Raw genomic sequence first — 57671 nt, forward strand, 5'->3', positions numbered from 1 at the left:
ACAAGCCGCTGCTGATCGAGAAGCCGGTCTGCGGCAGCCTCAGCGAGACCGAGGACGTCGTGGCGACCGCCGAGAAGCGGGGCGTGCCCCTGCTGTGCGGGCTGCTCGAGCGGTTCAACCCGGCCGTGCTGACCGCGTTCGCGTTGGTCGACCGTCCCGTCCACCTGACCGTCACCCGGCACTCCCCGTACGCGCCGCGGATCCGCACCGGCGTGGCGTGGGACCTGCTGGTGCACGACGTCGACCTGGCGATCCAGGCGTTCGGCGGGCAGGAGCCGAGCTCGGTGCGGGGCTCCCTCGGCTACTTCCACCCCGACTCGCTGCCCGGCGCGGAGGACGTCGCCGAGGTGGTGCTGACGTTCGACAACCCGGCCCTGGCCAACGTCTCGGCGAGCCGGATCGGCCAGCGCAAGGTCCGCACCCTGGTGATCAGCGAGGTGGACCGGCTGATCGAGGCGGACCTCATCCGCCGGGACGTCACCATCTACCGGCACGTGTCGCTCGACGCGGCGACGCCGGACGGCCGCGGCTACCGGCAGCAGTCCATCATGGAGGTTCCGGAACTGGTCTCCAACCGGGAACCGCTCGCCGCCCAGCTCGACCACTTCCTCGACATCCTCGACGGGGTGCTCGACGCGGATGCGGCACGCCAGGGGATCCTGCCGGCGCACCGGGCGGTCGGCCGGCTCTTCGCCGGCGACTCCCACTGAGCCTCGCCGGCGGGCGGCCCGGGTGGCCGGCCCCGCCGGTGACCACGTCCGGGGTAGGCTGCCGTCCTGCGCCGGGCCGGCCGTGCCCGCCCACGGCGGGGCGGCCCGACCACGAATCCTCCCACTCGACCGAGAGCAAGGACGCCCTGTGTCGACCGTCGCGAACGACGCCGAGCCCGTGGGGGACCAGCGCATGCCGGACGAGCAACGCACCGGGGGCCACGACGCCAGGCGGCGGTTCGGGGCCTTCGTGGCGTCCCTTCCGCGCCGGATGACCGATGCGTCCGTGCTGGCCTTCGCACTGTTCACCGTCCTGTACCACGCGGCCTTCCTGGTCGCCCTGCGGCCGTCGGTGACGTTCGGAGTCTGGCTCGTCTGCTGCGCCGTGCTCGGCGTGCTGGCGCTGGTCCGGGCCCTACGGCGGCGGGCGGTCGAGGCCCCGCCCGCCCCGGTGGAGCCCGCCGCGGACAGGTCGCGCTGGTGGTGGATCGCCGCCGGCGCCGGCGTCCTCGCCGCCGGCACCGCCGCCGTCGGGGGTCGGATGCCCTGGTGGGTGCCCGCCGCGCTCGGGCTGTTCGCCTCCGCGGTCGTGGTGCTGCGCGCGCGCCGGGCGTGGCTGGTCCGCGCCGAGGCGGGGGAGCCGGTCGCCAGGGGCGGGCAGGCGACCTACGCGCTGCTCGTGTCGGTCGGGGTCGCCGTCTCCTCGCTGTTCATGGCCCGCAACACCCAGGACGACGTCTTCTACGTCGGCAAGTCGGTGTGGGTGGCCCAGCGGGACATCGTCCCGCTGCGGGACTTCCTGTTCACCGAGAACGTCGCCGCCCCGCTGAGCACCCAGCCGCCGATCTCCTCGATCGAGGTCTTCGCCGGCGCGCTCGGACGTTTCCTGGGCATTCACGCGGCCACCGCCACGTGGTACGTGCTGCTGCCGGTGCTCGCCGTGCTCGCGGTGCTCGCCCTGTGGCGGCTGGTCCACCGCTGGGCGCCCCGCCGGCCCGTGCTGGCCTTCACGGTGGCCGTCGCCTACCTCTATCTCGTGGCCGGCTCGGACGCCGCGCTCGGCACGTTCCACCTGCCCCGGCTCTACGAGGGCAAGGGCATGTTCGTCTCGGCGGTCATCCCGCTCATGTGGGTCTACCTGACCGACTGGTTCGAGTCACGGTCGAGGTGGAAGCTGTTCCTGGTGGGCGCGCTCTCGGTGGTGGCGACCGGGCTGACGTCGACATCGGCGATCATCCTGCCGCTGCTGGTCGGCGCCGCCGGTCTGGCCATGCTCCTGGTCGGCCGCTGGCGGGACGCGCTGACGGCCGGGGTCGTCGCGCTGGTCTACCCGATCGGCGCGGTGGTCGTGTCGCGGCTGGTGCTCGGGCCGGTCGCCGCCGGCGGCGACGTCCAGTTCTTCGACGCCGAGGGCACCTACCGCCGCACCCTGCTGATCGGCGTGCTGGGGGTCGTCGGCGGGCTCGCCCTCTGGTGTGCGCCCATGCTCGTCCGGCCGCGCACCCCGAGACTGCTCGCGGCGAGCGCGGCGGTGACACTGAGCGTGCTGCTCGTGCCCGGCGTGCTGGAGGCGCTCGGCGCTGTCAGCGGGGTCTCCGCCGTGCTCTGGCGGGTGCCCTGGATCCTCGCGCTGCCCGGTCTGGTCGGGATCCTCTGCACCGTCGATCTGCCGAGGTTGTCCCGCCTGGCCAGCGCGGTCGTCGCCGCGGCGCTGGTCGCGTCCCTCGCGTCCTTCGGCACGCCGATGTGGGCCAAGGAGAGCTTCGTCGAGGTGGCGCCGCACCCGATCTGGAAGCTGCCGCAGCAGCGTAAGCAGATCGTCTTCTGGATCGACGGGCTGGACCGTCCGTCCGGCCTGCTGCTCGCTCCGTCGACCCTGATGCGCACCGCGCCCATGATCGACAGTCGGCTGCGGGTGGTGTTGCCCCGCGACGGCTACCTGCTCGAGTACGACCAGAACTCCGACTTCGTGCGGGACCGCCGACGGTTGGCGAAGCTCGCCGACGGCACGGAGATCGCCCCGCTGCCGGAGCTGGCGGCGTCGATCGAGCGACTGAACGTGACGACCATCTGCGTCTACTCCGTCAACCGGGCCGGCCGCGACGCCGTGGCGCAGCTCGGCTTCGAGGAGTTCGCGAGGCGCCCGGCCCCCGGCGCGGTGCGATGTTTCCGGCAGAACGGATGACCGTACCGAGCGGGACCGGTGCGGGACCGACCGCCCGCAACGGAAAGAAATCCGCAATACCCCCAATAGGGCGCTCTCAACGTCTCGCGTTAAGGTCTGAGGGCGAATGGGGCCGTGCACGACGAACGAGTGGACCCCGCTGCTAGCCGTACTAGACGTCGAGGCCGGTCCCGGTGGGGTCGGCCCCGTCGCCGATTCCGTCTGGGGGAGAGTGACCGTTGTTCGGCAAGTTGATGGGACCGGCGGGAGTGGCCGGTCGCGGGGCCTTGCTGCTGCTGTTCTATTTGATCGCCCTCGTCGCGGGGGCGCTGGGCGCGGTCTGGTTGTTCGCGGTGGCCGGGGCCGTCGCCGTCGTCGGTGAGTTCGCCCTGCCCCGGTGGTCGGCGCCCACCCTGACGCTGCTGGAGAAGGTCGGCCTCGGGCGCGGTTACCGCCAGCTGACCCGTGACCTCTCGGCCGTCCTGCTCGTCGTCGGGACGCTCCGCCCCACTCCGGTGCAGCTGACCGCGATCCTGCTGCTGCCCGCCGGGGTCTGGGTGATCTCGGTCTTCGCCGGGGCGCTGAACAGGATGATCGAGCGCCGCAACCCGCAGTCCGCGCTCGTGCGCAACATCGAACTCGGCCCGCTGCGCTCCGCGCCCCGCCCGCCCGAGTGGGTCTCCGCGGTCGCGGGCGAGCCGCTCGCCATGATCAACGTCCTGCTGGTGCCGGCGGCGGTGCTCGCGGCGGCGCAGGACGACGTCGCCCCGATGCTGGCGGCCGGCGCCGCGGCCGTGCTGTCGGCGGCGGTGGCCGGCGGCATCGTCGCGCTGACCTGGCTGCGCGGCCGGGGAATGGGCAAGAGCACCCTGCTGCCGGCCGTGCAGCGGTGGATGGACACCTACCGGCCGGAGGTCGCCCTCTACTTCGCCGGTCCCGCGAAGGACGTCTACCAGGCCAACATGTGGCTGGCCCCGACCGAGGCCCTCGAGCGGCGGGCCGTGGTGCTGATGCGCAGCCGGGAGGCGTTCCAGGAGTTGGCCGACACGCGGCTGCCGGTGATCTGCGTGCCGGCCGGCCCGGACTTCATGAACCTGGAAATGGGCAGCGTCCGCGCCGCGCTCTACGCGGCGAACGTCGGCGCGAACATCCACATGCTCCGCGAGCCGGGCACGAAGCACATCTTCGTCGGGCACGGCGACAGCGACAAGCAGGCCAGCGTCAACCCGTACAGCAAGGTGTACGACGAGGTCTGGGTGGCCGGGCGCGCCGGGCGCGAGCGCTACGCCCGGGCCGGCGTGGGCGTGCTGGACACCGACATCGTCGAGATCGGACGGCCGCAGCTGGCCGGGGTGCACACGTTCGGCTCCGAGTCGGTCGACCGGCCCTTCACCGTGCTGTACGCCCCGACCTGGGAGGGCTGGCTCGAAGACGACCCGTACCACACCTCGCTGGTGCTGATGGGGGAGCGGATCGTCAAGGGCCTGCTCGCCACCCGGCCGTCGGTGCGGCTGATCTACAAGCCGCACCCGCTGACCGGCACCCGCTCGAAGGCGGCCCTGGCGGTGCACCAGCGGGTGGTGGGGCTGATCCGCGCGGCCGGCGGCGACACCGAGGCCACCTCGCTCGACGGCCCCGGCCACCGGGTGGTCACCGGCCGGGTCCCGGCCCTGTTCGACTGCTTCAACCAGACCGACCTGCTGATCAGCGACATCTCCAGTGTGGTGTCCGACTTCGTGCAGAGCCAGCGGCCGTACGTGGTGGCCAACCCGAGCGGGCTGTCGGAGGACGAGTTCCGGCGCAACTTCCCGACCGCCCGGGCGGCGTACCTGCTCTCGGCCGACTGCGGCGAGCTGGAGAAGATCGTCGCGCTCACCCGGGCCGGTGACGACCCGATGACGGAGGCGCGCCAGGAGCTGAAGGTCTACCTGCTCGGCCCGGACGAGCCGAACCCGATGGAGCGGTTCCGGCAGGAGATCGGCCGCGTCTGCGGCTGAACCGTCCACGTCGCGTGCGGGCCCGGGTGACCACGGTCGCCCGGGCCCGCGCCCGTTTCCGGGGCCGGTCAGGCCAGCAGGCGCGCCACCGCGTCGGCGGCCGGGGTGTCCGCCGGCAGCGCGTGGGCCTCGACCACGGCGGCCACCGGCAGCGCCCCGTACAGGTGGGGGAAGAGTTCCCCGCCCCGCGACGGCTCCCAGCGCAGCCGCCCGCCGAGCGCGGCCGGGTCGACGGCGAGCAGCGCCAGGCCGGTGACGCCGGCGAAGTGCCGGCGGGCTGTCTCCACGACCTGCCCGGCGGCGGAGAGGTGGATGAAGCCGTCCTGGTGGTCCACCGCCGAACCGGCGAAGTGCCCGGCGTCGCGGGCGGCGTCCCACTCGGCGGTGGTCAGCAGTTTGTAGATCACCCCCGCAGCGTACGGCGGGCGGGAGACCCGGCCGCGCGGCCCCGGGGCCGTCCCGGACCGGGCGGCCGCCGTCCCGCCGGCCGGGCGGCCCTCCCGCCCGGCGCCGGCTTCTGCGACGATGCGACGGATCGGTTCGAGGAACGGGGGGTCCGGGTTGCGCATCCTGCTGGTCGAGGACGACCTTCGGGTCGCAGCCGCCCTGTCCTCGGCCCTGATCCGGCGCGGCTACGAGGTGGAGCACGCGGCCACCGTCGCCGCGGCCCTCTCCGCCGCACCCTGCGATCTGGTGCTGCTCGACCTGACCCTGCCCGACGGCGACGGGACGGACCTGTGTCGGGCCCTGCGCCGGCGCAGCGCCCAGCTCGGCATCATCGCGGTCACCGCCCGGGGCGAGGAACGCGACCGGGTCCTCGGCCTGCGGCTGGGCGCCGACGACTACGTGGTGAAGCCGTTCTCGATGGTCGAGCTCCAGGCCCGGATCGAGGCGGTGCTGCGGCGGGCCGCGCACGCCGCGCCGGAGCGGGACGTGATCGAGGCCGGGGCGGTACGGATCGACGTCGCCGCCCGCACGGTCACCGTCGACGGGCGGGAGGTCAGCCTCACCCGCAAGGAGTTCGACATCCTGCTCTCGTTGGGCCGGCAGCTCGGGGTGGCGGTGCCCCGGGACCGCATCCTGCTCGACGTCTGGGGCACCACCTGGGCCGATCGGCACACCGTCGAGGTGCACGTGGGCTCGCTGCGCGGCAAGCTGGGCGACCCGCGGCTGGTGGAGACGGTCCGCGGGGTCGGCTACCGGCTGCGCGCGGAGTGAGGGGGGTGGCGTGCGTCGTCGGCTGGTCATCAGCTACCTGCTGCTGATGGTGCTCGTGCTGCTGGCGCTGGAGACCCCGCTCGCGGCCACCCTGGCCAGCCGGGAGACCGAGCGGGTGCGGGCCGACCGGCTCGCCGACGCGACCCGGTTCGCCTCGCTGGCCGGGCCGGCGTTGCGCGGCGGTGCCCCGGGGCCGCTCGGCGGCGAGCTGGCGAGCTACGACGAGTTGTACGGCATCGGCGCGGCGGTGGTCGACCGGGACCGGCGCACGGCGGTGTCGTCGCGCGACTGGCGACCCGGGCCGGGGACCGAGGCGGCGCTGGACTACGCGCTGTCCGGGCAGCAGTTCAGCGTCCCCGACTCGGTGTGGCCGTGGGGGGACGACCCGGTCGTGGTGGCGGTGCCGATCAACGACGGCGGCGAGGTCCTCGGGGCGGTCGTCATCGCCACGCCCGCCGACGGCATCCGGCGGAGGGTCACCGCGTGGTGGCTGCTGCTCGCCGCGATCGGGATCGTCGCGGTGCTGGCCTGCGTGTTGACCGCGTTCGGGCTGGCCGGGTGGGTGCTGCGACCGGTCACCGAGCTGGACGCCGTCACCCACGAGATCGCCGAGGGGGACCGGGGCGCCCGGGTGCAGCACCGGCTGGGCCCGCCGGAGCTGCGCCGCCTCGCCGCGAGCTTCAACAACATGGCCGACGTGGTGTCGGACGTGATGGACCGGCAGCGGGCCTTCGTCGCGCACGCCAGCCACCAGCTGCGCAACCCGCTGACCGCGCTGCGCCTGCGGGTGGAGGAGCTGGGGCTGAGCCTCACCGACCCGCAGGGACGGGCGGAGCACCAGCTGGCGCTGGAGGAGACCGACCGGCTGGCGCGGCTGCTGGACGCCCTGCTCACCCTCGCCCGCGCCGAGCGGGAGGAGAACCAGCGGGTGACGGTGGACGCCGCCGAAGTGGCCGCGTCCCGGGTGGCCGCCTGGCAGCCGTTGGCCCGGCACCGGTCGGTCAGCCTCCGGCTGGCCTCGGTCGCCGGCCCGGCGTACGCCCGGACCGTGCCGACCGCGATCGACCAGGCGCTCGACGCGCTGATCGACAACGCGGTGAAGTTCAGCGGGGCCGGCGGCGAGGTGACGGTGACGGTCCGGCCCGCCGACGGCGGGATCGCGCTGGAGGTGCGGGACACCGGGCCCGGCATGACGCTGGACCAGCTCGACCGGGCCACCGAGCGGTTCTGGCGGGCGCCCGAGGTGCAGAACGTCGACGGCGCCGGGCTCGGCCTGACCATCGTCGCGGTGCTGGTCGACGCCTCCGACGGCCGGCTCACCATGCGTCTGGCGGAGCCGCGCGGCCTGGTGGCCGGTCTGTGGTTCCCGGCCCCGGTCCCCGCCGGCCCTGCCGCCCCGGCGGGTACGGCCGTCCGCGGCCCGGCGGTCAGCCCCGACGGACCGGCCGTGTCGGCCCGCTGAGGGCGGTTCCGCGCCGCGCCCGTCCGCGGGGGTCGGCGCGCCGGGGGCCGGTCAGGGCTTGTTGGACCGGTACCAGCCGGCCGCACCCGGGTGCAGGGGCAGGGGGGTGGTGGCGATGGCCGAGCGGGGGCTCATCCGCCCGGCCGCGGGATGGGCCGCCGCCAGCTCTGCCCGGCGTTCCATCAACAGCCGGGTCACCTCGCGGACCAGCGCCTCCGGCAGGTTCGCCCGTACCACCAGGTAGTTCGGGTTGGCCACGGTGGTGACCGGGTCGACCCCGTACACCGAGCGGGGGATGTCCCGGGACACGTAGACCTCGCGGTAGCCGCGCCGTAGCGGCTCGGTCCACTCGCCCAGGTCGACGATCCGGATGGCGCTGGCGGCGCTCAGCTCCTTGACGGCGCGCACCGGCAGCCCGCCGGAGAAGAAGAAGGCGTCGATCCGGCCGGCACGCAGGGCGGCGACGGAGTCGTCGAGCCCCAGCCGTTCCCGCGCGACGGCGGCGCCGCCGAGGTCGGCGACCTCCAGCAGCCGGGTCGTGGTGATCTCGGTGCCGGAGCCGGGCGCGCCGACGGAGACCCGCCGGCCGCGCAGGTCGGCCAGCGTACGGACCGGACCGTTGGCCGTGGTGACCAGGTGCAGCAGGTCGTCGTAGACCCGGGCCACGGCGAGCACGCTCGGCCGCTCCTGCTCGCCGGTGGGCAGCACGTCGGCCTGGGTGAAGCCCAGCTCGGCGCGGCCCGTGCCGAGCAGTCGGACGTTCTCCGCCGACGCGGCGGTCACCACCACGCTCGCCCGTACGCCGGGCAGCTCCCGGTTGAGCAGGGCGGCCAGCGACTGGCCGAAGGCGTGGTAGACGGCGGTGGGACTGCCGGTGGCGATCCGGATCGGGATCGGCTCCTCCGGCGTGTCCCGGCAGCCGGCGAGCCCGGACGCCACCAGCAACATCAGCAGCACCACGCCGGCGGCGCGCGGGGGCACAGACCAGCAACGGCTCACCGGGGCACTCTGCGCCGTGAACCCTGCCCGGCGCAAGCCCGCCGGGTGGCCGGTGGTCAGCTCGCGGTCGCCACCCGCACCCGGGGCGCCACCTCCACGGAGACGCTGTGCATGATGCGCTCCCGGTCCGGGCCCTCGGCGACGCACACCACGAAGCAGCCCGCGCCGGGCTGGAGCAGGGCGGGCACCCCCAACAGCGCGGCGCCCCGGACCAGCACGGCGGCGAGCTCCCGGTCGGTCAGCCGGACGCCGAGGATGTGCCGTCGCACGTGCCGTCCGCCGGCGAGCAGCGCCGCGCGCCACGCCGCGGCGGCCAGCCGGGGACGCCACACCCGGCGGGCGGTCGACGCCCCCGGGACGGCCCCGCCGAGCAGTTCCCGCCGGCCCTGCCGCCAGCCGACCTCGATGCGCGCCGCGTACGTCGCCCGGTACTCCCGGGGCACCTGGAGACGGTGCAGCTCGTAACGGCGCCGCAGGCCGCCGGTGGCCACCTCGTGGGTGACGGGGACCTCCAGCCGGCCCAGCAGCTGGCGCATCCGGTGCGCCGCCTCCTCCCGGTTGAACTCGGCGCCGGCGCCGGCCGGGGCGGGCAGCGGGGAACGGCGCCCGGTCACGGCGGGCGTGGAGGTGCAGCGCAGCAGGCAGGCCAGCTCGAAGGCGTCGGCGAGGGTCGACCAGTCCAGCGGGGGCGGGGCCGCGGGAAGACGAGGCCGGTCGAGCAGCGTGGGTTCGGGGGCCACCACAGTCTCCTTTACGGCGTCGGTTTCCCCCTACCGTCGCCCGCCGGGCCGTCCGGTGGTACCCGTGGCCGCCAGGCTTGAGGAAATCTTGCGGCAACGGCCTCGTCGCGGAGCCTTTCCGTTTCCGGGTTGTTACAGCCGCGTCACCACGACGTCCACCGCCCGGGGCCGGCCGGCGGCCGGTGGCTGCTCCAGCACCGTGTACTTGAGGTCGCGCAGGGCGGCCACCAGCTCGTCCACAGTGCGGGGGCGGACGCCGGCGGTGAGCAGGTCCCGGACCAGCCGTCCCTTCGTCGCCTTGTTGAAGTGGCTGACGACCGACCGGACCGGCCCCTGCGGGGTGTCGCGCTCGTGCAGCACCCGCACCGTCACGGTCCGCTCGGCCAGCTCGCCGCGCGGGGTCCAGGTGGCCGCGTACGCGCCGGAGCGCAGGTCCAGCACCGGCCCGCCGCCGGCCGCCGCCTCCATGGCCGGGGCCAGCGTCCGCCGCCAGTACGCCGACAGCGCCCCCAGGCCGGGCAGCCGCGCCCCGATCGGGCAGCGGTACGGCGGGATCCGGTCGGTGAGCCGCAGCGCCCCCCACAGGCCGGAGCTGACCAGCACCGACCGGCGGGCCGCCCGCTGCGCGCCCGGGGGCAGCGAGGCGAGGTCCAGGGCCTCGTAGAGCACGCCCGTGTAGATCCGGCCGGCCGGGGCGGTGGCCGCCCGCTCCAGCCGGGCGTTGCGGCGCAACTCCCCGGCGAGCCCCGGGGTGAGCGCCAGCGCGTCGAGGGCCGCCGCCTCGTCCCCGCCCGCGCAGAGCCCGACCAGCTCGGCCAGCACGGCCGACCGGGCCGGGTTCAGCTCCGGCAGGGACAGCCGGGTCAGGTCCAGCCGTCGACCGGTGCCGGCCTCGGCCTTCCCCTCCGAGGGCGGCAGCAGGATGAGCATCGGCGGGACCTCCTCGGTGCGGCGGGTGGCGGCCCGGCCAGCGTACGGCCCGCGGTCAGCGCCACGGCCGCACGGCCGTCTCCGGGTGGTACACGCGATAGCCGCCCACCTCGGCGAGCAGGGCCCGGTCGGCCCGGTCCCCGAGCAGCCCCCGCAGCCGCCGGTCCGCCGGGCCGTCCGCCGCGAACACGTAGCCCGGCCGGGCGACGCGGGCCACCTCCCGCCAGTACGGCTGGTAGCGGTTCTGCCCCGGCGTCAGCTGGGTGTCGAGCACCCCGCACACCACGGCCTCGGCCGTGTTGAAGACCAGCCGGTTGCACGTCCAGTACTCCGCGTACACCGCCCGCAGCCCCGCCCGGCGGACCGTGTCGGCCAGCTCCCGGGCGAGCAGTTCCTCGCCCCGCAACGGCCCGATCATGGCGACGAAGTTGCCGGTGGTCACCAGTACGGCGGCGGTCAGCCCCGCCAGCGCCGCGGCGGCCGACGCCCCGGCCAGCCGGCGGAGGACGCTGGCCGTGCCCCGCCAGGCGGCCACCGCCGCCACCCACAGCGGCCAGACCACCATCGGCAGCGAGATCTGGAGCACCGACAGGTAGCGGGCGTTGCCGAGCGGCTCGGTGGCGGCCAGCGGGCTGCGGACGTACACCGCCAGGGTCAGCGCCGCGCCGCCGACGAGGGCGAGCTGCGCGACCGGCCCGACCCGCTCGGCGCGGCTCGCGGCGCGCCGGTACGCGACCAGCGCGAGCGCGGCGGCGGCCGCCAGCAGCAGCGGGTAGAGCAGCCCGAACCACTGTGGCCCCCGGTCGCACCCGGTGACCGGGCAGAGGCCGCTGGACAGCGGCACGCCCTGCAGCAGCCCGCCGCGCAGCCGGTCGGCGAGCGCCGGGGCCGGCCCGGTGCTCGTGTTGATCGCCCGCAGCACCGACAGCGAGTCCTGGCCGGGCGGGGCGGCCAGGTTGGCCTGGATCAGGGGTGCGGCGCCGAGGGCGGCCCCGGCCAGCAGCAGCGCCCCCGAGCGGCCGACGAGTTCCCGGCGCAGCGCCCAGGCCAGCACCAGCCCGGCCACCGCCAGGTACGGCACGATCAGCCAGTCCGACCAGAGGGCCAGCCCGGCCAGCAGGCCGGCGGCGCCGACGGCGAGCCGCCGGGCCGCGACCCGCCCGTCGGCCAGCCCCACGGCGATCAGCAGCACCAGCACCACGGCCGGCTTCGCCTCGGCCCGCCCGCCGACCGTGGTGAGGTGGTCCCGGACGACGCGCTCGGGGCCCAGCGCGAGCAGGCCGACGACGAGCGTGGCGAACCACGGGGTGCAGATCCGGCGGGTCAGCCGGTACATCGCCCAGGCGAAGAGCGCCCAGAGCGGAAGCAGCGGCAGCCGCAGCACGACCCAGCTCGGCCCGGTCACGGCGAACAGCGGCGCCGCCAGGTAGGACTCCAGCATGCCCATGTAGCGCTGGCCGTAGAGGAAGACCGGGTGCTCCCGGCCGGCGGCGATGTGCATCGCGGCCAGCCCGAAGGTGGCCTCGTCGCTGTTGGAGGCGGGCACGGTGAGCAGCGCGAGGGCCAGCCGGTAGCCGAGCCCGGCCAGCCCGAGCACGAGCGCGACGAGCGCCGGCCGGTCGAGCGCCGGGCGCCACCGGCGGCGGTGTTCCACGACTGTCGACAAGACCCAACGCCCCCCGTCGTCGTAACGAACGGAGTGCGCCGGGCGTTCCGGGTCGTTCTTGGCAAACGGGACGGGGGTGCTCTCCGCTCGCGTGGCCGCCTCCGCCGGGGTGTGGCAGGGTTGCAGCGTGCCCACACCCGCTGGCCAGCTGGCCGTACCGAACCTGCACCGGGCCGCGCGGATCGAGGACGCCGTGCACAACCTGGTGGAGCGCAGGCTGCGGCGCACCGGGTGGAAGATCAACATCGTCGCGTACGCCGGGTACGGCGCCCCGGGCTGGGCGCGGGTGCTGTGCCGCGTGCTGCTGTGCCGCCCGGACGTCCGCGCCCGCAAGCGGCCCGAGAAGGTCCGCGGCTGGCGCAGCTTCACCACCCTGCCCGCCAAGTACGCGACGGTCACGATCGAGGCCGGCGGGGTGCGGCACGAGGCGCAGGCCGACCGCAGCGGGTTCGTCGACACCGTGGTCGAGGCCGACCTGACCCCCGGCTGGGCGTCGGTGCGGCTGAGCGTGGCCGACGCGGAGCCGGTCGAGGCGCTGATCCGGGTGCTCGACCCGAGCGTGAAGTTCGGCATCCTCTCCGACATCGACGACACGGTCATGGTGACCGCGCTGCCCCGGCCCCTGCTAGCCGCCTGGAACACGTTCGTCCTCGACGAGCACGCCCGGGCCGCGGTGCCCGGCATGGCGGTGCTCTACGAGCGGCTGGTCACCGCGCACCCCGGCGCGCCGGTGTTCTACCTGTCCACCGGCGCCTGGAACGTCGCGCCGACGCTGACCCGGTTCCTGTCCCGGCACCTCTACCCGGCCGGGCCGCTGCTGCTCACCGACTGGGGGCCGACGAACGACCGGTGGTTCCGCAGCGGCCGGGAGCACAAGCGGGCCACCCTCGCCCGGCTGGCCCGGGAGTTCCCCGACGTCCGCTGGCTGCTGATCGGCGACGACGGCCAGCATGACCAGGAGATCTACCGGGAGTTCGCCGCCGGTCACCCGGACAACGTGGCGGGGGTGGCGATCCGCCGGCTCTCGCCGACCCAGGCGGTGCTGGCCGGCACCCTGCCCGCCCCGGCCGGCCGGTCGTCGTCCGGGCCGGTGGGGCAGAAGTGGCTCTCCGCGCCGGACGGCGCCGGGCTGTGGAAGCTGCTGCGCGAGGCCGGCCTGGTCTGACCGGCCTCGGCGGGCTGCCCACCCTGGCGGTGGTGGCTACCCCGCCGGTCGACGAGGCGACCGCGCACAGCCGTCGCGCGGTCCGGCGTACCGTCGGCGCGCTCCTGTGGAGCTGCCCGCGTGAACGGGGCAGTCCAGCGCCTGGCGGGCGCACAGGCGGGGCAGCTCCACAGCGCCCCAACCCAGCAGCTGCTCCCACCCTGCCCGCCCGCCTCAGTCCCGGCGGAGCCAGAGCACGCCCAGCGGCGGCACCCGCAGCGCCGCCGACGCCGGCATCCCGTGCCACGGCACGCCCTCCGCCTCCACCGCGCCCAGGTTCCCCACCCCCGACCCGCCGTAGTGGTGGGAGTCGGTGTTGAGCACCTCCGCCCACCTCCCGGCCGCCGGCAGGCCGATCCGGTAGCCCTCGAGCGGTACGGCGGAGAAGTTCGCCACGCACACCAGCGTCGCGCCGTCCGGGGCGATCCGGACGAACGAGACCGTGTTGTTGGCGACGTCGTCGGCGGCGATCCAGCGGAACCCGGCCGGGTCGGTGTCCTGCGCCCACAGCGCCGGGGTGTCCCGGTAGACGCGGTTGAGGTCGCCGACGAGGCGCCGCACGCCGGCCCGCCCGGGGTCGTGCAGCAGGTACCAGTCGAGCCCGCGCTCCTCGCTCCACTCCCGGTCGTCGGCCAGCTCGCAGCCCATGAACAGCAGTTGCTTGCCCGGGTGCGCCCACATGTACGCCAGCAGCGCCCGCACGTTGGCCAGCCGTTGCCAGGCGTCCCCGGGCATCTTGGCGGCGAGCGAGCCCTTGCCGTGCACCACCTCGTCGTGGCTGATCGGCAGCACGTAGTTCTCGCTCCACGCGTACGCCAGCGAGAAGGTGAGCTGATGGTGGTGGTGCTGCCGGTAGATCGGGTCCTTCGAGGCGTACAGCAGGGTGTCGTGCATCCAGCCCATGTTCCACTTGAACCCGAAGCCCAGCCCGCCGTCGGAGGTGGGGCGGGTGACGCCGGGCCAGGCGGTGGACTCCTCGGCCACCATCAGCGCCCCGGCGTGGTGCTTGTAGACCGTGGCGTTGACCTCCTGCAGGAGCGCGATGGCCTCCAGGTTCTCCCGGCCGCCGTGCACGTTGGGCGCCCACTGCCCCTCGGCCCGGGAGTAGTCCAGGTAGAGCATCGAGGCGACGGCGTCCACCCGCAGGCCGTCGACGTGGAACTCGTCCAGCCAGTACAGCGCGTTGGCGACCAGGAAGTTGCGCACCTCCCGCCGGCCGAAGTCGAAGACGTACGTGCCCCAGTCGGGGTGCTCGCCGCGGCGCGGGTCGGGGTGCTCGTACAGCGGGGTGCCGTCGAAGCGGGCCAGGGCCCACTCGTCCTTCGGGAAGTGCGCGGGCACCCAGTCGAGGATCACCCCGACGCCCGCGGCGTGCAGCCGGTCCACCAGGTGGCGGAACTCGTCGGGATCGCCGAACCGGGAGGTGGGGGCGTAGTAGCCGGTGACCTGGTAGCCCCAGGAGCCGCCGAACGGGTGCTCCATCACCGGCAGGAACTCCACGTGCGTGAAGCCCAGCTCGGTCACGTACGCGGTCAGCTGCTCGGCCAGCTCCCGGTAGCCGAGGCCGGGCCGCCACGAGCCGAGGTGCACCTCGTACACGCTCATCGGCTCCCGGTGCGGCGCCCGCCCCGCGCGCCGCGCCAGCCAGTCGGCGTCGGACCACTCGTACGTCGAGTGGTGCACCACCGACGCGGTGGCCGGCGGCGTCTCCGCGTACCGGGCCAGGGGGTCGGCCTTGTCCCGCCAGTGCCCGTCGGCGCCGAGGACGCGGTACTTGTACGTCGCGCCGGCGCCGACGCCCGGGACGAACAGCTCCCACACCCCGCTGGCGCCCAGCGAGCGCATCGGCCAGCCGTCGTCCGGGGCCCAGCCGGTGAAGTCCCCGACCACCCGGACGCCGCGCGCGTTCGGCGCCCACACGGCGAACGCCACGCCCCCGTCGAGGACGCGGGCGCCCAGGGCCTCCCAGAGCCGCTCGTGCCGGCCCTCGCCGATCAGGTGCAGGTCCAGCTCGCCGAGCGTGGGCGGGTGCCGGTACGGGTCGTCGTGGACGACGCCGTCCACCTCCACCCGGTAGTCGAGCACCGTGCCCGGCACGGTGGCCTCGAAGACGCCCACGTCGTGCACCCGCGTCGCCGGGTGCCGCTCGCCGTCCACCAGCACCGACACCTCGCCGGTGCCCCGGCGCAGGGTGCGGATCGTGGTGCGCCCCTCGGCCGGGTGCGCGCCGAGCACGGCGTGCGGGTCGTGCGCCCGGCCGGCGATCAGCTCGTCCACAGTTCGTCGTCCTTTCCGGCCGCGAAGGTCGGGGCGGTCGGGGTGCTGGGCGGGGAAGACTGCCGGGGCAGGGTGAACACGTGCGCGGGTTGCAGGTACGGATCGAGCCGGACCGCGTTGCGCTGCCCCCAGTCGTAGCTGGCGCCGGTCAGCTCGTCGTACACGGTGAACCGTTCGTGCCAGTCGAGGCCGAGCGCCGGCATGTCCAGCGTGGTGTTGCCCCATTGCACGGTGCGAGAGTCGAACGAGCAGACCACGAGCACCGTGTTGCCGGTGTCCGGGTCGCGCTTGGACCAGCACAGCAGCGCCGGGTTGTCGATCTCGTGGAAGACCAGGTTGCGCAGCCGGTGCAGGGCCGGGTTCTCGCGCCGCACCCGGTTGAGGGTGGCGACGAACGGGGCCAGCGACCGCCCCTGCTCCTGCGCGCCGGCCCAGTCGCGGGGGCGCAGCTCGTACTTCTCGTTGTCCAGGTACTCCTCCGCGCCGGGGCGGGCCTCGTGCTCGAACAGCTCGAAGCCGGCGTACATGCCCCAGGAGGGGGAGAGCAGCGCGGCCAGCACCGCCCGGATCTTGAACATCGGCGGGCCGCCGTGCTGGAGGGACTCGTGCAGGATGTCCGGCGTGTTCGGCCAGAAGTTCGGGCGCATGTAGTCGGCCGCGGCGACCAGCTCCAGGCAGTACGCCCGCATCTCGGCCGCGCTCGTGCGCCAGGTGAAGTACGTGTACGACTGGGTGAAGCCGATCTTGCCGAGGCCGTGCATGACGGCCGGCCGGGTGAACGCCTCGGCCAGGAACAGCACGTCCGGCTCGACCTTCTTGACCTCCCCGATCAGCCAGTGCCAGAAGTCGAGCGGCTTGGTGTGCGGGTTGTCGACCCGGAAGATCCGGATCCCCTCGCCGACCCAGTGCAGCACCACCCGCAGGATCTCCGCCCGGATGCCCTCCGGGTCGTTGTCGAAGTTCAGCGGGTAGATGTCCTGGTACTTCTTCGGCGGGTTCTCCGCGTACGCGATGCTGCCGTCGGCCCGGGTGGTGAACCACTCGGGGTGCTCGGTCACCCAGGGGTGGTCCGGGGCGCACTGCAACGCCAGGTCCATCGCCACCTCCAGGCCCTGCTCGGCGGCGGCGGCCACGAAGTCCCGGAAGTCCTCCGCCGTGCCCAGGTCGGGGTGGATGGCGTCGTGGCCGCCCTCGGCCGCCCCGATCGCCCAGGGCGAGCCGACGTCGTCCGGCCCGGCGGTGAGCGCGTTGTTGCGGCCCTTGCGGTTGACCCGGCCGATCGGGTGGATCGGGGGCAGGTAGAGCACGTCGAAGCCCATCGCGGCGACCCCCGGCAGCCGCTGGATGGCGGTGGCGAAGGTGCCGGAGCGCGCGGGCGCGTCGACGGTCGCCGGGATCGCCCCCTCCGAGCGGGGGAAGAACTCGTACCAGGCGGAGAAGAGCGCCCGGGGGCGGTCCACCCAGAGCCGGCGCTGCTCGCCGGTGGTGACCAGCGCGCGCACCGGATGCTCCCAGAGCAGGTCGGCGAGGGCGAGCGCCGGGGCGACCCGCTCCTGCGGGGGTCTGCGCTCGTCGGCCAGCGCCGCCACGGCCGCGCGTACCCGGTCGGCGTCGGCGGCCGGGACCAGCTCCAGGGCGGCGGTCAGCACCCGGACGCCCTCGGCCAGGTCGTTGGCCAGCTCCGCCGGCCCCTGCCCGGCGGCGATCTTCTTCGTCACCGCGCTCTGCCAGGTCAGGTACGGGTCGTCGAACGCCTCCACGGCGAAGGTCCACTCGCCGACCGCGTCGGGACGGATCGTGGCGTGCCAGCGGTCCTGGCCGGGCTCGCCGGGGCGCATCCGGGTGAACGGGCGCGCCCGGCCGTCCGGGCCCAGCCAGACGACGTTGCAGCCGAGGGCGTCGTGGCCCTCCCGGTAGGCGCGCGCCGACACCGGCACCAGCTCGCCCACCACCGCCTTCGCGGGGTAGCGACCGCAGGAGACGACGGGGGTCACGTCTTCGATCGGGAACCGTCCGGTCACCGGTTCAACGTACTGCGCGAGATCGCTTCGCGCTCGGCTGCGGGGTCGACGAACCGAAGTCTTGCACCGCTCCCGTGCTGTGCCGAAGACTCCTACCGTGCGCACGCATCGAAATTCGTGACCGCATCACCGCTGCCCAGACCCGGGGCGGAGTGCATCCGTGTGCCCGTCGACACGTATCATCTGTATTACGTATCAGGGAGGCGCGATGAAGCTGAACAGCAAGGGGCAGGTGACCATCCCGGCCGCCCTGCGTGCGCGGTACGGGCTGCACGAAGGCGACGAGGTCGATGTGGTGGAGGAAGGCGGCGCGCTGCGAATCGTGCAAGTGAGCGGGGCCGAAAGCAGGGGGCAGCGCCTGGTGCGTCACATGCGCGGCCGCGGTGGCGCCAAGCAGACCGAAGGTATGTCCACCGACGAGCTGATGGAGCTGCTGCGTGGCGAATGACCGCCTCCGCGCCGTGGCGGAGCGGGATGCCGACACCGCCACGACCCTGGTCGACACCAACGTGCTCCTGGACATCCTCACCGAAGATCCGCGATGGGCCGGCTGGTCGGGCGACGCGCTCGCCGCCGCGCGGGATACGGGCGTCCTGGTGATCAACCCGATCGTCTACGCCGAGGTGTCGGTGCGGTTCGCCGGTATCGAGGAACTCGACGAGGCGCTACCGGCCGGGGACTTTCTCCGCGAGGAGCTTCCCTACCCGGCCGGCTTCCTCGCCGGCAAGGCGTACGCCAGGTATCGCGGGCAGGGCGGCACCAAGCGGTCGCCGATCGCGGACTTCTACATCGGAGCGCACGCCGCCGTCTGCGGGTATCGGCTGCTCACGCGCGACGGCGCGCGGTACCGCACGTACTTCCCCAGGCTCTCACTGATCACGCCTGAGGGCTGACGCGGGACGGCCGGCGCGGCGTCAGCCGGCGGCGCCGACCGACCGGTACACCTCCAGGGTCCGCGTGGCGATGGCGTCCCAGGAGAAGTGCTCGACCGCCCGCTGCCGCCCCGCCCGGCCGAACTCGGCCGACCGCGCCGGGTCGGCCAGCAGCTCGTTGAGCCGGGCCGCCAGGTCGGCCACGAAGCGTTCCGGGTGCAGCGGCCGGCCGCTGCCGTCGGTGGCCTGCTCGATCGGGACCAGCAGGCCCGTCTCGCCGTCGGCGACGACCTCGGGGATGCCGCCGGTGGCGGTGGCCACCACCGCCGTCTCGCAGGCCATCGCCTCCAGGTTGACGATGCCCATCGGCTCGTAGACGGAGGGGCAGACGAAGACCGTGGCGTGGGTGAGCACCTGGATGACCTCGTGCTTGGGCAACATCTCGGCCACCCAGACCACCCCGGAACGGTTGGCCCGCAGCTCGGCCACCAGGCCCTCCACCTCGGCGGCGATCTCCGGGGTGTCCGGCGCGCCGGCCAGCAGCACGAGCTGGGCGTCGGCCGGCAGCTCCCGGGCCGCCCGCAGCAGGTACGGCAGGCCCTTCTGGCGGGTGATCCGGCCGACGTACACGACGCTCGGGCGGGACGGGTCGACGCCGAGCCGGTCCAGCACGTCCGTGGCCGGGTCGGGGGCGTACTGCGCGGTGTCGATGCCGTTGTGCACGACCCGGACCCGGTCGGGGCCGACCGCCGGGTACGCCGTCAGCACGTCGGCGCGCATCCCCGCGCTGACCGCGATCACCGCGTCGGCCGCCTCCACGGCGGTGCGCTCGCACCAGGACGACAGCGCGTACCCGCCGCCGAGCTGCTCGGCCTTCCACGGCCGCAGCGGCTCCAGGCTGTGCACGGTGACCACGTGCGGCACCCCGTGCAGCAGCTTCGCGGTGTGCCCGGCCAGGTTCGCGTACCAGGTGTGGCTGTGCACCACGTCGGTGCCGGCGCAGCCGGCGGCCATCTCCAGGTCGGCGCCCATCGTGCGCAGCGCGGCGTTCGCGCCGGCCAGGCCGGGCGGCTCGGCGTAGGCGGTGACGCCCGGCTCGGCGCGCGGCGCCCCGAAGCAGTGCACCCGTACGTCGGCGAGCCGGCGCAGCTCCCGGGCGAGGTACTCGACGTGCACGCCGGCCCCGCCGTAGACCTCCGGCGGGTACTCGCGGGTCAGCAGGTCGACGCGCAGCGGTGCGGACTCGGTCATGCCCGGCACCCTAGTGCAGAAGCCCGCCGCGCACCCGGCACGCGACTGTGCCCGTCCGAGTGGTGAAGTCGGGCCCGGGTGGATAGCGTCTGAGCATGGCTGACAAGGTGCTCGCGATCGTGCTTGCCGGCGGGGAGGGCAAGCGCCTGATGCCGCTCACGACTGACCGGGCCAAGCCGGCCGTGCCGTTCGGCGGGATGTACCGGATGGTCGACTTCGTGCTGTCCAATCTCGCCAACGCCGGCTTCCTGAAGATCGTCGTGCTGACCCAGTACAAGTCCCACTCGCTGGACCGGCACATCACCAAGACCTGGCGGATGTCGACGCTGCTCGGCAACTACGTCACGCCGGTGCCGGCCCAGCAGCGCCGCGGCCCGTGGTGGTTCGCCGGCTCCGCCGACGCGATCTACCAGAGCTTCAACCTGATCAACGACGAGCAGCCGGACTACGTGATCGTCTTCGGCGCCGACCACATCTACCGGATGGACCCGCGGCAGATGGTGGACGACCACATCGCCTCCGGCGCGGGGGTGACCGTCGCGGGCATCCGGCAGCCGCTGTCGACGGCCGACCAGTTCGGCGTCATCGAGGTCGCCGAGGACGGCCGGCGCATCCGGGCGTTCCGCGAGAAGCCCACCGACGCCGTCGGCCTGCCGGACGCCCCGGACCAGATCTACGCGTCGATGGGCAACTACGTGTTCACCACGAAGGCGCTGTGCGAGGCGGTCGAGCGCGACGCGGAGGACAAGACCAGCAAGCACGACATGGGCGGCAGCATCATTCCGATGCTGGTCGAGCGGGGCGAGGCCAACGTCTACGACTTCCGCGACAACGAGGTGCCGGGCAGCACCGACCGCGACCGCGGCTACTGGCGGGACGTGGGGACGCTCGACTCGTTCTACGACGCGCACATGGACCTGATCAACGTGCACCCGGTGTTCAACCTCTACAACTTCGAGTGGCCGATCTACACCGAGCAGCCGCCGTACCCGCCGGCGAAGTTCGTGCACCAGTGGGGCGAGCGGGTCGGCCGGGCCGTCGGCTCGATGATCTCGCCCGGCGCCGTGATCTCCGGGTCGCTGGTGGAGAACTCGGTCGTCTCGCCGAAGGTCCGGGTCCACTCGTGGGCGCACGTCGACGGCGCGGTGCTCATGGAGGGCGTCGAGATCGGCCGGCACGCCGTGGTCCGCCGGGCGATCCTCGACAAGAACGTCTACGTGCCGGAGGGCGCCGAGATCGGCGTCGACCTCGAGCGGGACCGGCAGCGGTACACGGTCTCCGACAACGGGATCGTGGTGATCGGCAAGGGGCAGCGCGTGGAGCGTTGAGCCACGTGTGACACCGGCGTCGCCGGGAAAGAGTGAGGGTCCGTACCGTCCCTGGAGGTTGTAGCAGTGGCCCACCCCCGTGCCGGCCAGCCCGCCGAGCCCGCCGACCTGGTCGACGTGCCCCGCCTGGTCACCGCCTACTACGCCGAGCACCCCGACCCGGCCGACCCGGCGCAGCAGGTCTCCTTCGGCACGTCCGGCCACCGGGGGTCGAGCCTGCGCAACGCGTTCAACTCCGACCACATCCTCGCCGTCACGCAGGCGCTGTGCGACTACCGGCGGGAGCGGGGGCTGGACGGGCCGCTGTTCCTCGGCCGGGACACCCACGCCCTGTCCGCCCCGGCGGCCGTCGACGCGCTGGAGGTGCTCGCCGCCAACGACGTCACCGTGCTGCTGGACAGCCGGGACGGCTACACCCCCACCCCGGCCGTGTCGCACGCCATCCTGGCGCACAACCGGGGGCGCACCCGGGGGCTGGCCGACGGCATCGTGATCACCCCGTCGCACAACCCGCCGGAGGACGGCGGGTTCAAGTACAACCCGACCCACGGCGGGCCGGCCGACACCGACGTCACGAGGTGGATCCAGGACCGGGCCAACGCGATCCTGGCCGGCGGGCTGACGGAGGTGCGGCGGATCCCGTACGCGCGGGCCCGCGCCGCCGACACCACCGGCGGGTACGACTTCCTCGGCCGGTACGTCGACGACCTGCCCGCCGCCGTCGACCTCGACGCGGTCCGGGCCGCCGGGGTGCGCGTCGGCGCGGACCCGCTCGGCGGGGCCAGCGTGGCGTACTGGGGGGAGATCGCCGACCGGCACCGGCTCGACCTCACGGTGATCAACCCGACGGTCGACCCGACCTGGCGCTTCATGACGCTCGACGGCGACGGCCGGATCCGGATGGACTGCTCCTCGCCGAACGCGATGGCGTCGCTGATCGCGGCCCGCGCCGACTACCAGGTCTCGACCGGCAACGACGCCGACGCCGACCGGCACGGCATCGTCACCCCCGACGGGGGCCTGATGAACCCGAACCACTACCTCGCGGTGGCCATCGCGCACCTGTTCCGCACCCGCGACCGGTGGGGCCCGGCCGCCGCGGTGGGCAAGACCCTGGTCTCCAGTTCGATGATCGACCGGGTGGCCGCCGACCTCGGCCGGCCGCTGCTGGAGGTGCCGGTCGGGTTCAAGTGGTTCGTGCCGGGCCTGCTCGACGGCACGGTGGGCTTCGGCGGCGAGGAGAGCGCCGGGGCGTCCTTCCTGCGTCGCGACGGCGGCGTCTGGACCACCGACAAGGACGGCATCCTGCTCTGCCTGCTCGCCGCGGAGATCGTCGCGACCACCGGGCGGACACCGAGCCAGCACTGGACGGACCTGGCCGAGCGGTTCGGCGCCCCCGCGTACGCCCGGATCGACGCCCCGGCCAGCCGGGCGGAGAAGGCCGTGCTGGGCAGGCTCTCCCCGGAGCAGGTGACCGCGACCGAGCTGGCGGGCGAGCCGATCACCGCGACCCTGACCACGGCGCCGGGCAACGGCGCCCCGATCGGCGGGCTCAAGGTGAGCACCGCCTCCGGCTGGTTCGCCGCGCGCCCCTCCGGCACCGAGGACGTGTACAAGATCTACGCGGAGTCGTTCCAGGGCCCGGAGCACCTGGCCCGCATCCAGGACGAGGCCCGCGAGCTGGTGACGCAGGTGCTCAAGCAGGCCTGACCGGCCGCCGCCCCTGGACCGCCGCCGGTCCGGGCAGCTTCCGGCCGCCCGGGAAGTCGGACATTTGGCATAACTAACGTCGATTGTGCCCGTTAGTCCTGTTGCAGGCGATGCGCCTGGGGACAGAACCGGCAACCCCATGGATGGGAGCGACGTTGGAAACCGTGGCCACCGGCGGTGCCGGCCCGATCGGTGCGACATGCACGTCGTGATCATGGCAGGCGGCCTGGGCACCCGCCTGCGGCCGTACACCACCGCGCTGCCGAAACCGTTGGTGCCGATCGGGGACAGCTACGCGATTCTCGAGATCGTCCTGCACCAGCTCGCCGCGTGCGGGTTCACCCACGCCACGCTGGCGATCAACCACCTGGGATCGCTCATCCGGGCCTTCGTCGGCGACGGCCGACGCTTCGGGCTGCGGGTCGACTACACCGAGGAACGCGTCCCGCTGTCGACCGTCGGGCCGCTGTTCGGGCTCCGCGACAGGCTGCCCGAGCACTTCCTCGTGATGAACGGCGACATTCTCACCAATCTGGACTACGCCGACCTGCTGCGCACCCACGTGGCGTCCGGCGCGCCGGTGACCGTGGCCACCTTCCGGCGCAGCGTACGGATCGACTTCGGCGTGCTCTCCGTGGCCGACGGGCGGGTGGTCGAGTTCACCGAGAAACCGACCCTCGACTACCGGGTCAGCATGGGGGTCTACGGGCTGTCCACCAAGACCATCGCGTCCTATCCGGTCGGCCGGGCCTTCGGCTTCGACGAGCTGATGCTCGACCTCATCGGCCAGGGCCAGTACCCCGCCGACTACCCGTTCGAGGGGCACTGGCTCGACATCGGCCGGCCCGAGGACTACGACGAGGCCAACCGGACCTTCGAGGCGCTGCGGCCGATCCTGCTGCCCGCGTCGGTACGGACCCCGGCATGAGTCGGGTCCTGCTCTTCGGCGGCTCCGGCTTCCTGGGCCGGCACGTCCGGGCGGCCCTCGCCGGTGAGGCGACCCTCGTCTGCCCGCGCCGTGCCGAGTGCGACCTGGTGGACGTCGCGCTGCCCGACCTCGCCGCGCTCGTCCGGCAGGCCCGGCCCACGGCGGTGGTCAACTGCACCGGCCGGTTGGGCGGCAGCGACCACGAACTCGTCCGCGCGCACACCCTGGTGACCGCGAAGCTCGTCGAGGCGGTCGCGCTGGCCGCGCCCAGGGCCCGGCTGGTCCGGCTCGGCTCCGCCGGCGAGTACGGGCGACCGCCGTACGGCCGGCCGGTCCGGGAGAGCGATCCCGCCGAGCCGGTCGGCGGCTACGGCCTGAGCCACCTGAGCGCCACCCGGTTGGTGGAACTGGCGGTCGCCGCCGGCCGGCTGGACGCGGTGGTGCTGAGGGTGTTCAACCCGATCGGTCCGGGTCTGCCGGAGGAGAGCGTGCTGGGCCGGGCCGCCCGGCTGCTGCGCGACGCGCTCGCGCGGGGCGGCCCCGAGATCGCCCTCGGCCCGCTCGACGCGTACCGGGACCTCGTGGACGTCCGGGACGTGGCGCTCGCGGTGCGCGCCGCCGTGCGGCTGCCGTCGGTGCCCGACCCGGTCCTCAACGTCGGCAGCGGATCCGCCGTGCGGATCCGGGAGGCGGTGCGGATGCTCGCCGCCGTCGCCGGGTTCTCCGGGGCCGTCACCGAGGCCGCGCCGGCGCCGGGCGCGGCCCGCACGGCCGACGTGCCGTGGATGTGCGCCGACGTCTCGTCGGCCGCGCGGGCCCTCGGCTGGGCGCCGTCGTACGACCTCGCCGACACCGTCAAAGCCATCTGGAGCGAGGCCACCGGCCCCGCCCACGCACCGCTGCCGAAGGAGTAGACGTTGTACCAGAAGATCGGGGTCGTCGGGCTCGGCTACGTCGGCGTGACCCTCGCCGCGGCGCTGGCCGACCAGGGTTACCAGGTGCACGGCGTCGACACCCAACCGGCCGTCCGCGAGACGCTGCGGGCGGGCCGGCCGCACATCTTCGAGCCCGGCATCGACGAGGTGCTCGCGCGCCAGGTCGGCCGGTCGCTCCTCGTCGCCGACAGCCTGCCGGCCGACCTCGACGCCGTCGTGCTGTGCGTCTCCACCCCCGTCGACCCGGCCAGCCACCGGGCGCGGCTGGAGAACCTGGCCGCCGCCGCCGAGGCGGTGGCCGCCGGGTGCCGGCCCGGGACCCTGGTGGTGGTACGCAGCACCGTGCCCGTCGGCACCAGCCGAGGTGTGGTGCTGCCGCCCCTCGCAGCGGCCTGGGGCGACGACGTCCGGCTGGTCATGGCGCCCGAGCGCACCATCCAGGGGCAGGCGCTGCGTGAGCTGGTCGAGCTGCCGCAGGTCGTCGGCGGGCTGGACGAGGCGAGCCTGCGGGCCGGCCTGGAGTTCTTCGGCGGACTGGCGCGGCAGCTCGTCCCCGTGTCCAGCCTGGAGGCCGCGGAGCTGGTGAAGCTCGCCAACAACTGCCACACCGACCTGATCTACTCGTACGGCAACGAGCTGGCGCTCATCGCCGAGGCGCACCGCCTGGACCCGCTGGAGGTCATCCGGGCCGCCAACCTCGACTACCCCCGGCCCGACCTCAGCCGTCCCGGGTACGTCGGCGGCGGCTGCCTGTCGAAGGACCCGTACCTGATGGTGGAGAGCGCCGGGGAACGCCCGCCGTTCCTGGTCGGGGCCGCGCGGCGGCTCAACGAGCACCTCCCCGCGCACGTCGCCCGCCGGGTGGTCGAGCTGCTGCGGCAGGAGCGTGGCGAGGCGCGCGGCGCGCGGCTGGCGGTGCTCGGCTGGGCGTACAAGGGCTGGCCCCCCACCGACGACATGCGCGGCACCCCCGTCACCACGATGCTGCCGATCCTCGCCGACGCCGGGCTGGTGGTGCTGGGGCACGACCCGATGGTGACGGACGAGGTGATCCAGCGGCACGGTGGCGTCCCCACCAGCCTGGACAAGGCCTTCGCGGAGGCCGACGCCGTGCTGGTCCTCAACGACCACCCGGACTACCGGGCGCTTCCGGTCGGCGCCATGCTGCGCGGCACGGGCGTGCGGCTGGTCTTCGACTCCTGGCGGATCCTGGACGAGGCGGAGATCCGGGCGGCCGGCGTGCGGTACGCCGGCATCGGTTACCTGCCGGCCGACGCCGGGCCACCCGCGCCGCCGGCGCGCCGGGACGCGTCGAGCGCGACGGTGCCGGCCTGATGCGGGCGCTGGTGCTCGGCGGGGCCGGGTTCATCGGACTGCACCTGGTCGAGCGGCTCGTCGCCGACGGTCACCGGGTGACCGTCGTCGACGACTTCTCGCGCGGACGCGACGACGAGCGGCTGGGTGCCCTGCGGCACTCGCCGGCCGTGGACGTGGTGTCGGCCGACCTGACCGCGCCGCGGGCGTGGCCGGCGCTGCCCCGCGACGTCGACCAGGTGTACCTGCTCGCCGCGGTGGTCGGGGTACGCAACGTCGAGGCCGACCCGGCCCGAGTGCTGCGGGTCAACACGCTCACCGCCGCGCACCTGGTGGACTGGCTGCACCCCGGCCCCAAGGTGTTCTTCAGCTCCACCAGCGAGGTGTACGCCGGCGGGGTGGACGCCGGGCTGGTGCCCGTGCCGACCCCCGAGGAGGTGGCCGTCACGATCGCCGACGTGGCCTCGCCCCGGCTGGCGTACGCGATCAGCAAGCTGGCCGGCGAGGCGCTGCTGCTGCACGGGGCCCGCGCCAAGGGCTGCCCCGTGGTGGTCGGCCGCTTCCACAACGTCTACGGCCCCCGGATGGGCACGGACCACGTGATCCCGGAGATGATCCTGCGGGCGCTGGCCGGCGAGAACCCCTTCCGGATCTGGGGGGCGGACCAGTTCCGCGCGTTCTGCCACGTGGCCGACGCGGTCGAGGCGGTGGTCCGGCTGATGGCCACCCCGGCGGCGGACGACCAGATCGTGCACATCGGCGACGACAGCGAACAGACCAACATCGCCGACCTCGCCAAGCTGGTGCTCCGCCTGGCCGGCGTCGCGCCGGACGTGCGGCACCTGCCGGCGCCGGCCCGCTCGGTGCAGCGCCGCTGCCCGGACCTGAGCCGGCTGCGGCGGCTGACCGGCTTCGAGCCGAGCGTGCCGCTGGAGGAGGGGGTCCGGCAGACGCTCGACTGGTACCGGGCCTGGCGGGCCGCCACGCCACACCACGTCGCGCCGGGCGGGCCCGAGGGCGTGCGGAGCCACGGACGGGAGCAGTCGTGAAGATCGTGGTGACCGGCGGGGCCGGCTTCATCGGCGCCAACCTGGTCCGGGTCCTGGCCGAGACCCCCGGGGTACGGGAGATCGTCGTCGTGGACGACCTCTCCACGGGGTCGCTGGACAACCTGCTGGACGTGCCCGCCCAGCTGCTGACCGGCACCGTCCTCGACCCCGACCTGCTCGACGAGGCGGTGCCCGGGGCGGCCAGCGTGGTCCACCTGGGCGCCCTCGGCTCGGTGCCCCGGTCCATCGACGACCCGCTGCGCAGCCACCACGCCAACGCCACCGGCACGCTGACCGTGCTGGAGGCGGCCCGCCGGCACGCCGTGCCCCACGTCGTCGTGGCCTCCTCGTCCTCGGTCTACGGCGCCAACCCCGTGCTGCCGCGCCGGGAGACGTTGCGGCCCATGCCCGTCAGCCCGTACGCGGTGTCCAAGCTGGCCACCGAGGCGTACGCCAACGCGTACGCCGCCTGCTACGACATGCGGGTGCTGCCGCTGCGGTTCTTCAACGTCTTCGGGCCGCGGCAGGCGGCCGACCACGCGTACGCGGCGGTGGTGCCCCGGTTCGTCAGTGCCGCGCTGGCCGGCCGGCCGTTGCAGGTCCACGGTGACGGCCAGCAGACCCGCGACTTCACCTACGTCGGCAGCGTGACCTCGGTGATCGTCGACGCGATCCTGCGCCGGGTGGCCGCGCCGGACACCGTGAACCTCGCCTTCGGCGCGCGGGTCTCCCTGCTGGACCTCATCGCCGAGCTGGAGGCCGTGCTCGGCCGGCACCTGCCGATCGTCCACGGCCCGCCCCGGCCGGGGGACGTCCGCGACTCGCAGGCCGACTGCGCGCGGCTGCGGGAGCTGTTCCCGACGGCGTGCCCGTACCCGCTGCGCGCCGGCCTGGCCGCGACGGTCGACTGGTACGCCGGCCGCGTCCTGGCCGACCGCTGACCGGCGCGATGTCCCGCGCGGAGCCGGGTCTCGCCGGGGCCGTCCGCGTCCCGGCGGCGCCGCCCGCCCCGGACCGGCCGGCGGGTCCGCCCGGCGATGCGGGCGCCTCCCGCAGCCGGCGGCTCGCGACCGGGATCCTCACCGCCGTCCTGAGCCGGGGCGTGGGTCAGGTCGTCCCGCTCGTCCTCATCCCGGTCACCCTGTCGTACCTGGGGCCGCAACGGTACGGCCTCTGGATGTCGGTGGTCGCGCTGACGGCCATGGCCGCGTTCGCCGACCTGGGACTCGGCACCGGGCTGATGACGAAGTTGGCGGGCTGCTACGCCACCGGCGACACCGCTCGCGCCCGCAGCTACGTCTCGACCGCCTACTGCCTGCTGGGCACGCTCGCCGCGGTGGCCTGCGCCCTGCTCTGGTCGGTGTCGCCGGTGGTGCCCTGGTCGGCGGTCTTCAACGTGACGGACGAGCTGACGCCGGCCGAGACCAGGGCGATGGTGCTGGTCTGGCTGACCGCCTTCGTGGTGAACATCCCGTTGTCCCTGGTCAACCGGGTGCAGTACGCGTACCAGCAGGTGGGGCAGAGCAACGTCTGGCTGGCGGTGGGCTCGCTGGTCACCCTGCCCCTGGTCCTGCTCGTCGTCGGTGCCGGGCTGCCGCCCGTCGCGGTCGTCGCCGTCATGGCGGCGGCGCCGCTGCTGGTGACCGTCGTCAACACGGTGTGGGTCTACTGGTGGCGGATGCCGCAGCTGCGGCCACGACCGTCCGCCGTCGACCGCCGGCTCGCCGGCGGGCTGCTGCGGATCAGCGGGCTCTTCTTCGCGGTGACCATCGTGATGGCGGTGGCCAACAACGTGGACAACCTGATCATCGCGCACACCCTCGGGTTGGCGAGCACCACCGCCTTCGCGATCCCGGCCAAGCTCATGATGCAGCTCGGCGGGCTCATGGTGATGGTGAACATGCCGCTCTGGGCGGCCAACGGCGAGGCGTTGGCCCGCGGGGACGTGGCCTGGGTCCGCCGGACGGCGCGCCGGATGACACTCCTGTCGATCGTCAGCATCCTGCTTCCGTCCACCGCCCTCGTGGCCTTCGGCGACCGCCTCTTCGCTGCCTGGCTGCCGTATCCGCTGGGCGGGGACCGGTGGCTGCTGGTCGGCCTCGCGCTGTGGTGGCTGCTGCTGAGCGGGTTCTCCCCGCTGATGATGGTGCAGAACGCCGCCGGCGTGGTCCGTCCCCAACTGGTCGGGCTGGTGGTCTACCTCGGGCTCTCGGTGCCCGGCAAGTGGTACGGCGCAACCGCGTACGGGCTCACGGCCATCCCGTTCGTGGGGGTCGCCTGCTACGCGTTCACGGTCCTGCCGGCCGGGCTGCTCGGCTACCGCCGGGCCCTGGCGCGGTACGCCTCGCCGGCCGTACCGGGGCGGGACGGCGGCGAGCCGGTGGGCGTGTCCGGCCATCCGGGCGTTCGTTGAGCCCGGTGCCGGGGCCGTTTCGCGCAGGCGACAGGGGGAGTCGGGTGGAGAAGTCCGTACGGAACGACTGGGTGGCGTACGTCGGCCCGTTCCTCTTCCCGTGGGGGCAGGCCAGCTCCCGGCGGGTGTACGGGCAGGCCGGCGGCCTCGCGGCGGCCGGGCGCCACGTCGTCGTGGTCAGCGGCGAGCACGGCCCGGAGCTCACCGGGCTGCCCGAGCTCGACGGGCCGGGTTCGGTGCGCCACGTCGGCGCCGGTGAGATACCGCCGGACGGGGCGGGGAGGCTGGCCAAGTCCGTCCACTGGCTGCTGCGCTGGGGCGCGCGCACGGTGCGCTGGCTCGACGCCCAGCCGACCAGGCCGTCCCACGTGGTGCTGTACGGCGGCGACGCCCCGTACGCCGCGCACCTGCGTCGCTGGTGTCGCCGGCACCGGATCCCGCTGGTCGCCGACGTCGTCGACTGGTACGGCCCGCGGCAGGTGCCGGGGGGCGCCCTCGGTCCCCTCTACCTCAGCAGCCAGCTCGCCCGGCGCTACCACTACCCGCGGTGCGACGGCGTCATCGCGATCAGCTCCTTCCTGGGCGACTACTACCGGCGGCGGGGGCTGCCCGTGCTCCAGGTCCCGCCGACGCTGGACGTGCGGGGGCTGGCGGTGTCCGCCGGCCGGGACGACGCCGGTGGGGGCGGGCTCCGGGTGGTCTACGCGGGATCGCCGGGCCGCAAGGACCTGGTCGACACGCTCGTGCGGGCGGTGGACCGGGTCAACGCCGGCGGCGGCCGGGTGGAGCTGCGGATCGTCGGGCCGGGCCCCGAGGACGTGCGCCGGATGCTCGGCGGCGGCCCGATCCCGCAGGGGGTGCGGGTGCTGGGCCGGCTGGCGCAGCAGCAGGTCTCGTCCGTCCTCCAGGCCGCCGACTTCAGCGTGCTGGTCCGGGCGCAGGAGCGGTTCACCCGCGCGGGCTTCCCCACGAAGTTCTGCGAGAGCGTGGCGAACGGCACCCCGGTCATCGCCAACCTCACCAGCGACCTGGGCAGCTACCTGCGCGACGGCGTCGAGGGGCTGGTCTGCCGGGACCACTCGGTCGACGCCCTCGCCGAGACCCTGGGGCGCGCGCTCCTGCTGACGCCTACCGACCGGCGCCGGATGCGGGCCGCCGCCCGGGCCCGCGCGCTGGAGTCGTTCGACTTCCGGGTGTACGCCGGTCCGCTGGGCGAGTTCTTCGAGGCGTTGCGCCCCGACAACCGGGCAGAAAACATCCATGTTTCGGTGGGTTAGTCCGTTTTGCGTGCCCCTTCTGCGTGGTCCGTCGTTGATCCGGGTGCCAGGAGGAACGATCCGGTGGGCGATCCACGGATGAACGGGGGCTGCTGATGACATCTTCGACCGAGGGGCGACGGGTTCTGATAACGGGGGGAACGGGCTCCTTCGGCCAGACGATGACCCGGCGGCTGCTCGACCGGGGCGTGGCGGAGGTGCGGGTGCTCAGCCGGGACGAGGCCAAGCAGGACGCCATGCGCCGGGCGCTCGGCGACGACCGGGTCCGCTACCACGTCGGCGACGTGCGGGACTTCGACACCGTGGCCCGCGCGACGCGGGAGGTGGACTTCATCTTCCACGCCGCGGCCCTCAAGCAGGTGCCCTCCTGCGAGTTCTTCCCCCTGGAGGCGGTCCGCACCAACGTGCTGGGCAGCGCGAACGTCGTCGAGGCCGCCCAGCGCAACGGCGTCGGCTCGGTCGTCGTGCTCAGCACCGACAAGGCCGTCTACCCGATCAACGCCATGGGCATGAGCAAGGCCATGATGGAGAAGGTGGCCCAGGCGCACGCGCGGAACAACCCGCGCAGCGGCACCGTCGTCTCCTGCGTCCGGTACGGCAACGTCATGTACTCCCGGGGCTCGGTCATCCCGCTGTTCGTCGAGCAGCTCAAGGCCGGCGCCGTGCCGACCGTGACCGACCCCGGCATGACCCGGTTCCTGATGTCCCTGGCCGACTCCGTCGAACTGGTCGAGCACGCGTTCGCCAACGCCCGGGCCGGCGACATCTTCATCCGCAAGGCCGCCGCCTGCACGATCGGCGATCTCGTCACCGCGCTGTGCCAGCTGTTCGACGTCCCCGCGAAGTACCAGGTGATCGGCGTGCGGCACGGTGAGAAGCGGGACGAGACGCTGGCCAGCCGCGAGGAACTGGCCCAGGCCGACGACTTCGGCGACTTCTACCGGGTGCCCGTCGACGCCCGCGACCTCAACTACGCGCTCTACGTGACCGAGGGCGAGCTGGGCGGCCCCGGCCAGCAGGACTTCACCTCCGCCAACGCGCGCCGGCTGGACGTACCGGAGATCGTGGAGCTGCTGCGGACGCTGCCGGAGATCCGCGCGGAGCTGGCCGCACGCGACCCGGCGCTGGTCCCGTGAGGGTCGCGCTCACCGGCGCCGGCGGCTTCCTCGGCTGGCACGTGCGGGTCCTCGTCCGCGCGCTCGGCTGGCCCGAGCCGGCGGTCGTCGACCGCGCCGACCTGGCCGACCCGGCGGCGGTCGCCGCCCGGCTGCGCGGCGTGGACCGGGTCCTGCACCTGGCCGGCGTCAACCGCGGCGACCCGGCCGACGTGGCCGCCGGCAACGTCGCGCTGGCCGAGGCGCTCGCCCGGGGCCTGCGGCGCTGCCCCGAGCCGCCGAAGACCGTCGTCTTCGCCAACTCGACGCAGGCCGGCAACGGCACGCCCTACGGCGACTCGAAGGCGACCGCCGCCGCGATCCTGGCCGACGCCGCCGCCGGCAGCCAGGTCGTCGACGTGCGCCTGCCCCACCTGTACGGGGAGCACGGCCGCCCCTTCTACAACTCGGTCACCGCCACGTTCTGCCGGGTCCTCGCCGACGGCGGGGAGCCCGAGGTGCGCGAGGACCGCGAGCTGCACCTGGTACACGTCACGGACGCGGCGGCCCGGCTGCTCGACGCGCCCCCGGCCGGCGTCTGGGACGCCGGGATGCCGGCGCTGCGGACCGGCGTGCGCGCGCTCGCCGAGCGGCTGACCGGGTACGCGGCCACCTACCGCCGGGCGGAGCTCCCGCCGCTGCTCGACCGGCACGACGTCCGCCTGTTCAACACCTACCGGTCGCACCTGTTCCCGGCGCGCTACCCGATGCCGCTGCCGCGCCGCGCCGACCAGCGCGGCGTGCTGGTCGAGACCGTCAAGGCGCACGGCGGCGCCGGCCAGACGTTCTGCTCCACCACCCGCCCCGGCGTCACCCGCGGCGAGCACTTCCACCTGGCGAAGGTGGAGCGGTTCGTCGTCCTGCGCGGCACGGCCGAGATCGCCCTGCGCCGGATCGGGCACGACGAGGTGGTCCGCTTCCCGGTCGACGGGGCCGACCCGGTGGTGGTGGACATGCCCACCATGTGGGCGCACGACATCACCAACACCGGCGGCGACGAGCTGCTGACGCTGTTCTGGACGGACGGGATCTTCGACCCGGACCGGCCGGACACCTACCGGGAGACTGTCGGCTTCCCGGCCACCGGTGGGTGAGACGGAATCGCGAAGGGCCGCCCCGCGGCAGGATCGGGAGGTGACCGGGTGACCCGGGTCATGACTGTGGTGGGCACCCGGCCGGAGATCATCCGGCTGTCCCGCGTGCTCGACCGGTTGGACCGGACGGTGGACCACGTGCTGGTCCACACCGGGCAGAACTGGGACCCCGCCCTGTCGGACGTGTTCTTCACCGACCTGCGGCTGCGCCCGCCCGACCGGTTCCTGCACGTGGACACCGCGTCGTTGGGCCGGGTGCTCGGCGGGGTGCTGGTCGGGGTGGAGACGGCCATCGCCGAGCTGCGACCGGACGCGTTGCTGGTGCTGGGGGACACGAACAGCTGCATCGCGGCGCTGATGGCCCGCCGGATGCGGGTGCCCGTCTACCACATGGAGGCCGGCAACCGCTGCTTCGACCTCAACGTGCCCGAGGAGACGAACCGGCGGCTGGTCGACCACGTCGCCGACTTCAACCTCGTCTACACCGAGCACGCCCGGCGCAACCTGCTGGCCGAGGGGCTGCACCCGCGGCGCGTCCTGCACACCGGCTCGCCGATGCGCGAGGTGCTGGAGCACCACCGCGCGGACGTCGCCCGCTCGACCGTGCTGGACCGGCTCGAACTCGCCCCGGACGGCTACTTCGTGGTCAGCGCGCACCGGGAGGAGAACGTCGACCACCCGGCCCGGCTGCGCCGCCTGCTGGACTGCCTCCGCGCGGTGCGGGACACCTGGGGCCTGCCGGTGCTCGTCTCCACGCATCCCCGCACCCGCAAGCGCCTGGAGGCGCTCACCGGCCACGACGCCGCCCTGGACGGGATCGCGTTCCACGAGCCGTTCGGCTTCTTCGACTACGTACGCCTGCAGAGCGAGGCGCGGTGCACGCTGTCGGACAGCGGCACGATCAGCGAGGAGGCCGCGATCCTCGGCTTCCCCGCCGTGACGCTGCGGGAGTCGATCGAACGCCCCGAGGCCCTGGACGCGGGCGGCATCGTCATGACCGGCCTGGACCCGGCGGGCGTGGTGGAGGCGGTACGGGTCACCGTCGACCAGGTCGCCGCCGACGGCGTGCCCTGCCCGGCGGACTACGGGGTGCCGGACACCTCCCGCCGCGTCGTCGACTTCATCCTCTCCACCGTCCGCCGCCACCACGACTGGGCGGGCATCCGGCACCACGCCCACCGGTAGCGCATCCGCCGAGCCCACCGCCAGGGAATCCGCCGAGAAAAAAGATGGCGCCGCCGCCGGCCACGGCCGGCGGCGGCGCCATCGGTCCGCCTACCGCCCGGCGGGAATCCGGTGCGCGCCCGCGCGGCGGTGCGACGACCCGGGCCGCACCTGCGGTACGGCCGGCCGCGACCCCCGGTCCAGCCGGCGGGACAGCAGCACCACCGCGACCAGCGGCAGCGCGTACTTCAGCTGGAAGAACACGACGTTGTCCAGGTCGGCGCTGACGATGCCGACGAGCGTCCAGGCCATCGGGGCGAGCAGCTTCGGCGCCAGGTCCGGCCGGTGCACCGCGTTCAGGTAGTACCGCCGGACGGCCCGGACGACCAGGCCGAGCACCGCGAAGGAGAGCAGCCCGCCGACCGGCCCGAAGTTGATGATCGCCTCGCCGGCGAGCCCGTAGACCTTGCTCGACCGGTGCTCGCTCTCCAGGATCGTGGGCCCGTACAGCAGGACGGAGCCCACCTCGACCTTGCTCACCGGGTGGTAGGGCAAAAGCGCGTCGGGCAGCAGCAGGGTCATGGCGTTCAGGTAGGTGGACCCGAGCACGGGCTCGGCCTCGCCGTGCAGGTGCCGGTCGAGCACCACGGCCTGGACGTCGGCCCGGCCGAAGTCGCCGGTCAGCAGCGTGGGCAGGTCGCGTCCGGTGGCGGAGGACACCTCCTCCACGCTGCGGGTGCCGTTGGCCACCGCGAGCACGTTGGGCCCGGCGGACTTGTACAGGCCGTAGCCGTACATGTAGACCAGCAGCACGGCGACGACGGCGAACAGCGCCCGGCGGGGGATCCGCCGTACCAGCAGGTGGATGATGATCAGGCAGAGCAGCACCGGCCACATGGTGCTGCTCCGGCTGCCCTTCAGGCCGCTGACGAAGAACTGCGTCACGGCCAGGCCGGTCATCAGCAGGATCAGCAGCCCCGGCCGCCGGGCCAGCGCGGAGCGCCAGCGCACCAGCACCATCGCCACCAGGAGCGCCGGGAACGCCTCCGTGATCAGGAGGAACCAGCCGAGGCCCGCCAGCTCCGGCCGCTCGTAGGACCCGGTCATGACCTCCACGAACCCGGACAGCCCGCCGAACATGGCGACCTCGACGCCGAACGCGGCGAAGCTGACCGCGACGGCGAGCAGCCCGAACCACCAGAACGCCCGGACGTCCAGTTGCCGCGCCGGCCGGTGCCGCCGGCGCCCGCGGCGGGCCGGGAGGGCCAGCACGACCCGGTAGAGGGCGAGGCCGAGCGTGTTCAGCACGGCCATGGCGCCGATCGCGTTCGGCCAGTCGGGAGGGTCGTAGATACGCGGCGACCAGTGGTCCAGGCCGACCTGCAGGATCGGGGCCACGTAGAAGAAGTGGAAGCCCATCAGACCCAGGTAGGCCCGGGGGTCGAACACGTCGGTCCGCCGGTGGAACCACGCGACGGTGTCCACCCCGATGAGGATCCCGCTGAGCGTCACGGGCACCATCAGCCAGTGGCGCAGGCTCGGCACGAACACCACCAGGGCGAGGCTGAGCGACAGCACCAGCGCGGTCGTGAGCCTCCCGTCAGAGGGCGACCGCCGCTCCTGGGCCGCCACCCGCACCGCGGGTGCCGGCAGCAGCTCGTCCCGCGGGCTCACCGGGCGACGCCCCACAGGGCCCGCCACTGCCGGGCCACGGCGGCGAGGGTGAACGGCGACGCGCGCAGGGACGAGGCGATCTCCCGGCGCCGGTCCGCGCCGGTCGCGGCCTGGTCGAGCGCCACCTGCGCCCAGCGGTCCGCCCCCGCGCTCAGGGGCACCGGGGTGAGCCCGGTGACCAGCGCCGCGAGCTCCCGGAGACAGGCCAGGTCGGACGAGACGACCGGCACGCCGACGGCCAGGGCCTCGAGGACCACGCCCGGCAGCCCCTCCCGCAGCGACGGCAGGAGCAGGACGTCGGCGGCGGCCAGCACGGCAGCGATGTCGTCCACCTCCCCGGCGAGGACCACATGCCCGTCGGCCCCGATCCCGGGGCAGGCGGCGGTGAGGTCGTCGGTACCGGCCGGTCCGGCGACGAGTAGCCGGGTGTCGGGCCGCAGCGCGCGGGCGGCCCGGTGCACGTCGACGAGGAACGGGCGGTTCTTCTCCGGGGCGGCCCGGCCGAGGTAGCCGAGCACGGGAACGTCGGCCGGCAGGCCCCAACGCTCGCGGGCCGCCCGTCGGGCCCATCCGTCGACCCGGTCGAGGGCGACGCCGTTGTAGAGCACCCGGTAGCGCGGGTCGTCGCCGGGCGGGCGGGTGAAGTCCAGCGCCGCGGCCGTCACCCCCAGCACGTCGGTCGCGGCGTGGCGCAGCAGCCGGCGCAGGACCGCGCGCTGGAGGCGCCGCCGCCCGGTCTCGACCCGGCCGTCGCCCTCGCTCCACAGGCGCGCCACCCGTACCGGGACACCGCAGAACCGCGCCACCAGCAGGACCAGCGCGCTGGTCAGGCTGATGTGCGACACCACGACGTCGGGCCGCAGCGCCCGCAGGCAACGCCACATCCGCAGCGCGAACGTGGCCCTCGGCCGTACCGGCAGCTGCCGGACCGCCGCGCCCGCGGCGCGGAACTCGCCGGCCAGCGTGCCCTCCCAGCCGGCGACGGTGACGAACGTCTGGTGCGCCTGCGTGGGCGGAATCGACCGGCACACGTCCAGCGTGGCCGTCTCGATCCCGCCCCGGTCCAGGCAGCCGACCACGTGCACCACCCGGCGTGGCGCGCCGGGCCCGGCCGGCGGCCCGCCGGCGGTCGCGGCGCCGGGCTCCCGGACACCGGCCGGGCCCGGGACGGGGCCGGCCGAGCCGGCGTCGGGCTGGCGGGCGTGCGGGGCGCGCGGCTGCACCGGTCTGCCGGTGGACATACGGCATCTCTCCTCGGGACGGTCGGGCCGTCGGGGCCCGGACGGGGGTCAGCGGGAGCGGATCAGGCTCTTGCGCGCGGTCGCGTCCCGCACGCTGCGGTAGAACGCCTCGCGGCGCGGCTGCAGGACGTCCCGTGAGTACGCCCGCGCCCGGGCCAGGTTCCGGGCCGAGGCGGCGGTCATCCGCTCCGGGGCGCCGAGCATGGCGGCCACCGCGTCGGCCAGCGCCCCCGGGTCGCCCGGCGGGACGAGATCCTGGGCCGAGAGCAACTCCGGTATGCCGCCGACGCGGGTGCCCAGTGCCGGCAGCGCGCGGGCCATCGCCTCGATCAGCGCCCGGGGCAGGCCCTCGGTGCGCGACGGCATGACGAACAGGTCGGCCGCGTCGAGCCGCCGGTGCAGCGGCTCGCCGGGCGGGCACCAGCCGAGGAACGTCACCCGGTCGGCGACGCCGGCCCGCCGGGCCAGGTCCGCCAGGCGGGGCTGGTAGCGGCCGGTCCCCACGTGGGCGAGCCGCACCGGGCGGCCGGCGGCCGCCAGCCGGGCCACCGCCTCGATCAGCACGTCCACGCCCTTGTACAACTGGTCCATCGTGCCGACGGTGACCAGCGTCGGCTCGGCCCCCACCGGCACGGCGCCGCGGCGCGGCTGCGGGACGAAGGCGGTGGGCGGCAGGTCGATGCTGGACGCGGCCGTCGTCGGGACGCCGGGCCGGGCCGGGTAGCGGGATTGCAGGTGCCCGCGGGTCACGTAGGACACCGCGACGGCGGCGGCGCACTCGTCCCGCAGCCGGGCGGCGAAACGCCGCCGCAGCAGGGGCCGCAGCGGGTGGCCGACGGCCCCGGGCGCGAACACGTCGTACGGGTCGGCGACCACCTCCAGCCCGTACGGCAGGCGCCGGCGGTCACGCCCGGCGGCCAGCAGCGTCCCGATCGCCGACGGGACGCGCAGGATCACCGCGTCCCGGGCGTCCGCGGCCTCGCCGACGGCCGCGGCGACCGCCCGCCGCGCCGCCAGGTACTGCCGCGGCCCCACGTAGTACGGCAGCGGCCACACCCCGACCCGGTCCCCGTCGACCCGTCGCGCGGTCTCGCCGGCGCGTTCGGTGTCCTGCACCCGGGCCACCACCCGCACCTCGTCGAACACGGCGAGGTAGCGGGTCCAGAACCCGTGGTCGGGTCCGTCGGGCGTCCACACCGCCCCGTCCGGCGTACGGCGGAAGCGCGCCTCGGAGGTGACGACGACCCTCATCCGCGCCACCCGCCGGCCGCGAGGTCCTCGACGATGTCCGCCACCCGGACGGCCGAGTCGCGGTTGTCGAACCGCTCCACCATCAGCCGGCGGGCCGCCCGCCCCCGCTCCGGCAGCCGGCCGGCCGCGAACTCCTGGTACGCGGCCGACAGCGCCCCGGTCAGCGCCGCCACGTCGTCCATCGGGACGACCCAGCCGCAGCTCTCGTCGACGGTCTCGGGCAGGCCGCCGGCCTCGCTGACGATGCTCGGCACCGCCATCGCGCCCGCCTCGACGGCCGCCCCGTGGCTCTCGCCCAGCGACGGGCTCACGCTCACGTCCGCCGCGGCGTACCACGGACGGACGTCCTCGACCGTCTCCAGCCAGGTGATGCCGGGGTCGCCGGCCACGCCGAAGCGCTCGATCAGCTCGCGGCGGTGGGCCGCGCCCGCCTCGCCCCAGCCCCCGCCGACCACCAGCAGGTGCGCCCGCGGGTGGCGCTCGCGGAACCGGCGCCACGCCGGGAAGAGCACGTCGTGGCCCTTGATCCCGCGGCCCCGGTTGATCAACCGGATCGGCGGGTAGACGTAGGCGACCATCACCGCCAGGAACGTGTCGTCGCCGACGCCCAGCTCGGCCCGGGCCTTCGCCCGCGCCTCCGCGTGCGCCCGCCGGTCGAAGTCCACGCCGTCGCCGGGCTCCGCCGGGACCGTCCAGTCCGGCCGGTGCCGGTCGGTGTTCACCCCGTACGTGGCCACCGGGCGCCGCCGGGGCGGGCAGCCCAGCTCCCCGTACCGGTCCGACGCGTGCCGGCAGCCGCAGATGATCACGTCGTCCAGCCGCCACAGCAGACGCTCGACGGGGCGGATGACCGGGGACTCGAGGTACAGCGGGCCGGCCACCATGTGCACCCGGCGCAGCGACATGCCGAGGGTGGCGAACCGGCCGGCGAACGCGGAGGCGAGCAGGTGGTAGTGCAGCACGTCCGGGGCCAGCCGGCGCAGCAGCCGGCGCAGGCCCAGCAGGCCGCGTACGCTGCCCGGGCCGACCCGGAAGTCGAACGGCGACTCCTCGACCCGTACGCCCCGGCGCCGCAGCTCGGCCGTGAGCCGGCCCTCGCCGGGCGGCAGGACGACGACCACCTCGTGGCCGCGGGCGCGCAGTTCCTCGACCTGCGGCAGGATCCACATCCCGCCGCTGTTCGTCTTGAGCAGCACGGCGACCCGCAGCCGCCGCGCGGCGGCGGGCCCGCCCACGGCGGCCGGCGTACGCCCCGGCCCCTCGGCGTCGGCGATCATCGAGCAGGTACCCCCTTGACGACGGTGTGCGGTGGGACGTCCCGGACGACGCAGGCGGCGGCACCGACCGTGGCGTGGGTGCCGACCCGGCGGCCCTCCAGCACCACGGCCCCGGCGCCGACCAGCGCGCCGCTGTCGATCCGGCAGTTGCCCGACACGGCGGCGAGGGGGTTGACCGAGACGAGGTCGCCGAGCACGCAGTCGTGCCCGACGGTGACGTTCTGGTTGAGGTGCACGTGCCGGCCCATGGTCACGTTCGTGGTGACTCGCGCCCCGGGGAACACCAGCAGGCCCTCGCCGTGCCGGGCGTCGGGCCCGACCGTGGCGTCCGGGTGCACCAGGTCCGCCGCCGGCAGGCCGTACCCGTCGATCCGCTCGACCACCGCGCGCCGGGCCGCCGGCACCCCGATGCCCACCGCGACGTGGGTACGCGGCGGCAGCGTCGCGAGCACCGTCGTGGGGCCGAGGTACGCGTGCCCGAGCCGGGCGACCCGCTTGCGGTTGGCCTCGCTGGGCGCGTCGTCGACGAAGCCCAGCACCCGCCAGGGCGGTCCGGCGGCGGACGCCCGGTTGACCGCGTCGATGATGCCGAGCACCTCCCGGCCGTGGCCGCCGCAGCCGACCACGACGACGTCGGCGCTCACCCCGTCACCGCCCTGCGCTGGCTGGTTCGCTCGCTGCGCTCGCTCATGCCGTCACCTCGCTGCGCTCGGCGCCGATCCCGGCCCCGACCGGCACCCGGCTGCCGTGGAACTCGTGTGCCGTCACGCTGCCCGGCGCCGTGATGCCCTCCCGGCGCAGGACCACCACCACGGTCCGGGCGAGGATGCGCAGGTCCAGCAGGAAGCCGCGGTTGTCGACGTACCAGACGTCGTAGGCGAAGCGCCGCTCCCAGGTCAGCGCGTTGCGCCCGTTCACCTGCTGCAGGCCGGTCACGCCGGGGCGCACCTCGTGCCGGCGGAACTGCTCCGGGGTGTACCGGTCGAGATAGGACGGCAGCAGCGGGCGCGGCCCGACCAGGCTCATGTCGCCGCGCAGCACGTTCCACAGGCCCGGCAGCTCGTCGAGGCTCGTCGCCCGCAGCCAGGCGCCGAGCGGGGTGAGCCGGGCGGCGTCGGTGGCCGGCCCGTCGGCGGACCCCGGCACGGTCATGGACCGGAACTTGACCAGGTCGAACAGCCTCGCGTGGCGGCCCGGCCGCGGCTGCCGGAACAGCACGGGCCGGCCCATCGTCACCAGGATCGCGACGGCGATGGCGAGCATGACGGGCGTGGCCAGCACGAGGCACACCGCGGCGACGACGACGTCGAGAAGGCGCTTGGCGCACTCGTACGCGCGGGGAGCCGTCATCGGCGGCCCTCCAGGAACTCCTCGACGGTGGCGAACAGGCGGTCGGCGTCGGCGTTGGTCAGCCCGGAGCCGCTGGGCAGCGAGACGCTCGTGGCGAAGAGCCGGTCGGCTGCTCCGGTCAGCGCGGCCGGGCGGCCCGCGTACACGGGTTGCCGGTGCATCGGCTTCCACATCGGGCGGGTCTCGACGTCCCGGGCGGCGAGGTGCCGGCCGAGCTCCGCGGCGTCCCACCCGGCGGCGTCCGGGTCCACCACGAGGGAGGTGAGCCAGCAGTTGGAGCCGCTGTCGCCGTCGCCGAGGATCCGGGTGCCGGGTACGGCGGCGAACAGCTTCGCGTACCGCTCCCGGATCGCGCGCCGTCGCTCGATCATCTGGTCCAGCCGGCGCAGCTGCGCGCGCCCCAGCGCCGCCAGGACGTTGCTCAGCCGGTAGTTGTGGCCGACGTCGCGGTGCTCGTAGTGGGGGACGGGCTCGCGGGCCTGCGTGGACAGGTGCCGGCACCGGGCGACCAGGCCTGCGTCGTCCGAGACCACCATGCCGCCGCAGGACGTGGTCATGATCTTGTTGTGGCTGAACGAGAAGACACCGACCCGGCCGAACGACCCCGCCGCGCGTCCGCGCCGCGTCGCGCCGAGCGCCTGGGCGGAGTCCTCCACCACCGGTACGCCGGCGTCGGCGCAGACCGGCAGCAGCCGCTCGTAGTCGGCGCACGATCCGTTGATGTCCACCGTCATGACGGCGGCGACGCGTTCACCCTCGGCACGCAGCCGGTCGAGCAGCGCCGACAGCAGGTCGACGTCGACGTTGCCGGAGGCCGGCTCGCAGTCGACGAAGACCGGCTGGGCCCCCGTGTACACCACGGCGTTGGCCGTGGCCGCGAACGTGAGGGTGGGCACCACCACGACGGTGCCCGGTCCCGCGCCCACCGCGAGCAGGGCGAGGTGCAGGGCGGCCGTTCCCGAGCTGACCCCGAGCGCGTGGGCCGTGCCGACCCGCCGGGCCACCTCCTGTTCGAAGTGCCGGATCTCCGGCCCGTCCGGGTCGAACCGTCCGGAGCGGACGGCGCGCAGGACGTACGCCTCCTCCAGGGGGCTCAGGTCGGGCGGGGACAGAAAGATCGTTCCGCTCATATGGGGGACACCCTCCGGTCGGCGGGCCGTCGGTCGGCGGGCACGGGACGGCAGGACAGCGCACCCTCCTGGCCCTCCCGACTGATCGCGCGATAAGTCGACAAATGGGTTCTATCAGAGGTTGAACGACCAGATGACCGTTTTGGACACCGGTGTCCGGCGTGGGACTGGTGCGCCCCACGGCGACTGGGGTGTCGGGCGGTGCGAGGCTCGCCAGCCGGGGGTCGCGGCACTGCCCGGACACCACCATGTCCCCGACATGGAGTCGATCACCGGGGCGTGCGACACAGAACGGCGCGAGCGGCTACCGGGACCGGACCCGAGACCCCGAGACCGGATCGGCAGCGACCCGGGATGAGCCGACGGTGGCCGGGGACGAGTCGAACGGGCCAGTGACCGGGACGAGCCGACCGGCAGCGGCCGGGACGGGGTCGGGTGGGGGCCCTGCGCCGCCGCTGGCCACCCACAAGCACCCCCAGATCGGACATTCATCGCGAACGGTCCCCTCGGACAGGGATGATCCACTCCATGTCGCCGACACGGCGGCATCCTGGCGCCCGGACACCACCATGTCCCCGACATGGAGTCGATCACCGGAACGAACCGACGGATACGGCACGGGACGGGGTCGGGTGGGGCCCGCCGTGACCGGCGCAGGGATTAAGCCTGACCGCCCGAAGCTGGGCACAGCGGGGGCCACCCCTACCGCAACCTCCAATGAATCCCGCCATGTCGCCGACATGGCGGGGCCGGCCAGCGACCGCCTCCGGGCGCTACAGTGCTGCCGGTCGGGCGAGCTCGGGGGGCGCCGTTCGCCCATGTCGATCCGTCGCTCGGTCGCCTGCACCGACGACGCGCGAGGGAGGCGGGTCCGTGCTGCATCTGAGGGTGATCGCCCCGCCCGACCAGACCGCGGCGGTGGCCGACCTGCTGGGCGCCGACCCCGGGGTCACCCACCTGGCGGTGCTCCCGGGCGTGGCCCGGCAGCCCCGGGGCGACCTGATCCTCTGCGACGTGGTCCGCGAGCGGGCCGACAACGTGCTGCGGGGCCTGCAGGAGATCGGCGTGGAGGCGCGCGGCGGGATCGCCGCCGACGACGTGGAGCTCACCCTCTCCACCGCCGCGGGGCACGCCGCCGAGGAGGCGCCGGGCAGCGGCGCGGACGCCGTGGTCTGGGACGAGGTCGCGGCGAAGACCGGCGAGCAGACGGAACTGTCGGCGACCTACCTGGTGCTGATCGTGGTGGCCACCATGATCGCCGGCATCGGGGTGCTGCTCGACCAGCCGATCCTGATCGTCGGCGCGATGGTGGTCGGCCCCGAGTTCGGCCCGCTCGCCGCGCTCTGCGTGGCGCTGCTGCGCCGCAGGCCGGCGACCGTCGTCCGCTCGGTGCAGGCCCTCGTGGTGGGCTTCCTGGCCGCCATGCTCGCCACGGTCCTCAGCACCTGGGCGCTCACCGCCGCAGGCCTGGTCCACCGGGGCATGCTGCTGGCCGAGCGGCCGCTGACCGATTTCATCTGGCGCCCCGACGCCCTGTCCTGGGTGGTCGGCCTGCTGGCCGGTGTCGCCGGGATGCTCTCGTTGACCTCCAAGAAGTCCGGCGCCCTGGTCGGGGTCCTGATCTCGGTCACCACCGTGCCGGCGGCCGCGAACGTCGCCGTCGCCGCCGCGTACGGCGTGTGGCACGAGGCGGGCGGCTCGGCGTTCCAGTTGGTGATCAACCTGTGCGCGATCGTGCTCGCCGGGCTGGTGACCCTCGCCGTGCAGCAACTCTGGTGGTGGCACGTGGGCCGGCGGGTCAGGCGCCGGGCCGCCCGGACCGGGGTCGCCGGGCGCTGAACCCGTCCGGCGCGGACGAGCCCGGGGTCGCGTCCGGGGCGGGCCGCGGGCCGGGCTCAACCCGCGTCGTCGCCGGCCTCCAGCCGGCGGGTGAGCATGTCGCGCAGCGGCATCGACTCGCCGTCGCGCCCGCCCTCGCCGACGATCAGGGGCGCGGGGCCGGGCGGCGGGTCGGCCCCGAGGACGCGGGCGCGCAGGCTGGCCGGCACGGTCAGCAGGTACCACCGGCCGGCCGTGTCCACCGCACGGGTGTGGGCCCGATCGACGTACCAGCCCGTCAGCCTGGTCCGGTAGCGACCGCGGCCCGCGTACGGCACAGCGGTGAGCCGGGTGGGCGGCAGCCCTCGCCGGGTCGCCTCGGCCACGAACCAGGCCACGATCCGCGCGGCCTCGGCGCGCTCGGCCGCCCGTCGCCGCTCGTCGGCCTCGGCGTGCGCCCGCACCGCCCGCCGCTGCCGCTCCCGCCACGCGAGGCCGTCGTCGGAACCCATGACGGCGACGGTACGCCCACCCGGCCGTCGGCACCCGAAGGCCGCCGCCCCGGAGGGCCGCCTCGGGCACCGGCACCGGAGGGCGTCCCGGCCGTCGGCACCCGAAGGCCGCCCCGGCCGTCGGCACCCGAAGGCCGCCCCGGGGAGTGGATCGGATCCCGACCGTCCTCGGTCCCTCTGGAGCTGCCCCCACGGGCGGGGCAGCCGCCGTCGCACGCTGACCAGCCGCAGGCGGGCGCATGGACGGGGCAGCTCCAGAGGGGCCGCCGGAGCCACCACCGGCGGCCTCGCCGAGGGGCCGCCGGAGGCACTGCCGGAAGGCCCTCGCCCCGAGGGGCCGCCGGAGGCGCTGCCGGAAGGCCCCCGCCCGAGGGGCCGCCGCAGCACCACCGGCAGCGACCGCGCCCGGGAGCCGAGCGCGGTCGCTGCCGGAGGACGCCGCACCGCCGTCAGGCGAGACCGGCGCGGCGCAGCGCGTCCGCCATCGCCCCGTTGGCCGGCGGCGGGGTCCCGCCGCCCCGGCCCTGCCGCTGTGGGCCGCCCCGCGAGCCGCCGCGCCCCTGGCCGCCCCGGCCGCCGCCCCGCTCGGCGGACTGCTCGCCGCGGGGACCGCCGCGCTCGCGCCGGCCGCCGTCGCCGCCCCGCCCGGCGCCGGGCTCGGCGTCGTCCTCCAGCCGCAGTGTCAGCGAGATCCGCTTGCGCGGCACGTCGACGTCGAGGACCTTGACCCGGACCACGTCGCCGGACTTCACCACGTCGCGCGGGTCCTTCACGAACGTCCGCGACATCGCCGAGACGTGGACCAGGCCGTCCTGGTGCACGCCGACGTCGACGAACGCCCCGAACGCCGCCACGTTGGTGACCACGCCCTCCAGGATCATGCCCGGGGTCAGGTCGCCGATCGTCTCCACGCCCTCGACGAACGTCGCCGTCCGGAACTCCGGGCGCGGGTCGCGGCCCGGCTTCTCCAACTCGGCGAGAATGTCGGTCACGGTGGGCAGGCCGAACGTGTCGTCGACGAAGTCGGTGGCCCGCAGCCCGCGCAGGATGCCGCTCTGCCCGATCAGCGCGCGCACGTCCCGCCCGGTGTGGGCCAGGATCCGCCGCACCACCGGGTACGCCTCGGGGTGCACGCTGGAGGAGTCCAGCGGGTCGTCGCCTCCGGGGATGCGCAGGAAGCCGGCGCACTGCTCGAACGCCTTCGGGCCGAGCCGGGGCACCTTACGCAGGTCGGCCCGGGTGCGGAACGGGCCGTTGGCGTCCCGGTGCAGCACGATGTTCTCCGCCAGCCCCGCGCCGATGCCGGACACCCGGGTCAGCAACGGCGCGGACGCGGTGTTGACGTCCACCCCGACGGCGTTCACGCAGTCCTCGACCACGGCGTCCAGCGAGCGGGAGAGCTTCACCTCGGACAGGTCGTGCTGGTACTGCCCCACGCCGATCGAGCGCGGGTCGATCTTCACCAGTTCGGCGAGCGGGTCCTGGAGGCGGCGGGCGATGGAGACCGCGCCGCGCAGCGACACGTCCAGGCCCGGCAGCTCCTGCGAGGCGTACGCGGAGGCGGAGTAGACCGACGCGCCGGCCTCGGAGACCACCACCTTGGTCAGTTTCAGCTCCGGGTGCCGCTTGATCAGGTCGCCGGCCAGCTTGTCCGTCTCCCGGCTGGCGGTGCCGTTGCCGATGGCGACCAGCTCCACCCGGTGCGCCGCCGCCAGCCTCGCCAGGGTCTCGATCGAGGCGTCCCACTGCCGGCGCGGCTCGTGCGGGTAGATCGTGTCGGTGGCCACCACCTTGCCGGTGGCGTCGACCACCGCCACCTTGACCCCGGTACGCAGGCCCGGGTCCAGCCCCATCGTCGCCCGGGTGCCGGCCGGGGCGGCGAGCAGCAGGTCGCGCAGGTTGGTGGCGAACACCCGCACCGCCTCCTCCTCGGCCGCCTGCCACAGCCGCATGCGCAGGTCCGCGCCGAGGTGGATGAGGATCCGCGTACGCCAGGCCCAGCGCACCGTGTCGGCCAGCCACCTGTCCGCCGGGCGCCCCTGGTCGGCGACGCCGAACCGGGCGGCGATCGCCGCCTCGTACCGGCTCGGGCCGCTGGCCACGGCGTCGGAGTCGCCCTCCGGCTCCGGGTCCATCGTCAGGTCGAGCGCGCCCTCCTTCTCGCCCCGGAACATCGCCAGGATGCGGTGCGAGGGGAGCTTCGGGTACGGCTCGGCGAAGTCGAAGTAGTCGGCGAACTTGGCCCCGGCGGACTCCTGGCCCTCGCGTACCCGGGACACCAGCCGGCCCCGCGACCACATCTGCTCGCGCAGCGTGCCGATCAGGTCGGCGTCCTCGGCGAAGCGCTCGATGAGGATGGCCCGCGCGCCGTCCAGCGCGGCGGCGGCGTCAGCCACGCCCTTGTCCGCGTCGACGTACCCGGCGGCGGTCGCCTTCGGGTCCTGGCCCGGGTCGGCCAGCAGGGCGTCCGCGAGGGGCTCCAGCCCGGCCTCGCGGGCGATCTGCGCCCGGGTGCGCCGCTTCGGCTTGTACGGCAGGTAGATGTCCTCCAGCCGGGACTTCGAGTCGGCCGCCATGATCTGCGCTTCCAGGGCCTCGTCGAGCTTGCCCTGGCTGCGGATGGACTCCAGCACCGCGGCGCGGCGCTCGTCCAGCTCGCGCAGGTAGCGCAGGCGCTCCTCGAGGGTGCGCAGCTGGGCGTCGTCGAGCAGGCCGGTGGCCTCCTTGCGGTAGCGGGCGATGAACGGCACGGTGGCGCCGCCGTCGAGCAGCTCCACGGCCGCCCGGACCTGACGTTCGGCGACGCCGAGCTCGTCGGCGATCCGCTGGTGCACAGACTGGGTCACGATCTGTTCCGCCTTCTCGGGTGGGTTCCGTCCTGCATTGTGCCGGTCGCTCCCGACGAGCTGGCGGCGCACCCGCCGTTCGCTGCTAGCGTGGCGATCATGGATCTTCCCGCTGACCCGCGGGCGCGGCGGCTGTTCGGCGGCAGCGCCCGGGCCCTCGGTGACCTCGCCGGCAGCCCCTTCCGCGCCGACCGGGACCGCATCATCGCCTCGCCCTTCTTCACCAGGCTGGGCGGGGTCACCCAGGTGGTCAGTCCCGGCGGGTCCGGCCTGCTGGTGCACAACCGGCTCACGCACAGCCTGAAGGTCGCCCAGGTGGCCCGGGCGATCGCCGAGCGGCTCACCGCCGACGGGCGCCGGCGGGACCTGCTGGACAAGCTCGGCGGCTGCGACCCGGACGTGGTGGAGGCCGCCGCGCTCGCCCACGACCTCGGGCACCCGCCGTTCGGGCACCTGGGGGAGCGGGTGCTCGACCGGCTGGCCCGGCAACGCCTCGGCCTGGCCGACGGCTTCGAGGGCAACGCGCAGTCGTACCGGATCGTCACCAGCACCGAGATCCGGGGCGCGGCCACCACCGGGCTCGACCTGACCGCGGCGGTCCGGGCGGCCATGCTGAAGTATCCGTGGACGCGGCTGGACCACCCCGATCCCCACCCGCGGCACCTCGCCCCGCCGCCGCGCGGCGCGGCCGCCCCGCCGGACGATCCCGACAGCGGCTCGGCGAAGTTCGGCGCGTACCGCACGGAGCTGGACGACCTGCGGCAGGCCCGGGAGCCGTTCGCCGGCCGGATCGCCGACTGGCAGCAGACCGTCGAGGCGTCGGTGATGGACACCGCCGACGACATCGCGTACGCCATCCACGACGTGGAGGACTTCTATCGGGTCGGGGTGCTCCAGCAGGGCGCGGTGGCCGCCGAGCTGATGGCCTGGCAGCGGGAGAACGGGCACTTCCGCGCGGTCACCGAGCCGGCCCTGGCCGGGGCCGCCCGCCGCCCGGGGGCGGCCATCGAACGGCTGCGCCGGCAGCTGCACCGCAAGGACGGCTGGATCGCCGACGACGAGGCGTTCGCCGCGGCCGTCGAGCACGTCCGGCAGGAGCTGGTCGAGGGGCTGCTGGCGCTGCCGTTCGACGGCTCGATCGAGGCCGAGCAGTACGTGGCCCGGTTCTCCGCCCGGTGGACCACCCGGCTCGTGGACGCGATCACCGTGACCGACGCGCCGTCGATGCGCTCCGGGCACGTGCTGCTCGGCCCGGCGCAGTGGCACGAGGTGCAGGTGCTCAAGTTCGTCCACCACCGGTTCGTGCTGGCCCGGCCGGACCTCGCCCTGCACCAGCGCGGCCAGGCCCGGCTGCTGGGCACGCTGGTCGAGGCGCTGTGGGAGTGGCTGCTCGACCCGGAGGAGGAGTCCCGGCTGCCGCGCCGGCTGCACGACCTGGTGGAGCTGGCCGAGGCGGAGCTGCACCCGCGTACGCCGGAGCGGATCGGCCGGGCCCGGGGACGGGCCATCGTCGACTTCGTCGCCCAGCTCACCGACGGGCAGGCGGTGGCGATGCTGGACGCGCTCTCCGGCCGCTCCGGCGCGCTCTGGACGGACGCGTTCGTGCTCTGAAGGCGCGTTCGTGCTCTGAAGGCGCGTTCGCGGGCTGGCGGGCGGGCGCCGCTCAGGCCACGGCCTGCCACCAGCCGTCGACCGGAAGCGGGTCGTCCACCACCACCCGCTCGCCGGGGCGGGGCACGGCGAGCCGGACGTCGCGGGCCTTCGCCTCGGCCCACAGCCGGTCCACCGGCTCCGACCAGTCGTGCAGGGCCAGGTTGAACGTCGCCCAGTGCACCGGGACGAACAACCCGCCGCGCAGGTCGAGGTGGGCGGCGACGGCCTCCTCCGGGAACATGTGGATGCTCGGCCACGCCCGGTCGTACGCGCCGATCTGCATCAGCGTCACGTCGAACGGGCCGTGCTGGGCGCCGATCTCGGCGTACCCGTCGAAGTAGCCGGAGTCGCCGGTGTAGAAGACCCGCCGGTGCGCGCCGGCCACCACCCAGGAGCTCCACAGCGTGCCGTCGCGGCGCAGCCCCCGTCCGGAGAAGTGCTGGGCGGCGGTGGCGGTGATCGTCAGCCCGCCGACCCGGTGGCTCTCCGACCAGTCCAGCTCGACGATCCGGTGCTCCGGCACGCCCCACCGGTCCAGGTGCGCCCCGACGCCGAGCGGCACCAGGAACGGCGCGGACTGCCGGGCCGTCAGCTCCCGCACGGTGGCCATGTCGAGGTGGTCGTAGTGGTCGTGGGAGATCAGGATCGCGTCCACGGCCGGCAGCTCGTGCAGGCCGACCGGCGGCTCGTGCAGCCGGCGCGGCCCGACCAGCGCCGACGGGGAGCACCGGTCGCTCCACACCGGGTCGAGCAGCACCCGCCGCCCCTCGATCTCGACCAGGGTGGAGGCGTGGCCGTACCAGACGACGTTCAGCTCGCGGCCGTCGTCGGCGGCGGGCGCGTCGGCCGGGCGCAGCAGCGGCACGGCGGCGCTCGGCCGGCGCTTCTGCTTGCCGAAGATCAGCTCACGGACGAGGTTGCGGTCCACCGCGCCGGGCGCGGACCGGGAGCCCGGCCGGTTGTGGAAGGTGCCGTCGCGGAACTGAGGCGAACGGGCCGCCCGCTCGGCGCGGGCCCCGGTGAGCCGGCCGCCCAGCGCCGCCGGCACGTCCCGCCCCACCCAGGCCAGGCCGGCGACGGCGGCAAGTCCGGCCGCCCCGGGCAGCCGCCGCGCGATTGCCCGTCGTCCGCCCTGTCCCGCTGGTTCCGCCATCGTCGCGCTCCCCCTTCAGCCGGTCGCCCCGCCAGTACACGGTAGGCCACCGGCGCACCCGCCGGGTCGTCCCCGGGCGGGCCGGCGCGGGGGCCGGCCCGCCCGGGCCGCGGGCGACGCGGGCCCGGGTCAGCCGCCGTTGCTGGGGCGGTGCGCCGGCGCGCGATACGTGCGCCCCGTGCCGGCGAGCCCGTCGACCGCGGTCAGGAAGCGGCGGCCCATCCGGGCCCGGGCCTGCACCGCGGGATGGGTCGCGCCGAAGTCGTCCGGGCGGGCCTGGCCGTCGGCGAACAGCGCGTACGTGAGCACCGGCGCGCCGGACGCGTCGAAGATCACCCCCGCCTCCTGCCGGGCGCTGCCGAACCAGCCCGCCTTGGTGCCGATCCGGGCGCGCTCGGCGGAGGACATCTCGCGCCGGATGCCGTCGGTGAACGCGATGGGGGAGCGCAGCAGCGGAGCAGGTCGTGGGTCTCCCGCGGGGTGCTGGTGCCGAGGTAGAAGCGGTTCGGGTTGGCCACCGGCTCCAAGCCCCCGGTCCACCTTGTCGAGCACCGCCGTGGCCACCGCGACCTTGTTGACGCTGTACGCCTGGAGCAGGACGTTCGACTCGTCGGCGACGGCCACCTGCGGCGCGCCGCCCGGGTCGGCGACGCTGACGTACGCCCGCCAGCTGCCCCCCGCGAGCGCTGTCTCCTCGGCGTACGCGGCGGCCACCTGGTCGGCGGCCTGGCGGGGCGTGGTGGCGACGGCGGCGGCGGACGCCGGCCCGGCGGTGCCCAACACCGCCCCGGCCGTGGCCACCGTTCCGAATCCCAGCGCGGTCCTGCGGTTCACCCGGATGGTCAATCGTCTCTCCCATCGATGGATGCGGATCACTGTTCCCGCCACCCTAGGGGAAGAGACTGCGCTGCGTGTGCCCCCGACCTCATGGAGCGAGCATGACACGGGGCCCGTGCGGTCGCCCGGTCGCGGGCCCGCCCCGAGGCGCGCGGATCGCGGCTGGTCGGGAGGGGTCGGCACTGTTGGGCGGGGCCTGTGGAGCTGCCCGCGCGGGCGGGGCAGACGTGCGCGGGTGTCGCGTGGGGCGGTGGGTGTCAGCCTCGCCCCGCTCACCCGCCGGGTCACCCCGGGGGCGAACGTGGTGCACGTGGCGGCGGGCAGGCGAGGCCGAGGGTGGCGCCGGGGGCGCCGGCGGCGCGGCGGGTCGGGGTCGGCCGGGCCGCGGGCGCGTCGACGGGGCAGCTCCACAGGGCCCGCGTCGGCCCTGCCGAGGCGCTGGCCGCCGCCGGGGTCGGGGCCGCCCAGGTCCGCAGACGGCCGACCGCCGTGCCCCTGTCGCGGGACACGGCGGTCGGTGTGTTCGCGGGCCTCGGGCCGGCGGCCGGGTCAGCTGCCCGGGGTGTCCCCGCGGACGGCGGTCGCCTTGAGGTAGTCGCGGTTGAGCCGGCCGATGGTGTTCAGCGGGATGCCCTTCGGGCAGACCGCGGTGCACTCACCGGCGTTGGTGCAGCCGCCGAAGCCGGCCTCGTCGTGCGCGTCCAGCATGCCGATCACCCGGGTGTAGCGCTCGGGCTGGCCCTGCGGCAGCAGCGAGAGCTGGGTGACCTTGGCGGCGGTGAACAGCATGCCGGAGCCGTTCGGGCAGGCCGCCACGCACGCGCCGCAGCCGATGCAGGCCGCCGACTCGAAGGCGGCGTCCGCGTTGGCCTTGGCCACCGGCACCGAGTGCGCCTCGGGGGCGCTGCCGGTCGGCGCGGTGATGTACCCGCCGGCGGCGATGATCCTGTCGAACGCGCCGCGGTCGACCACCAGGTCCTTGACGACCGGGAAGGCCCGGGCCCGCCACGGCTCGATGTCGATCGTGTCGCCGTCGGAGAACTGCCGCATGTGCAGCTGGCAGGCCGTGGTGCCGCGCTGCGGCCCGTGCGCCTCGCCGTTGATCATCATGCCGCACATGCCGCAGATGCCCTCGCGGCAGTCGTGGTCGAACGCGACCGGCTCCTCGCCGGCGAGGATGAGCCGCTCGTTGAGCACGTCGAGCATCTCCAGGAACGACATGTCGGGGGAGACGTCGTCGACCTGGTAGGTCACCATCCGACCCTTGTCCTCAGGGCCCTTCTGGCGCCAGATGCGCAGGGTCAGATTCACTTGTAGCTCCGCTGCGTGGGGTGGACGTATTCGAACTTCAGGTCTTCCTTGTGCAGCACCGACGGCTGGCCGGTCGCGGTGAACTCCCAGGCGGCGACGTACGAGAATCGGTCGTCGTCGCGCTGCGCCTCACCGTCGGGGGTCTGGTGCTCGGCGCGGAAGTGACCGCCGCAGGACTCCTCGCGGTGCAGGGCGTCGATGCACATGAGCTCGGCCAGCTCGAAGAAGTCGGCCACCCGGCCGGCCTTCTCCAGCGACTGGTTGAGCCCCTCGCCGTCGCCGAGCACGCGCACCCGCGTCCAGAACTGCTCGCGCAGCGCCCGGATCTCGTCGATCGCCTTGCGCAGCCCGGCGTCGGTGCGCTCCATGCCGCAGTGTTCCCACATGATCTGGCCCAGCTCGCGGTGGAACGAGTCGACCGTCCGGTCGCCGTTGACAGCCAGCAGCCGCCGGATCCGGTCCTCGACGTCCGCGCGTGCCTCGACCGCCGCCGGGTGGCTGGCGTCGACCTTCTCGAACGGGCCGCCGGCCAGGTAGTTGGCGATCGTGTTGGGCAGCACGAAGTAGCCGTCCGCGAGGCCCTGCATCAGCGCGGAGGCCCCGAGGCGGTTCGCGCCGTGGTCGGAGAAGTTGGCCTCGCCGATCACGAACAGGCCCGGGACGGTCGACTGGAGGTCGTAGTCGACCCACAGGCCGCCCATCGTGTAGTGCACGGCGGGGTAGATCCGCATCGGGACCTCGTACGGGTCCTCGCCGGTGATCCGCTCGTACATCTCGAAGAGGTTGCCGTACTTCGCCTCGACGGCACTGCGACCCAGGCGCCCGATGGCGTCGGCGAAGTCCAGGTAGACGCCCAGCCCGCTCGGGCCGACGCCGCGACCCTGGTCGCAGACGGCCTTGGCGGCCCGGGAGGCGATGTCCCGGGGCACCAGGTTGCCGAAGGAGGGGTAGATCCGCTCCAGGTAGTAGTCCCGCTCGTCCTCGGGGATGTCCTTCGGGTTGCGGTCGTCGCCCTCGGCCTTCGGCACCCACACCCGGCCGTCGTTGCGCAGCGACTCGCTCATCAGGGTCAGCTTCGACTGGTGGTCGCCGGAGACCGGGATGCAGGTCGGGTGGATCTGGGTGTAGCAGGGGTTGGCGAAGTACGCGCCCTTGCGGTGCGCCCGCCAGGTGGCCGTGACGTTGCAGCCCTTGGCGTTGGTGGAGAGGTAGAAGACGTTGCCGTAGCCGCCGGAGGCGAGCACGACGGCGTCCGCGAAATCCGTGGTGATCTCGCCGGTGACCAGGTCGCGGACGACGATGCCGCGGGCCCGGCCGTCGACGACGATCAGCTCCAGCATCTCGTGCCGGGCGTTCATCTCCACGTTGCCCAGGCCGATCTGCCGTTCGAGGGCCTGGTACGCCCCGAGCAGCAGCTGCTGGCCCGTCTGGCCCCGGGCGTAGAAGGTGCGCTGCACCTGCGCGCCGCCGAACGAGCGGGTGTCGAGCAGGCCGCCGTACTCGCGGGCGAACGGCACGCCCTGCGCCACGCACTGGTCGATGATGTTGACCGACACCTCGGCCAGCCGGTGCACGTTCGACTCCCGGGAGCGGAAGTCGCCGCCCTTGACGGTGTCGTAGAACAGCCGGTGCACCGAGTCGCCGTCGTTGCGGTAGTTCTTCGCGGCGTTGATGCCGCCCTGCGCCGCGATCGAGTGCGCCCGGCGCGGGCTGTCCTGGTAGCAGTACGACTTGACCTGGTAGCCCTGCTCGCCCAGCGTGGCCGCGGCCGAGCCGCCGGCGAGGCCGGTGCCGACCACGATCACCGTCATCTTCCGGCGGTTGGCCGGGTTGACCAGCTTGGCCGAGAAGCGGCGGCGGTCCCAACGGGTCTCGATCGGGCCGTCGGGAGCCCTGGTGTCGGCGATCGGGTCGCCCTCGGTGTAGAGATCCATGGTCAGGCCACCAATCCGGTGAGTACGGCGAACGGGACCACCAGGTAGCCGGCGCTGAGCGCGACGGCGAGGACCAGCGCGACGGCGCGCGCCCGGCGCTCACCCTTCGGGGTCTGCTGGCCGAGGCTGCGGAACGCGCTGAAGGCGCCGTGGCGCAGGTGGAAGCCCAGCGCCACGATCGCCAGGGTGTAGAAGAGCGTGACGTACCAGCGCTCCGGGGCGAAGTCGGCGACCACGTTGCCGTACGGGTTGCTGGCGTCGCCCTGGGGGTTCAGGTGACCGGTGGTCAGGTCCAGGATGTGGTAGATCACGAAGAGCAGGATGATCACCCCACCCCAGCGCATCGTGCGGGCGGCGTAGCTGCCCTTCACGGCCTTGCGGTGGGCGTACCGGACCGGCCGGGCGGCCCGGGCACGCAGGGCGAGCGCGGTCGCCGCGCCGATGTGGGCGAGCACAGCCACGAGCAGGACCGTGCGCTGGAGCCACAGGTACCCGGTCGGGGGCAGCAGCGGGCTGCCGAGCTCGCGCAGCCAGTGCGCGTAGTGGTCGAACGAGGTCTCCCCCGTGAACACCTTGAGGTTGCCGAGCATGTGCACGACGAGGAACAGCACCAGGAGGATGCCCGTCACCGCCATGACGGCCTTGAGGCCGACGCTGGAGCGGATGGGCGACCGAGTTTTCGTGACTACCACGAGACCGACGCTAGGAGTACTTGGATTAGTCGTCCAATGCATCGAAGTCGCAGTCTTGATAGCTTTAAGCTATGTAGGTGCAGCTCCATCAGCTCCGATACTTCGTCGCGGTCGCAGAACTACGACATTTCACCCAGGCCGCTGACCTCGTCGGCATCACCCAGCCCTCGCTGAGTAAGCAAATTCACGCCCTGGAGACCGACCTCGGGACCCCGCTGTTCGAGCGGGTGCGGGGCAGGATCGCCCTCACGGCCGCCGGCGAGGTGCTGCTGCCGCTGGCCAAGCGCATCCTCGCGGACGTGGAGACGGCCACCCGGGAGGTGCAGGAACTGGTCGGCCTGCGGCGCGGCCGGGTGCGCCTCGGCGCCACCCCGAGCCTGGCCACCTCCCTGGCCCCGCCGGTGCTGCGCCGGTTCCGCGACGCCCACCCGAACGTCGACCTGGGGGTGGAGGAGGGCGGCTCGCAGGACCTGGTCCGCGACCTGCTCCGGGGCGACCTCGACCTGGCACTGATCATCATGCCCGCCCAGGGCGCGGACCCCGGGCTGCGTGCCGATCCGATCCTGCGGGAGAGCCTGGTGGTGGCCTCCCTCGACGAGTTGCCGGGCACCCTGCCGAACGGCGAGCTGCGCATCACCGACCTGCGCGGCCGGCCCCTCGTGATGTTCCGCGAGGGGTACGACCTGCGCGACGCCACCCTCCAGGCGTGCCGGGAGGCGGGGTTCGAGCCCACCGTCTCCGTCGACGGGGGCGAGATGGACGCGGTGCTGGGCTTCGTCGAGGCCGGCCTCGGGGCGGCGCTCGTGCCGGGCATGGTGGTGGCCCGCCGCCCCGGCATCCGGGTCACCCGGCTGGCCCCGCCCGGGGTGCGTCGGACCATCGCGGTGGCCCGCCGCCGCGACGTGGTGCCCACCCACGCCGGGCGCGAGCTGTGGCGCATCCTCATGGAGTACGTCCACGCCGCGATCGCGCAGGACGACCTGCCGCCCGGCGTGGAGCCGCGTTGAGGTGGGCATCCCGTTATAGCCTCACTGAGGCAAATCGACCTCAAGCGCACTGAATGTCCACATGTATGCCGTCTCGTCGCTTATGGTGGAGCCTTGCACAGGGGCAGAACGCCCCACTACTCGCAGTACCGCCGGACGCTCGGGGGACCGGACCCGGCCGGTACGCGGGCGAACCACACGGCGAGGTCGTGTGGAGGAGTCGATGCGCGGGTTCGCGTGGCAGGGAGGCCACCACATGAGGATCCTGGTTACCGGCGGTGCCGGCTTCATCGGATCGCACTTCACCCGGTGCCTGCTGAACGGGCGGTACGTCGGGTTCGAGGACTGCGACGTCACGGTGATCGACAAGCTGACCTACGCCAGTGACCGGCACAACCTGCCCGCCAGCCACCCCCGGCTGGCCTTCGTGCACGGCGACATCTGCGACCGCGAACTGCTCGCGGACCTCGTCCCCGGGCACGACGCGGTCGTGCACTTCGCGGCCGAGTCCCACGTGGACCGGTCGATCGACGACCCGGCGCCGTTCTTCGAGACGAACGTGATGGGCTCGCACCACCTGTTGGCCGCCTGCGCCCGGGCGGGCGTGGGCCGGGTGGTCCACGTCTCCACCGACGAGGTGTACGGCTCGATCACCGACGGCTCGTGGACCGAGCGCTGCCTGCTGGAGCCCAACTCCCCGTACGCGGCGTCGAAGGCGGCCAGCGACTGCGTGGTCCGCTCCTACTGGCGCACGTACGACGTGGACGTGTCGATCACCCGCTGCGCCAACAACTACGGGCCGTACCAGCACGTGGAGAAGGTCATTCCGCGCTTCGTCACCAGCCTGCTCACCGGCGGCGACATCACCCTGCACGGCGACGGCGGCGCGGTCCGCGAGTGGCTGCACGTCGACGACCACTGCCGGGCGATCTCGCTGGTGCTGGCGAAGGGGCGCGCCGGCGAGGTCTACAACATCGGCGGCGACGTCGAGCTGACGAACCGGGCGCTGGCCGAGAAGATCCTGCTGCTGGCCGGGGCCGGCTGGGACCGGGTCCGGCATGTCGCCGACCGCAAGGTGCAGGACCAGCGGTACTCCCTCGACTACACGAAGATCCAGGAGGAGCTCGGCTTCGAGCCGCAGATCCGGTTCGCCGACGGGCTGACCGAGGTCTTCCACTGGTACCGGGAGAACCGGGCCTGGTGGGCGCACGCGTACCCGGAACACCGCCCCGGGACGCCGCTCACCAACTCGGTCCGGGGCCTCCCGGTCGGTCGCGCGGTGCCCGCCCCGGTGCACTGACCGCGACCGCCGTGCCGGCCCGCCCCCGCCCGCTGCCCGAGCGCAGGCGGGGGCGGGCCGGCGCGGTTCATCCCTCGGCGTCGTCCATCGCCCGGTAGATCCGCTGCTCCGAGACCGGGTACGGGGTGCCCAGCGCCTGGGCGAACACGTTCACCCGCAGCTCCTCGATCATCCAGCGGATCTGCCGGACGGTCGCCGAGCGGCGGCGGCTCGGCGGCAGCGCGGCGAGCATGTCGTCGTACTCCCGCTGGACGGCCGCGATCCGGTCCTGCTGCTGGCGGTCCCGCTGCGGGTTGCCGGGCAGCCGGTCCAGCCGCCGCTCGATCGCCGTCAGGTAGCGCAGCAGGTCGGGCAGGCGGGCGTACCCGGCCTCGGTGACGAACCCGGCGTGCACCAGGCCGGAGAGCTGGGCCCGGATGTCGGCCAGGGCGCTCACGACCGCCAGGTTCTGGGTCCGGCCGAGCCGCTGCTCGACCGCGTACGCGGCGGTGAGGACCTGGCGGACCCGGCCCATCACCTCGACCACCGTGTCGACCAGGCCGGCGCGGACGGCCTCGCGCAGCGCGGCGAAGCCCTCGGCGTCCCAGGCCGGGCCGCCGGCGTCGGCCACGAGCCTGTCGATCGCCGCCCCGGTGGCGTCGGAGACGAGCTGCTGCACGCCGCCGTGCGGGTTGCGGCTCAGTGCCAGCTTCGCCTCGTTGGACAGCCGCCCCTGCAGGAACTTCGCCGGCGACGGCAGGGTCAGCCGCAGCAGCCGGCGGGTGCCCGCCCAGTGCGCGGCGGCCTGCTCGGCCTCGGTGTCGAACACCTTCACCCCGACGGTGTCGCC

Annotated in this window: 46 protein-coding genes and 1 pseudogene (2 of these 47 running past the window's edge); 24 read left to right on the top strand and 23 right to left on the bottom strand. The window is 74.3% G+C overall.

Annotated features, from left to right (window positions below; all coding sequences use genetic code 11):
- From ACGFIZ_RS10425 to ACGFIZ_RS10435, 3 genes are all read left to right on the top strand, one after another.
- A protein-coding gene (locus tag ACGFIZ_RS10425) for a Gfo/Idh/MocA family protein (protein WP_393417830.1) crosses the window boundary here: on the top strand, positions 1-710 show its 3' portion. It extends 256 nt beyond the left edge of the window; 710 of the gene's 966 nt are visible here — the last part of the coding sequence; its start codon lies beyond the left edge, outside the window; it ends in the stop codon at positions 708-710.
- A 148-nt stretch (positions 711-858) separates the two neighbouring features.
- On the top strand, positions 859-2895 hold the full coding sequence (locus ACGFIZ_RS10430) for a DUF6077 domain-containing protein (RefSeq protein ID WP_393417832.1): 2037 nt from the start codon (positions 859-861) through the stop codon (positions 2893-2895).
- 218 nt (positions 2896-3113) lie between these two features.
- Positions 3114-4871: a CDP-glycerol glycerophosphotransferase family protein gene (locus ACGFIZ_RS10435; protein WP_393417834.1), complete on the top strand. Its 1758-nt coding sequence runs from the start codon at positions 3114-3116 to the stop codon at positions 4869-4871.
- 68 nt (positions 4872-4939) lie between these two features.
- Here the strand turns inward: ACGFIZ_RS10435 and ACGFIZ_RS10440 are convergent, their stop codons facing one another.
- A complete protein-coding gene (locus tag ACGFIZ_RS10440; RefSeq protein ID WP_393417836.1) occupies positions 4940-5440 on the bottom strand; it encodes a DUF952 domain-containing protein in 501 nt (166 codons plus the stop codon).
- On the opposite strand from ACGFIZ_RS10440, the gene ACGFIZ_RS10445 reads away from it, so the two are divergent.
- Entirely contained in the window at positions 5433-6089 is a 657-nt protein-coding gene (locus ACGFIZ_RS10445) for a response regulator transcription factor (RefSeq protein ID WP_347667020.1), read from the top strand. The genes ACGFIZ_RS10440 and ACGFIZ_RS10445 overlap by 8 nt on opposite strands.
- Before the next feature lie 10 nt (positions 6090-6099).
- Positions 6100-7551, top strand: a complete 1452-nt coding sequence (locus tag ACGFIZ_RS10450; protein ID WP_393417839.1) for a sensor histidine kinase — start codon at positions 6100-6102, stop codon at positions 7549-7551.
- Positions 7552-7602: 51 nt separating this feature from the next.
- On the opposite strand, the gene ACGFIZ_RS10455 is transcribed toward ACGFIZ_RS10450, so the two are convergent.
- From ACGFIZ_RS10455 to ACGFIZ_RS10470, 4 genes are all read right to left on the bottom strand, one after another.
- Positions 7603-8550 carry a TAXI family TRAP transporter solute-binding subunit gene (locus ACGFIZ_RS10455; RefSeq protein ID WP_393417841.1) on the bottom strand — a complete coding sequence of 316 codons (948 nt, stop codon included), beginning with the start codon at positions 8548-8550 and terminating at the stop codon, positions 7603-7605.
- Positions 8551-8606: 56 nt separating this feature from the next.
- Positions 8607-9290, bottom strand: a complete 684-nt coding sequence (locus ACGFIZ_RS10460) for a hypothetical protein (protein WP_393417843.1) — start codon at positions 9288-9290, stop codon at positions 8607-8609.
- A 132-nt stretch (positions 9291-9422) separates the two neighbouring features.
- Positions 9423-10220 carry a peroxide stress protein YaaA gene (gene yaaA / locus ACGFIZ_RS10465; protein ID WP_393417845.1) on the bottom strand — a complete coding sequence of 266 codons (798 nt, stop codon included), beginning with the start codon at positions 10218-10220 and terminating at the stop codon, positions 9423-9425.
- Between the two features lie 55 nt (positions 10221-10275).
- On the bottom strand, positions 10276-11886 hold the full coding sequence (locus ACGFIZ_RS10470; protein ID WP_393417847.1) for a hypothetical protein: 1611 nt from the start codon (positions 11884-11886) through the stop codon (positions 10276-10278).
- Positions 11887-12067: 181 nt separating this feature from the next.
- On the opposite strand from ACGFIZ_RS10470, the gene ACGFIZ_RS10475 reads away from it, so the two are divergent.
- Positions 12068-13051, top strand: coding sequence for an App1 family protein (locus tag ACGFIZ_RS10475; protein ID WP_393417984.1), 984 nt, complete (start codon positions 12068-12070; stop codon positions 13049-13051).
- A gap of 213 nt (positions 13052-13264) precedes the next feature.
- Here ACGFIZ_RS10475 and glgB read toward each other — a convergent pair whose 3' ends face one another.
- Both glgB and ACGFIZ_RS10485 read right to left on the bottom strand, forming a co-directional pair.
- Complete coding sequence (gene glgB / locus ACGFIZ_RS10480) at positions 13265-15367, bottom strand: 1,4-alpha-glucan branching protein GlgB (protein ID WP_393417849.1); 2103 nt, start codon at positions 15365-15367, stop codon at positions 13265-13267.
- A complete protein-coding gene (locus tag ACGFIZ_RS10485) occupies positions 15355-17388 on the bottom strand; it encodes a maltotransferase domain-containing protein (protein WP_393417851.1) in 2034 nt (677 codons plus the stop codon). Before ACGFIZ_RS10485 ends, glgB begins: the two co-directional genes overlap by 13 nt.
- Before the next feature lie 208 nt (positions 17389-17596).
- Here ACGFIZ_RS10485 and ACGFIZ_RS10490 point away from each other — a divergent pair, with 208 nt between their 5' ends.
- Positions 17597-17836, top strand: a complete 240-nt coding sequence (locus ACGFIZ_RS10490; protein WP_393417853.1) for an AbrB/MazE/SpoVT family DNA-binding domain-containing protein — start codon at positions 17597-17599, stop codon at positions 17834-17836.
- Positions 17826-18281 (top strand): type II toxin-antitoxin system VapC family toxin, encoded by a 456-nt coding sequence (locus ACGFIZ_RS10495; protein ID WP_393417855.1) that lies wholly within the window; start codon positions 17826-17828, stop codon positions 18279-18281. The genes ACGFIZ_RS10490 and ACGFIZ_RS10495 overlap by 11 nt, the downstream gene beginning before the upstream one ends.
- A gap of 21 nt (positions 18282-18302) precedes the next feature.
- On the opposite strand, the gene glgA is transcribed toward ACGFIZ_RS10495, so the two are convergent.
- Positions 18303-19511: a glycogen synthase gene (gene glgA, locus ACGFIZ_RS10500; RefSeq protein ID WP_393417857.1), complete on the bottom strand. Its 1209-nt coding sequence runs from the start codon at positions 19509-19511 to the stop codon at positions 18303-18305.
- Between the two features lie 95 nt (positions 19512-19606).
- Between glgA and glgC the strand changes: the two genes are divergently transcribed.
- From glgC to wecB, 12 genes are all read left to right on the top strand, one after another.
- Entirely contained in the window at positions 19607-20839 is a 1233-nt protein-coding gene (gene glgC / locus ACGFIZ_RS10505) for a glucose-1-phosphate adenylyltransferase (RefSeq protein ID WP_393417859.1), read from the top strand.
- 66 nt (positions 20840-20905) lie between these two features.
- Positions 20906-22549 carry a phosphoglucomutase (alpha-D-glucose-1,6-bisphosphate-dependent) gene (gene pgm / locus ACGFIZ_RS10510; RefSeq protein WP_393417861.1) on the top strand — a complete coding sequence of 548 codons (1644 nt, stop codon included), beginning with the start codon at positions 20906-20908 and terminating at the stop codon, positions 22547-22549.
- 199 nt (positions 22550-22748) lie between these two features.
- Positions 22749-23477, top strand: a complete 729-nt coding sequence (locus ACGFIZ_RS10515) for a sugar phosphate nucleotidyltransferase (protein ID WP_393417863.1) — start codon at positions 22749-22751, stop codon at positions 23475-23477.
- Positions 23474-24391, top strand: coding sequence for an NAD-dependent epimerase/dehydratase family protein (locus ACGFIZ_RS10520; protein ID WP_393417865.1), 918 nt, complete (start codon positions 23474-23476; stop codon positions 24389-24391). The genes ACGFIZ_RS10515 and ACGFIZ_RS10520 overlap by 4 nt, the downstream gene beginning before the upstream one ends.
- A 3-nt stretch (positions 24392-24394) precedes the next feature.
- Positions 24395-25747 (top strand): nucleotide sugar dehydrogenase, encoded by a 1353-nt coding sequence (locus ACGFIZ_RS10525; protein ID WP_393417867.1) that lies wholly within the window; start codon positions 24395-24397, stop codon positions 25745-25747.
- Complete coding sequence (locus ACGFIZ_RS10530) at positions 25747-26775, top strand: NAD-dependent epimerase/dehydratase family protein (RefSeq protein WP_393417869.1); 1029 nt, start codon at positions 25747-25749, stop codon at positions 26773-26775. The genes ACGFIZ_RS10525 and ACGFIZ_RS10530 overlap by 1 nt, the downstream gene beginning before the upstream one ends.
- Complete coding sequence (locus tag ACGFIZ_RS10535) at positions 26772-27716, top strand: NAD-dependent epimerase/dehydratase family protein (RefSeq protein WP_393417871.1); 945 nt, start codon at positions 26772-26774, stop codon at positions 27714-27716. The genes ACGFIZ_RS10530 and ACGFIZ_RS10535 overlap by 4 nt, the downstream gene beginning before the upstream one ends.
- Before the next feature lie 8 nt (positions 27717-27724).
- A complete protein-coding gene (locus tag ACGFIZ_RS10540; RefSeq protein WP_393417873.1) occupies positions 27725-29188 on the top strand; it encodes a lipopolysaccharide biosynthesis protein in 1464 nt (487 codons plus the stop codon).
- A 44-nt stretch (positions 29189-29232) separates the two neighbouring features.
- Entirely contained in the window at positions 29233-30465 is a 1233-nt protein-coding gene (locus ACGFIZ_RS10545; RefSeq protein ID WP_393417875.1) for a glycosyltransferase, read from the top strand.
- Between the two features lie 95 nt (positions 30466-30560).
- Positions 30561-31601, top strand: coding sequence for an SDR family NAD(P)-dependent oxidoreductase (locus ACGFIZ_RS10550; RefSeq protein ID WP_393417877.1), 1041 nt, complete (start codon positions 30561-30563; stop codon positions 31599-31601).
- The gene (locus ACGFIZ_RS10555; protein ID WP_393417879.1) at positions 31598-32713 is read left to right on the top strand and encodes an NAD-dependent epimerase/dehydratase family protein; all 1116 of its coding nucleotides are present in this window, start codon (positions 31598-31600) and stop codon (positions 32711-32713) included. The genes ACGFIZ_RS10550 and ACGFIZ_RS10555 overlap by 4 nt, the downstream gene beginning before the upstream one ends.
- 48 nt (positions 32714-32761) lie before the next feature.
- Positions 32762-33898 (top strand): non-hydrolyzing UDP-N-acetylglucosamine 2-epimerase, encoded by a 1137-nt coding sequence (gene wecB, locus ACGFIZ_RS10560; protein ID WP_393417881.1) that lies wholly within the window; start codon positions 32762-32764, stop codon positions 33896-33898.
- A 90-nt stretch (positions 33899-33988) separates the two neighbouring features.
- On the opposite strand, the gene ACGFIZ_RS10565 is transcribed toward wecB, so the two are convergent.
- From ACGFIZ_RS10565 to ACGFIZ_RS10595, 7 genes are read right to left on the bottom strand one after another with little or no spacing between them, the layout of a single operon-like run.
- Positions 33989-35551 (bottom strand): hypothetical protein, encoded by a 1563-nt coding sequence (locus ACGFIZ_RS10565; RefSeq protein ID WP_393417883.1) that lies wholly within the window; start codon positions 35549-35551, stop codon positions 33989-33991.
- A complete protein-coding gene (locus tag ACGFIZ_RS10570; RefSeq protein WP_393417885.1) occupies positions 35548-36792 on the bottom strand; it encodes a glycosyltransferase in 1245 nt (414 codons plus the stop codon). The genes ACGFIZ_RS10565 and ACGFIZ_RS10570 overlap by 4 nt, the downstream gene beginning before the upstream one ends.
- 48 nt (positions 36793-36840) lie before the next feature.
- Positions 36841-38043: a glycosyltransferase gene (locus ACGFIZ_RS10575; protein ID WP_393417887.1), complete on the bottom strand. Its 1203-nt coding sequence runs from the start codon at positions 38041-38043 to the stop codon at positions 36841-36843.
- Positions 38040-39320 carry a glycosyltransferase family 4 protein gene (locus ACGFIZ_RS10580; RefSeq protein ID WP_393417889.1) on the bottom strand — a complete coding sequence of 427 codons (1281 nt, stop codon included), beginning with the start codon at positions 39318-39320 and terminating at the stop codon, positions 38040-38042. Before ACGFIZ_RS10580 ends, ACGFIZ_RS10575 begins: the two co-directional genes overlap by 4 nt.
- On the bottom strand, positions 39317-39964 hold the full coding sequence (locus ACGFIZ_RS10585) for an acetyltransferase (protein WP_393417891.1): 648 nt from the start codon (positions 39962-39964) through the stop codon (positions 39317-39319). Before ACGFIZ_RS10585 ends, ACGFIZ_RS10580 begins: the two co-directional genes overlap by 4 nt.
- Before the next feature lie 43 nt (positions 39965-40007).
- Positions 40008-40670 (bottom strand): sugar transferase, encoded by a 663-nt coding sequence (locus tag ACGFIZ_RS10590; protein WP_393417893.1) that lies wholly within the window; start codon positions 40668-40670, stop codon positions 40008-40010.
- Positions 40667-41800, bottom strand: coding sequence for a DegT/DnrJ/EryC1/StrS family aminotransferase (locus ACGFIZ_RS10595; RefSeq protein WP_393417895.1), 1134 nt, complete (start codon positions 41798-41800; stop codon positions 40667-40669). Before ACGFIZ_RS10595 ends, ACGFIZ_RS10590 begins: the two co-directional genes overlap by 4 nt.
- 873 nt (positions 41801-42673) lie before the next feature.
- Here ACGFIZ_RS10595 and ACGFIZ_RS10600 point away from each other — a divergent pair.
- Positions 42674-43639, top strand: coding sequence for a DUF389 domain-containing protein (locus tag ACGFIZ_RS10600; protein WP_393417897.1), 966 nt, complete (start codon positions 42674-42676; stop codon positions 43637-43639).
- Positions 43640-43695: 56 nt separating this feature from the next.
- Here ACGFIZ_RS10600 and ACGFIZ_RS10605 read toward each other — a convergent pair whose 3' ends face one another.
- The gene (locus ACGFIZ_RS10605) at positions 43696-44130 is read right to left on the bottom strand and encodes a hypothetical protein (RefSeq protein WP_393417899.1); all 435 of its coding nucleotides are present in this window, start codon (positions 44128-44130) and stop codon (positions 43696-43698) included.
- 449 nt (positions 44131-44579) lie between these two features.
- Positions 44580-47014: pseudogene (locus ACGFIZ_RS10610) on the bottom strand (Tex family protein).
- Between the two features lie 61 nt (positions 47015-47075).
- On the opposite strand from ACGFIZ_RS10610, the gene ACGFIZ_RS10615 reads away from it, so the two are divergent.
- Positions 47076-48587: a deoxyguanosinetriphosphate triphosphohydrolase family protein gene (locus ACGFIZ_RS10615; protein ID WP_393417901.1), complete on the top strand. Its 1512-nt coding sequence runs from the start codon at positions 47076-47078 to the stop codon at positions 48585-48587.
- Positions 48588-48639: 52 nt separating this feature from the next.
- Here ACGFIZ_RS10615 and ACGFIZ_RS10620 read toward each other — a convergent pair whose 3' ends face one another.
- The 5 genes from ACGFIZ_RS10620 to ACGFIZ_RS10640 all read right to left on the bottom strand — a co-directional run bounded on the left by ACGFIZ_RS10620 (position 48640) and on the right by ACGFIZ_RS10640 (position 54598).
- Complete coding sequence (locus tag ACGFIZ_RS10620; protein ID WP_393417903.1) at positions 48640-49782, bottom strand: MBL fold metallo-hydrolase; 1143 nt, start codon at positions 49780-49782, stop codon at positions 48640-48642.
- Between the two features lie 129 nt (positions 49783-49911).
- Complete coding sequence (locus tag ACGFIZ_RS10625) at positions 49912-50628, bottom strand: hypothetical protein (RefSeq protein WP_393417905.1); 717 nt, start codon at positions 50626-50628, stop codon at positions 49912-49914.
- Positions 50629-51168: 540 nt separating this feature from the next.
- Positions 51169-51930: a succinate dehydrogenase/fumarate reductase iron-sulfur subunit gene (locus ACGFIZ_RS10630; protein ID WP_393417907.1), complete on the bottom strand. Its 762-nt coding sequence runs from the start codon at positions 51928-51930 to the stop codon at positions 51169-51171.
- Positions 51927-53864: a fumarate reductase/succinate dehydrogenase flavoprotein subunit gene (locus ACGFIZ_RS10635; RefSeq protein WP_393417909.1), complete on the bottom strand. Its 1938-nt coding sequence runs from the start codon at positions 53862-53864 to the stop codon at positions 51927-51929. The genes ACGFIZ_RS10630 and ACGFIZ_RS10635 overlap by 4 nt, the downstream gene beginning before the upstream one ends.
- A gap of 2 nt (positions 53865-53866) precedes the next feature.
- Entirely contained in the window at positions 53867-54598 is a 732-nt protein-coding gene (locus tag ACGFIZ_RS10640; protein ID WP_393417911.1) for a succinate dehydrogenase cytochrome b subunit, read from the bottom strand.
- Between the two features lie 35 nt (positions 54599-54633).
- Between ACGFIZ_RS10640 and ACGFIZ_RS10645 the strand changes: the two genes are divergently transcribed.
- Positions 54634-55563 carry a LysR family transcriptional regulator gene (locus tag ACGFIZ_RS10645; protein WP_393417913.1) on the top strand — a complete coding sequence of 310 codons (930 nt, stop codon included), beginning with the start codon at positions 54634-54636 and terminating at the stop codon, positions 55561-55563.
- A 235-nt stretch (positions 55564-55798) separates the two neighbouring features.
- A complete protein-coding gene (rfbB, locus tag ACGFIZ_RS10650; protein WP_347666903.1) occupies positions 55799-56842 on the top strand; it encodes a dTDP-glucose 4,6-dehydratase in 1044 nt (347 codons plus the stop codon).
- Between the two features lie 67 nt (positions 56843-56909).
- Here rfbB and hrpA read toward each other — a convergent pair whose 3' ends face one another.
- On the bottom strand, positions 56910-57671 hold the 3' portion of the coding sequence (gene hrpA, locus ACGFIZ_RS10655; protein WP_393417915.1) for an ATP-dependent RNA helicase HrpA. It continues 3285 nt past the right edge of the window; only the last 762 of its 4047 coding nucleotides appear in the window; its start codon lies off the right edge, out of view; its stop codon occupies positions 56910-56912.

It is taken from the genome of Micromonospora sp. NPDC048830 (genome assembly GCF_043198215.1).
Lineage (GTDB): Bacteria > Actinomycetota > Actinomycetes > Mycobacteriales > Micromonosporaceae > Micromonospora.

Bases quoted from the DNA above. Each gene is read 5' to 3' on its own strand.
- ACGFIZ_RS10440 (WP_393417836.1), bottom strand. From the start codon at position 5,440: ATGCGCAACCCGGACCCCCCGTTCCTCGAACCGATCCGTCGCATCGTC.
- yaaA (WP_393417845.1), bottom strand. From the start codon at position 10,220: ATGCTCATCCTGCTGCCGCCCTCGGAGGGGAAGGCCGAGGCCGGCACC.
- ACGFIZ_RS10490 (WP_393417853.1), top strand. From the start codon at position 17,597: ATGAAGCTGAACAGCAAGGGGCAGGTGACCATCCCGGCCGCCCTGCGT.
- glgA (WP_393417857.1), bottom strand. From the start codon at position 19,511: ATGACCGAGTCCGCACCGCTGCGCGTCGACCTGCTGACCCGCGAGTAC.
- glgC (WP_393417859.1), top strand. From the start codon at position 19,607: ATGGCTGACAAGGTGCTCGCGATCGTGCTTGCCGGCGGGGAGGGCAAG.
- ACGFIZ_RS10515 (WP_393417863.1), top strand. From the start codon at position 22,749: ATGCACGTCGTGATCATGGCAGGCGGCCTGGGCACCCGCCTGCGGCCG.
- ACGFIZ_RS10520 (WP_393417865.1), top strand. From the start codon at position 23,474: ATGAGTCGGGTCCTGCTCTTCGGCGGCTCCGGCTTCCTGGGCCGGCAC.
- ACGFIZ_RS10530 (WP_393417869.1), top strand. From the start codon at position 25,747: ATGCGGGCGCTGGTGCTCGGCGGGGCCGGGTTCATCGGACTGCACCTG.
- ACGFIZ_RS10540 (WP_393417873.1), top strand. From the start codon at position 27,725: ATGTCCCGCGCGGAGCCGGGTCTCGCCGGGGCCGTCCGCGTCCCGGCG.
- ACGFIZ_RS10550 (WP_393417877.1), top strand. From the start codon at position 30,561: ATGACATCTTCGACCGAGGGGCGACGGGTTCTGATAACGGGGGGAACG.
- ACGFIZ_RS10570 (WP_393417885.1), bottom strand. From the start codon at position 36,792: ATGTCCACCGGCAGACCGGTGCAGCCGCGCGCCCCGCACGCCCGCCAG.
- ACGFIZ_RS10575 (WP_393417887.1), bottom strand. From the start codon at position 38,043: ATGAGGGTCGTCGTCACCTCCGAGGCGCGCTTCCGCCGTACGCCGGAC.
- ACGFIZ_RS10580 (WP_393417889.1), bottom strand. From the start codon at position 39,320: ATGATCGCCGACGCCGAGGGGCCGGGGCGTACGCCGGCCGCCGTGGGC.
- ACGFIZ_RS10590 (WP_393417893.1), bottom strand. From the start codon at position 40,670: ATGACGGCTCCCCGCGCGTACGAGTGCGCCAAGCGCCTTCTCGACGTC.
- ACGFIZ_RS10595 (WP_393417895.1), bottom strand. From the start codon at position 41,800: ATGAGCGGAACGATCTTTCTGTCCCCGCCCGACCTGAGCCCCCTGGAG.
- ACGFIZ_RS10605 (WP_393417899.1), bottom strand. From the start codon at position 44,130: ATGGGTTCCGACGACGGCCTCGCGTGGCGGGAGCGGCAGCGGCGGGCG.
- ACGFIZ_RS10615 (WP_393417901.1), top strand. From the start codon at position 47,076: ATGGATCTTCCCGCTGACCCGCGGGCGCGGCGGCTGTTCGGCGGCAGC.
- ACGFIZ_RS10620 (WP_393417903.1), bottom strand. From the start codon at position 49,782: ATGGCGGAACCAGCGGGACAGGGCGGACGACGGGCAATCGCGCGGCGG.
- ACGFIZ_RS10635 (WP_393417909.1), bottom strand. From the start codon at position 53,864: ATGGATCTCTACACCGAGGGCGACCCGATCGCCGACACCAGGGCTCCC.
- ACGFIZ_RS10640 (WP_393417911.1), bottom strand. From the start codon at position 54,598: ATGCATTGGACGACTAATCCAAGTACTCCTAGCGTCGGTCTCGTGGTA.
- rfbB (WP_347666903.1), top strand. From the start codon at position 55,799: ATGAGGATCCTGGTTACCGGCGGTGCCGGCTTCATCGGATCGCACTTC.